The organism is Streptomyces sp. NPDC088254, assembly GCF_044740925.1.
Taxonomy (GTDB): domain Bacteria; phylum Actinomycetota; class Actinomycetes; order Streptomycetales; family Streptomycetaceae; genus Streptomyces.
Window position 1 is genome coordinate 397,944 of sequence record NZ_JBIURQ010000001.1, and the last position, 56,315, is coordinate 454,258.

50 protein-coding genes and 3 pseudogenes (2 of these 53 cut by a window edge) are annotated in these 56,315 nt (G+C 71.2%); 20 read left to right on the forward strand and 33 right to left on the reverse strand.

The genetic code is table 11. The features are described 5' to 3' along the window. From ACIOC0_RS01770 to ACIOC0_RS01795, 6 genes and pseudogenes are all read right to left on the reverse strand, one after another. Window positions 1-323 carry the 5' portion of a class I SAM-dependent methyltransferase gene (locus ACIOC0_RS01770; RefSeq protein WP_402151064.1) on the reverse strand. Its footprint begins 295 nt before the window's first position, so 323 of the gene's 618 nt are visible here — the first part of the coding sequence; it begins with the start codon at window positions 321-323; its stop codon lies off the left edge, out of view. A gap of 57 nt (window positions 324-380) precedes the next feature. Continuing rightward, window positions 381-1,042: pseudogene (locus ACIOC0_RS01775) on the reverse strand (response regulator). A gap of 108 nt (window positions 1,043-1,150) precedes the next feature. Further along, the gene (locus ACIOC0_RS01780) at window positions 1,151-2,305 is read right to left on the reverse strand and encodes a low temperature requirement protein A (RefSeq protein WP_402151067.1); all 1,155 of its coding nucleotides are present in this window, start codon (window positions 2,303-2,305) and stop codon (window positions 1,151-1,153) included. A 73-nt stretch (window positions 2,306-2,378) separates the two neighbouring features. After that, window positions 2,379-3,230 (reverse strand): alpha/beta fold hydrolase, encoded by an 852-nt coding sequence (locus ACIOC0_RS01785; protein ID WP_402151070.1) that lies wholly within the window; start codon window positions 3,228-3,230, stop codon window positions 2,379-2,381. A gap of 52 nt (window positions 3,231-3,282) precedes the next feature. Further along, window positions 3,283-4,098 (reverse strand): oxidoreductase, encoded by an 816-nt coding sequence (locus tag ACIOC0_RS01790; RefSeq protein WP_402151073.1) that lies wholly within the window; start codon window positions 4,096-4,098, stop codon window positions 3,283-3,285. A 445-nt stretch (window positions 4,099-4,543) separates the two neighbouring features. Then, window positions 4,544-4,885, reverse strand: a complete 342-nt coding sequence (locus tag ACIOC0_RS01795) for a hypothetical protein (protein ID WP_402151075.1) — start codon at window positions 4,883-4,885, stop codon at window positions 4,544-4,546. 484 nt (window positions 4,886-5,369) lie between these two features. On the opposite strand from ACIOC0_RS01795, the gene ACIOC0_RS01800 reads away from it, so the two are divergent. Next, the gene (locus ACIOC0_RS01800) at window positions 5,370-5,948 is read left to right on the forward strand and encodes a TetR/AcrR family transcriptional regulator (protein WP_402151078.1); all 579 of its coding nucleotides are present in this window, start codon (window positions 5,370-5,372) and stop codon (window positions 5,946-5,948) included. Between the two features lie 524 nt (window positions 5,949-6,472). Here ACIOC0_RS01800 and ACIOC0_RS01805 read toward each other — a convergent pair. The 4 genes from ACIOC0_RS01805 to xylB all read right to left on the reverse strand — a co-directional run bounded on the left by ACIOC0_RS01805 (window position 6,473) and on the right by xylB (window position 12,267). Continuing rightward, window positions 6,473-7,996 carry an aldehyde dehydrogenase family protein gene (locus ACIOC0_RS01805; RefSeq protein ID WP_402151081.1) on the reverse strand — a complete coding sequence of 508 codons (1,524 nt, stop codon included), beginning with the start codon at window positions 7,994-7,996 and terminating at the stop codon, window positions 6,473-6,475. Between the two features lie 128 nt (window positions 7,997-8,124). Further along, window positions 8,125-9,393: a GAF domain-containing protein gene (locus ACIOC0_RS01810; protein ID WP_402151084.1), complete on the reverse strand. Its 1,269-nt coding sequence runs from the start codon at window positions 9,391-9,393 to the stop codon at window positions 8,125-8,127. 157 nt (window positions 9,394-9,550) lie between these two features. Continuing rightward, window positions 9,551-10,756 (reverse strand): ROK family protein, encoded by a 1,206-nt coding sequence (locus ACIOC0_RS01815; protein WP_402151087.1) that lies wholly within the window; start codon window positions 10,754-10,756, stop codon window positions 9,551-9,553. A gap of 59 nt (window positions 10,757-10,815) precedes the next feature. After that, a complete protein-coding gene (gene xylB / locus ACIOC0_RS01820; RefSeq protein ID WP_402151090.1) occupies window positions 10,816-12,267 on the reverse strand; it encodes a xylulokinase in 1,452 nt (483 codons plus the stop codon). 149 nt (window positions 12,268-12,416) lie between these two features. Between xylB and xylA the strand changes: the two genes are divergently transcribed. Next, on the forward strand, window positions 12,417-13,583 hold the full coding sequence (gene xylA / locus ACIOC0_RS01825) for a xylose isomerase (protein WP_402151093.1): 1,167 nt from the start codon (window positions 12,417-12,419) through the stop codon (window positions 13,581-13,583). A 388-nt stretch (window positions 13,584-13,971) separates the two neighbouring features. Further along, entirely contained in the window at window positions 13,972-14,268 is a 297-nt protein-coding gene (locus ACIOC0_RS01830; RefSeq protein ID WP_402151096.1) for a hypothetical protein, read from the forward strand. Window positions 14,269-14,392: 124 nt separating this feature from the next. Here ACIOC0_RS01830 and ACIOC0_RS01835 read toward each other — a convergent pair whose 3' ends face one another. From ACIOC0_RS01835 to ACIOC0_RS01845, 3 genes are all read right to left on the reverse strand, one after another. Then, window positions 14,393-15,202, reverse strand: a complete 810-nt coding sequence (locus ACIOC0_RS01835; RefSeq protein WP_402153134.1) for a class I SAM-dependent methyltransferase — start codon at window positions 15,200-15,202, stop codon at window positions 14,393-14,395. A 267-nt stretch (window positions 15,203-15,469) separates the two neighbouring features. Beyond that, on the reverse strand, window positions 15,470-16,771 hold the full coding sequence (locus ACIOC0_RS01840) for an SWF or SNF family helicase (protein ID WP_402153136.1): 1,302 nt from the start codon (window positions 16,769-16,771) through the stop codon (window positions 15,470-15,472). A 56-nt stretch (window positions 16,772-16,827) separates the two neighbouring features. Beyond that, window positions 16,828-19,743, reverse strand: coding sequence for a DEAD/DEAH box helicase (locus ACIOC0_RS01845; protein WP_402151099.1), 2,916 nt, complete (start codon window positions 19,741-19,743; stop codon window positions 16,828-16,830). Window positions 19,744-19,985: 242 nt separating this feature from the next. Between ACIOC0_RS01845 and ACIOC0_RS01850 the strand changes: the two genes are divergently transcribed. Beyond that, window positions 19,986-20,168 (forward strand): hypothetical protein, encoded by a 183-nt coding sequence (locus ACIOC0_RS01850; protein ID WP_130440180.1) that lies wholly within the window; start codon window positions 19,986-19,988, stop codon window positions 20,166-20,168. Between the two features lie 46 nt (window positions 20,169-20,214). On the opposite strand, the gene ACIOC0_RS01855 is transcribed toward ACIOC0_RS01850, so the two are convergent. Further along, the gene (locus ACIOC0_RS01855) at window positions 20,215-21,081 is read right to left on the reverse strand and encodes a hypothetical protein (RefSeq protein ID WP_402151101.1); all 867 of its coding nucleotides are present in this window, start codon (window positions 21,079-21,081) and stop codon (window positions 20,215-20,217) included. 132 nt (window positions 21,082-21,213) lie between these two features. Next, a complete protein-coding gene (locus ACIOC0_RS01860; protein WP_402151103.1) occupies window positions 21,214-21,555 on the reverse strand; it encodes a hypothetical protein in 342 nt (113 codons plus the stop codon). A 110-nt stretch (window positions 21,556-21,665) separates the two neighbouring features. Here ACIOC0_RS01860 and ACIOC0_RS01865 point away from each other — a divergent pair, with 110 nt between their 5' ends. Beyond that, complete coding sequence (locus ACIOC0_RS01865) at window positions 21,666-22,574, forward strand: oxygenase MpaB family protein (RefSeq protein WP_402151106.1); 909 nt, start codon at window positions 21,666-21,668, stop codon at window positions 22,572-22,574. Here ACIOC0_RS01865 and ACIOC0_RS01870 read toward each other — a convergent pair. Further along, window positions 22,560-23,084 (reverse strand): PadR family transcriptional regulator, encoded by a 525-nt coding sequence (locus tag ACIOC0_RS01870; protein ID WP_402151112.1) that lies wholly within the window; start codon window positions 23,082-23,084, stop codon window positions 22,560-22,562. The two genes, ACIOC0_RS01865 and ACIOC0_RS01870, sit on opposite strands and share 15 nt — an antisense overlap. Before the next feature lie 121 nt (window positions 23,085-23,205). On the opposite strand from ACIOC0_RS01870, the gene ACIOC0_RS01875 reads away from it, so the two are divergent. After that, a complete protein-coding gene (locus ACIOC0_RS01875) occupies window positions 23,206-23,964 on the forward strand; it encodes an alpha/beta fold hydrolase (RefSeq protein ID WP_402151114.1) in 759 nt (252 codons plus the stop codon). A gap of 45 nt (window positions 23,965-24,009) precedes the next feature. Here the strand turns inward: ACIOC0_RS01875 and ACIOC0_RS01880 are convergent, their stop codons facing one another. Next, a complete protein-coding gene (locus ACIOC0_RS01880) occupies window positions 24,010-24,609 on the reverse strand; it encodes a class I SAM-dependent methyltransferase (RefSeq protein ID WP_402151117.1) in 600 nt (199 codons plus the stop codon). Between the two features lie 152 nt (window positions 24,610-24,761). Between ACIOC0_RS01880 and ACIOC0_RS01885 the strand changes: the two genes are divergently transcribed. The 5 genes from ACIOC0_RS01885 (at window position 24,762) to ACIOC0_RS01905 (ending at window position 30,133) form a co-directional block, all read left to right on the forward strand. Continuing rightward, on the forward strand, window positions 24,762-25,559 hold the full coding sequence (locus ACIOC0_RS01885; RefSeq protein WP_402151120.1) for an MHYT domain-containing protein: 798 nt from the start codon (window positions 24,762-24,764) through the stop codon (window positions 25,557-25,559). A 227-nt stretch (window positions 25,560-25,786) separates the two neighbouring features. Next, on the forward strand, window positions 25,787-28,600 hold the full coding sequence (locus ACIOC0_RS01890) for a nitrate- and nitrite sensing domain-containing protein (RefSeq protein ID WP_402151122.1): 2,814 nt from the start codon (window positions 25,787-25,789) through the stop codon (window positions 28,598-28,600). Further along, window positions 28,597-29,034: a roadblock/LC7 domain-containing protein gene (locus ACIOC0_RS01895; RefSeq protein ID WP_402151124.1), complete on the forward strand. Its 438-nt coding sequence runs from the start codon at window positions 28,597-28,599 to the stop codon at window positions 29,032-29,034. The genes ACIOC0_RS01890 and ACIOC0_RS01895 overlap by 4 nt, the downstream gene beginning before the upstream one ends. Window positions 29,035-29,056: 22 nt before the next feature. Beyond that, entirely contained in the window at window positions 29,057-29,467 is a 411-nt protein-coding gene (locus tag ACIOC0_RS01900; RefSeq protein ID WP_402151127.1) for a DUF742 domain-containing protein, read from the forward strand. A 60-nt stretch (window positions 29,468-29,527) separates the two neighbouring features. Next, window positions 29,528-30,133, forward strand: a complete 606-nt coding sequence (locus ACIOC0_RS01905; RefSeq protein WP_130440202.1) for an ATP/GTP-binding protein — start codon at window positions 29,528-29,530, stop codon at window positions 30,131-30,133. A 56-nt stretch (window positions 30,134-30,189) separates the two neighbouring features. Here ACIOC0_RS01905 and ACIOC0_RS01910 read toward each other — a convergent pair whose 3' ends face one another. Continuing rightward, window positions 30,190-30,618 (reverse strand): PPOX class F420-dependent oxidoreductase, encoded by a 429-nt coding sequence (locus ACIOC0_RS01910; RefSeq protein WP_402151129.1) that lies wholly within the window; start codon window positions 30,616-30,618, stop codon window positions 30,190-30,192. 130 nt (window positions 30,619-30,748) lie between these two features. On the opposite strand from ACIOC0_RS01910, the gene ACIOC0_RS01915 reads away from it, so the two are divergent. Together ACIOC0_RS01915 and ACIOC0_RS01920 are read left to right on the forward strand one after the other, a co-directional pair. Beyond that, window positions 30,749-31,162, forward strand: a complete 414-nt coding sequence (locus ACIOC0_RS01915; protein WP_402151132.1) for a roadblock/LC7 domain-containing protein — start codon at window positions 30,749-30,751, stop codon at window positions 31,160-31,162. A 137-nt stretch (window positions 31,163-31,299) separates the two neighbouring features. Next, window positions 31,300-32,298 (forward strand): DUF6397 family protein, encoded by a 999-nt coding sequence (locus ACIOC0_RS01920; protein ID WP_402151134.1) that lies wholly within the window; start codon window positions 31,300-31,302, stop codon window positions 32,296-32,298. 101 nt (window positions 32,299-32,399) lie between these two features. Here ACIOC0_RS01920 and ACIOC0_RS01925 read toward each other — a convergent pair whose 3' ends face one another. Both ACIOC0_RS01925 and ACIOC0_RS01930 read right to left on the reverse strand, forming a co-directional pair. Then, on the reverse strand, window positions 32,400-33,266 hold the full coding sequence (locus ACIOC0_RS01925; RefSeq protein WP_402151137.1) for an acyl-CoA thioesterase: 867 nt from the start codon (window positions 33,264-33,266) through the stop codon (window positions 32,400-32,402). A gap of 115 nt (window positions 33,267-33,381) precedes the next feature. Next, window positions 33,382-35,895: a DEAD/DEAH box helicase gene (locus tag ACIOC0_RS01930; protein ID WP_402151140.1), complete on the reverse strand. Its 2,514-nt coding sequence runs from the start codon at window positions 35,893-35,895 to the stop codon at window positions 33,382-33,384. A 145-nt stretch (window positions 35,896-36,040) separates the two neighbouring features. Between ACIOC0_RS01930 and ACIOC0_RS01935 the strand changes: the two genes are divergently transcribed. Continuing rightward, entirely contained in the window at window positions 36,041-36,835 is a 795-nt protein-coding gene (locus ACIOC0_RS01935) for a metal-dependent hydrolase (RefSeq protein WP_130440212.1), read from the forward strand. A 32-nt stretch (window positions 36,836-36,867) separates the two neighbouring features. On the opposite strand, the gene ACIOC0_RS01940 is transcribed toward ACIOC0_RS01935, so the two are convergent. The 4 genes from ACIOC0_RS01940 to ACIOC0_RS01955 form a co-directional block, all read right to left on the reverse strand. After that, the gene (locus ACIOC0_RS01940; RefSeq protein WP_352246969.1) at window positions 36,868-37,125 is read right to left on the reverse strand and encodes a type B 50S ribosomal protein L31; all 258 of its coding nucleotides are present in this window, start codon (window positions 37,123-37,125) and stop codon (window positions 36,868-36,870) included. A 120-nt stretch (window positions 37,126-37,245) separates the two neighbouring features. Beyond that, entirely contained in the window at window positions 37,246-37,716 is a 471-nt protein-coding gene (locus tag ACIOC0_RS01945) for a DUF5709 domain-containing protein (protein ID WP_402151144.1), read from the reverse strand. 251 nt (window positions 37,717-37,967) lie between these two features. Further along, window positions 37,968-39,812 (reverse strand): ABC transporter ATP-binding protein, encoded by a 1,845-nt coding sequence (locus ACIOC0_RS01950; protein WP_402151147.1) that lies wholly within the window; start codon window positions 39,810-39,812, stop codon window positions 37,968-37,970. Beyond that, window positions 39,809-41,611, reverse strand: coding sequence for an ABC transporter transmembrane domain-containing protein (locus ACIOC0_RS01955; protein ID WP_402151150.1), 1,803 nt, complete (start codon window positions 41,609-41,611; stop codon window positions 39,809-39,811). The genes ACIOC0_RS01950 and ACIOC0_RS01955 overlap by 4 nt, the downstream gene beginning before the upstream one ends. A gap of 376 nt (window positions 41,612-41,987) precedes the next feature. On the opposite strand from ACIOC0_RS01955, the gene ACIOC0_RS01960 reads away from it, so the two are divergent. Then, complete coding sequence (locus tag ACIOC0_RS01960) at window positions 41,988-43,346, forward strand: cation:dicarboxylate symporter family transporter (protein ID WP_402151153.1); 1,359 nt, start codon at window positions 41,988-41,990, stop codon at window positions 43,344-43,346. A gap of 44 nt (window positions 43,347-43,390) precedes the next feature. On the opposite strand, the gene ACIOC0_RS01965 is transcribed toward ACIOC0_RS01960, so the two are convergent. Continuing rightward, window positions 43,391-43,858 carry a MarR family winged helix-turn-helix transcriptional regulator gene (locus ACIOC0_RS01965; RefSeq protein WP_402151156.1) on the reverse strand — a complete coding sequence of 156 codons (468 nt, stop codon included), beginning with the start codon at window positions 43,856-43,858 and terminating at the stop codon, window positions 43,391-43,393. 92 nt (window positions 43,859-43,950) lie between these two features. Here ACIOC0_RS01965 and ACIOC0_RS01970 point away from each other — a divergent pair, with 92 nt between their 5' ends. Further along, the gene (locus ACIOC0_RS01970; protein ID WP_402151159.1) at window positions 43,951-45,819 is read left to right on the forward strand and encodes an ABC transporter ATP-binding protein; all 1,869 of its coding nucleotides are present in this window, start codon (window positions 43,951-43,953) and stop codon (window positions 45,817-45,819) included. Window positions 45,820-45,872: 53 nt separating this feature from the next. Continuing rightward, complete coding sequence (gene mltG / locus ACIOC0_RS01975; protein WP_402151161.1) at window positions 45,873-46,730, forward strand: endolytic transglycosylase MltG; 858 nt, start codon at window positions 45,873-45,875, stop codon at window positions 46,728-46,730. A 37-nt stretch (window positions 46,731-46,767) separates the two neighbouring features. Here the strand turns inward: mltG and ACIOC0_RS01980 are convergent, their stop codons facing one another. The 4 genes and pseudogenes from ACIOC0_RS01980 to ACIOC0_RS01995 form a co-directional block, all read right to left on the reverse strand. Then, window positions 46,768-47,904 (reverse strand): FAD-dependent oxidoreductase, encoded by a 1,137-nt coding sequence (locus ACIOC0_RS01980; protein ID WP_402151164.1) that lies wholly within the window; start codon window positions 47,902-47,904, stop codon window positions 46,768-46,770. 117 nt (window positions 47,905-48,021) lie between these two features. After that, window positions 48,022-48,360, reverse strand: a pseudogene (locus tag ACIOC0_RS01985) (ABC transporter substrate-binding protein); the annotation flags it as partial. Further along, window positions 48,360-48,831, reverse strand: a pseudogene (locus tag ACIOC0_RS01990) (ABC transporter permease); the annotation flags it as partial. The pseudogenes ACIOC0_RS01990 and ACIOC0_RS01985, both read right to left, overlap by 1 nt. A gap of 243 nt (window positions 48,832-49,074) precedes the next feature. Beyond that, window positions 49,075-49,260: a putative leader peptide gene (locus ACIOC0_RS01995; protein WP_402151166.1), complete on the reverse strand. Its 186-nt coding sequence runs from the start codon at window positions 49,258-49,260 to the stop codon at window positions 49,075-49,077. 18 nt (window positions 49,261-49,278) lie between these two features. On the opposite strand from ACIOC0_RS01995, the gene ACIOC0_RS02000 reads away from it, so the two are divergent. The 3 genes from ACIOC0_RS02000 (at window position 49,279) to ACIOC0_RS02010 (ending at window position 50,961) form a co-directional block, all read left to right on the forward strand. After that, window positions 49,279-49,701, forward strand: coding sequence for a secondary thiamine-phosphate synthase enzyme YjbQ (locus tag ACIOC0_RS02000; protein WP_351088808.1), 423 nt, complete (start codon window positions 49,279-49,281; stop codon window positions 49,699-49,701). A 77-nt stretch (window positions 49,702-49,778) separates the two neighbouring features. After that, window positions 49,779-49,931 carry a hypothetical protein gene (locus ACIOC0_RS02005; RefSeq protein WP_402151169.1) on the forward strand — a complete coding sequence of 51 codons (153 nt, stop codon included), beginning with the start codon at window positions 49,779-49,781 and terminating at the stop codon, window positions 49,929-49,931. A gap of 124 nt (window positions 49,932-50,055) precedes the next feature. Next, window positions 50,056-50,961, forward strand: coding sequence for a hypothetical protein (locus ACIOC0_RS02010; RefSeq protein WP_402151172.1), 906 nt, complete (start codon window positions 50,056-50,058; stop codon window positions 50,959-50,961). Between the two features lie 430 nt (window positions 50,962-51,391). Here ACIOC0_RS02010 and ACIOC0_RS02015 read toward each other — a convergent pair whose 3' ends face one another. The 4 genes from ACIOC0_RS02015 to ACIOC0_RS02030 form a co-directional block, all read right to left on the reverse strand. Next, complete coding sequence (locus ACIOC0_RS02015; protein ID WP_402151174.1) at window positions 51,392-53,704, reverse strand: beta-L-arabinofuranosidase domain-containing protein; 2,313 nt, start codon at window positions 53,702-53,704, stop codon at window positions 51,392-51,394. A 541-nt stretch (window positions 53,705-54,245) separates the two neighbouring features. Next, window positions 54,246-54,515: an acyl carrier protein gene (locus ACIOC0_RS02020; protein ID WP_402151177.1), complete on the reverse strand. Its 270-nt coding sequence runs from the start codon at window positions 54,513-54,515 to the stop codon at window positions 54,246-54,248. An 11-nt stretch (window positions 54,516-54,526) separates the two neighbouring features. After that, window positions 54,527-54,802: a hypothetical protein gene (locus ACIOC0_RS02025; protein ID WP_402151180.1), complete on the reverse strand. Its 276-nt coding sequence runs from the start codon at window positions 54,800-54,802 to the stop codon at window positions 54,527-54,529. Continuing rightward, on the reverse strand, window positions 54,799-56,315 hold the 3' portion of the coding sequence (locus ACIOC0_RS02030) for an acyl-CoA ligase (AMP-forming), exosortase A system-associated (RefSeq protein WP_402151183.1). It continues 79 nt past the right edge of the window; the window shows 1,517 of its 1,596 coding nt (coding positions 80-1,596); its start codon lies beyond the right edge, outside the window — the gene reads right to left on this strand; the stop codon is at window positions 54,799-54,801. Before ACIOC0_RS02030 ends, ACIOC0_RS02025 begins: the two co-directional genes overlap by 4 nt.

Sequence of the window (56,315 nt, forward strand, 5' to 3'; positions counted from 1 at the left end):
ACGACGGCGTCGACCGGATGGGGGACGAGCGCCGACAGGTCCTCGGCGGAACCGTGGACCACCTCGACGGTGCTGTCCCGGCACCGGTCCGCGAGTCGGCGGGCGGGAACGGGGTTGAGCTCGACCGTGACCAGCCGTGTCCCCGGTGCCGGCCGTCGCCGTATCGCCTCGGTGATCGCACCGGTGCCGGGCCCCCACTCCACCACGATGTCGGCGTGTTCCAGTTCCGGGCCGGCGGTCATGGTCTGCGCCAGTGTTGCTGAACTGAGGGCGACGGCGCAGGTGAGCCGGGGGCGGCGAAGGAACTCGCGCGTGATCGACATGTCCGAAACCTAGGGAGCGTCCGGGTCGTCGGAAACCATCCCGAGCGCCCGACGGGGTCACCCGCCAGGACGAACCAGTCCGCTTTCGTAGGCCAAGACGACGGCCTGAATCCGGTCGCGAAGGCGCAGCTTGGTGAGGATCCTGGCCATGTGGGTCTTGACCGTGGTCTCGCCGAGGAACAGCTTCCCGGCGATCTCCGCGTTGTTCAGCCCGCGGGCCACCAGGCTCAGCACCTCGCGCTCGCGGTCGGAGAGCACGTCGAGTGTTGCGTCGGTGAGCGGAGCTAGGGCACCTGTGATGTAGCGGTCGATCAGCCGTCGCGTCACGGAGGGGGCGATGACCTTGTCGCCGCGCAGGACGCTGCGGATGGCCGCGACCAGCTCGGCGGTCGGCGCGTCCTTGACGAGGAAGCCGCTCGCTCCCGTCGCAGCGAGGCGTAGACGTACTCGTCGCGGTCGCACATGGTGAGGGCCAGTACCTGCGTCCGGGGCAACGCGGCCCGAACCTGCTCGGTCGCCGAGATGCCGTCCAGGCAGGGCAGCCGTACCTCCATGAGGACGAGGTCCGGGCGCAGGGTGAGCGCCTGCGCCACTGCCGCCTCGCCGTCCCCGGCCTCGCCGACGACCGTGAGGTCCGGCTGGCTGTCCACGACCAAGCGCAGGCCGGCCCGCATCAACTCCTGATCGTCGCAGATCAGCACGCTGGCCTCCTGCGTCATGGCGCCCGGCCAAGGCCCCGGCCGGCCCCGGTGACGAGGACGGTGTTGGTGGGGAGGTCCATGAGAAGCTCCGGTGAGTCATTCGGTGAGTGAGCGCAACGGTGGAGGTCAGCGTGGTGGGATGGGCTTCGCACGCGCCCTCCCCGGCTGATGGCGGTCTTCGAACACGGCCAGCGCGACGACGATTGCGGCGGCGATGACGGCCGACAGGTAGGCCGGGGCCTCCGTCGTGACCGCACATCCGACGACCAGGGCGGACAGCGTGACCAGCCGTGCCGGGCTCAGTGCGTCGAACAGGGTCGCCCCGTGCCAGGTCTGCGCCCCGACGTAGAGGGCCGGCCCGCCGAAGAGGAGCAGGTTCGTGGTGATGCCGGCGTGCTCCACCGGATGTGCGATGACCCGTTCGTCGCCCGTGGCGGCGGCGATGATTCCGGCGACGGAGGCCATGAGGCTGATGACGCCGCTGCGCCCCGCCCTGATGGGGTCCTCGGTCCGCTCGTAGTGGCGAACCACGTGTTCTGAGCGGCTGAAGAACAGCCAGAACAACGCGATGGTGCCGGTGAGCGCGGCACCGCTGGTCAGCAGGGTCATCGGCGCGTACGGCGCCGTGGTGAGCGCGGTGCCAGTGGTCATGATTGTCTCGCCGAAGGCGATGATCATGAACAGTCGGCCGCGTTCCAGCAGATGGCCGCCGGCGAAGGCGACCTCTCGGGAGTCCAGTCTGCGGCCTGGCAGTGGATGCGCCGCCCAGGTACCCGCCAGCTCGATCAGGATGGCGGCGGCCCACCAGGTCAGCCGCGCGCCGCTGTCGACCGCCGCGCCGATCAGCCACAGAGGTGCGGCCGCGACGAACCAGACCAGGACGCGGATGAAGTGCTCCTGGTTGACCCGGTCGAGGCCGACGGTCAGCAGCCATACGGTCCGGCCGATGTGAATGAGCAGGAAGGCGGCGACGAAGACCCAGCCGGCGTCGTCGAAGGCTCGTGGGATCGCGGCGTTCATGAACAGTCCCGCGAGCATGACCCCCAGCAGCATCCGTCTGGTCCGCGGGTTCTCGGCCGGGACGAGTGTGACCGCCCAGGTGGTGTACGCCCACGCCGCGTAGACGGCGAGATAGAGCACGAGCGCCTGGGCGGCGCCGGTCCAGGTGGGATGTACGAGGAGCCGGTGCGACAGCTGGCCGATCGCGAAGACGTAGACCGGGTCGAAGAACAGCTCCAGCGGCGTGACCTCCCGGCGCGCCGGGTCGCTGGTCACCTGCACGATGACTCTCCTCGGTGCGGGAGGCGTCCCGACTTTGTCGTGCCTCCTGTGGAGCCGGTGTCCGTGTGAACGGTCAGTCGGCGAGGAAGGCGCTCACCTGGCGGGCGAAGTCCTTCGCGTGCTGGAAGAGGAAGGCGTGCCCGGCGTCGCTGTAGGCGACGAGGGTGGCGTGGTTGAGGTGCTGGACGGCGGTGTAGGACGCCAGGGCGGGGATCATCGCGTCCTGCATGCCGGTGGCGTACAGGACGGGTTGCTTGATGGACGCCAGGTCCGCCCGCACCTGCTCGAAGGGGATCTGCGCGTCCTTGCCGATCGCGGTGATCTGGCCCAAGGCCGCCGCCTCGGACACGTCGGGGCGGCCGGTGGCCAGCCGGGTGGCCACCCTGGCGAGGTGCTCGTACCCGGCGGCGCGGCCGGTGTCCGTCTCGGGGAAGAACAGGAACACCAGGTCGTCCCCGGTGACCTCGGGCTTGGTCATGGTGGCCCGCACCTTCGGGTCCGGGTCGGGAGCGCCGGGTACCGTCCCGCCGGGGTTGGCGGCCGCCACGACCAGCTTGCGGACCAGGTGGGGCCGGGTGCGGGCGATGTGCTGGGCGACGGTGCCGCCCAGGGTCCAGCCGAGCAGATCGACCTGCGTGAGGCCGAGGGACTCGATGAACTCGACGGCGCCGTCGGCGAGTCCCTCGACGGAGTCGCGTGCGGTGCCGGTGGTGTAGCCGGTGCCGACGTTGTCGAAGACGATCACGTCGTGGGCGGCGGCGAGGTGGTCCAGGAACTCCGGGTCCCACCAGTCGAGGGTTCCGCGGACCCGGTTCAGCAGGACCAGCGGGATGCCGCCCCGGGGGCCGATGCGCCGGTAGGTGAACGTCGCGGAGGGGCCTTCCACGGTGAGGTCCTTCGCCGCGTCTGCCAGATAAGTGGTCATGGCGGGCTTCGCTTTCCTGTCGCTGCGTTTCATGACGGTGTTGTGGGAGTGGTCAGGCGGGCAGGCGGTTGAGCTTGCGCAGCTGCTGATCGAACATGCGGGAAGGGACGATGCGGCGCATGGTGCGCACGCGCCCGGTCACGGCGCCGGCGGTGTAACGCAGCTTCGGCTTGGCGTCGGTCGCCGCCGCGACGATCTCCTTGGCGACGACGGCGGGGTCGTCGCCGTCCTTGACCGCGCCGGCCATGTATTCCTCGAAGACGTGGCGCTGCTTGGCGTAGACGTCCAGAGGCCGGTCGGGCCGCACGCTGGCCGTGTCGAACGCCGTGTTGGTCCAGGCGGGTTCGACGAGCAGGGACCGTACGCCGTACTCGCGGAGCTCGTGGTCGACGGACTCCGAGTAGCCCTCGACGGCGTGCTTGGAGGCGGCGTAGACCGCCATGTAGGGCTGCGGCATGAAGCCGACGATGGACGAGATGTTGACGATCCGTCCGCTGCGCTGGGCGCGCATGTGCGGCAGGACGGCGTTCGTCATGCGGATGACGCCGAAGACGTTGATGTCAAAGAGGCCCTGCGCCTGCGCGGCGGAGCTTTCCTCAGCGGCGCCCGCTGAGCCGATGCCGGCGTTGTTGACCAGGACGTCGATCCGCCCGAAGCGGTCGATCACCTCGCCGACCGCGGCGCTCACCGAAGCGTCGCTGGTCACGTCGAGGTCGAGGAAGGTCACGCCCTTGAGGGGGGTGACCTTCGCGGTGTCGCGGCTGGTGCCGACCACCTCGTGGCCCGCCGCCACCAGCGCGAGCGCGGCCGCCTTGCCGATGCCGGAGGACGCACCCGTCACGAGGGCTACCGGACGTGTTGTCGCCATTGTGGGCTCCTGACTCATGGACTGCTTCTTCTTGCGGGGGTGGGGGCGCGGTGTCGGACGCGGACGCCCGTCATGCCGGGGTCCGTCGCCGCCGCAATCCTCAATCGGTTTCACCAATGTATCAACTTCTCGCCCAAGAGCAACATGACAGCATCAATTAAAGAGACATTCGCAGCGTTCACGTATCTCTTACGGAGGAGTCACGACGTCAGCGGGTCCTTCCCCGGAGTGCCCGCACCGCACCCGAGGGGCACCCGCTCGAGCACTGTGGGAGGCCTCTGTGTCGATGCCCGCCCCGCTGCAGCCCTCCGGACGGAGGCCGGTCGGCGGCCCGTGGCACGGCGATGCCCCGCCGGGCTCGGCGGTTCCGGCGGGGCATCGGGCGTGAGGCCGGTCTGCGGTCACCGCTCCATCGGCGCCGGCGACCGTCTCAAGGGGGTTGTTGTCAGCGGTCGAGGAAGACGTTCACCTCGGTGCCGAACTTGACGGCGTACTGGTAGAGGAAGCCGTGGCCGGCGTCCGGGTAAAGGTGCAGATGCGCGTTGGGGAGGTACTCGGCGGCGTTGACTGCCGTGCGCTCCGTGAATGCTCTGCGGGCGCGCGGGAGTCGGGGCTGACCCTGACCCGGCGACTTCGTCGAACCGGGCTCGCCTCCGCGCGCGTGTGAAAGCCCCAACGGGTCCGGGGCCCCCCTTGGATGCAGACCGGAGGTCACGGGCTGCGCGAGGGTGGGGGAGCTGGGAGCGACGACGTGGGTGAGCTGGGGGCGGCGAAGAGGCTCCCGCATGATCGGCATGTGCTGAAGTCAGGGATCGGCAATGTCGTCGGGAGTCGTCCCGGGCGCTCGGCTGCGTCATCCGCCAGGGTGAATCAGTCCGCTCTCTTCGGTCATGACGACAGCCTCTGTCCGGCCGGGCTCGAAGCGTCGAGAGCATGACAATTGCTCCGTTTGTGGCCGGAGGTTTGCCCCAGAGCGGTGGATCTGTCGTGCGCCGACATCGTGGGTTGCGCGAGCCGGTGCCGCCCCGGCTTCCGGCCACTGTCGCGACGCACCTGTCGAGTGGGCGCGGCGTGGAGGGTGAAAGCTTTGCCTGACCGGCGACTTCGTGGAGTCGTCACCTGTCGGGCGGTGCGGCATGAACTTTCATGCGTGTCATATATGTATCGGATAGAAGTGTATATGCAGCAGGAGAGCATCAGTTATCGAGGTACCCGTAGCGTTCACGTATCCTCTACGTGGGAACGAAAGCGAACGAGACAGGGAGACCGCTATGGGCCGACCGCTGCGGGCAGATGCCGAGCGCAGTGTGCGTGCGATTTTGGAGGCGGCCGAGCGGGTCCTCGCTGACGACGCCGGTGCCTCCATGGAGCAGATCGCCGAGGCAGCGGGGCTGACCAGGATCACGGTGCACCGACGGTTCGCGAATCGGCAGGCGCTGCTGGAGGCGCTCGCCGTCTCCGCGAAGCAGCAGCTCCTCGATGCCATCGGGGAAGCACGGCCCGACTCCGCCCCCGCGCTCGTGGCCCTGTACCGGGTGACTGCGAACGTCCTGCGGGTCAAGAACACCTGGCGCTTCACCCTCAGTCACGCCACGCCCCATACCGGCGCCGCAGCCGCAGTCTGGGAAGAGATCGACGCCTACACCGTCGAACTCCTCGCACGAGCGCAGAACGAGGGACTCCTCGCTCCGGACGCGGACCTGGACTGGACGCGGCAGGTGTATTACGCCCTCCTGAGCGAAGCCCTCGACAGGCCGGGCGCCAACCAGGATCCAGCCGCGCAAGACCCGGACGCGCTGGCCGCACTCGTCATCGACACACTCCTGTACGGCGCGGGACCGCGCGGCTGAGCCGCAACTGCTCGACAGGACGCCGGATCCACCGACCGACCGCCGGCGCCGCCGAAGCGTGCCGGCGACCCTCACTCACGCCTGGCGGCACTGGTCGGCCCACGTAGCCACGCGGACGCGCGGTGTGACACCTCGGCCCCTTTTCCCTGTACCCATACTTGTCCGCACGGCGTAGGGCCACCCGCCGCAACGGCCGCTGGGGCTCCACCCTGAGTGGCGGAGGGACCTGTGTGCTTGAAAGGGAATCCGCTGCGGGCGGGTTCGAGAGCCCCTTTCGAGTTGGCGCGATCGCATGTCAGCCCCGTGCCGTCTTGCTGTGCTTCAGGGGTGAGGATCGCACGCGGCACTGACAACGGCCTTGTTCACGTCAGGAGCTCGGGGCGGGCTTCCTCACGGCGGCCTCCTTGCGCGACCCTTTCCGGGGTCAGACGGTAGCCTTGAGAACCCAATTGATTGCACTGGGTATCTTTCACGTCGGGTTGCCTGGAACCCCACGATGCCCCCAGGCAACCCGATTTCAGGCTCTAGAAGAACCCAAGTTTCTTCGGACTGTATGAAACAAGAACGTTCTTCGTCTGCTGATAGTGCTCCAGCATCATCTTGTGCGTCTCGCGCCCGATCCCCGACTGCTTGTAGCCACCGAAGGCCGCGTGGGCCGGGTAGGCGTGGTAGCAGTTCGTCCAGACACGGCCCGCCTGGATCGCCCGGCCCGCGCGGTACGCCGTGTTGATGTCCCGGGTCCAGACGCCGGCGCCGAGCCCGTACGACGTGTCGTTGGCGATCTCGATGGCGTCGTCGAAGTCGTCGAAGGAGGCGACGGAGACCACCGGGCCGAAGATCTCCTCCTGGAAGACGCGCATGCGGTTGTGGCCCTCGAAGACCGTCGGCTGGACGTAGTAACCGCCCTTCAACTCGCCGTCGTACTCAGCCCGTTCGCCGCCTGTGAGGACCTTCGCGCCCTCCTGCCTGCCGATGTCGATGTAGGACAGGATCTTCGCGAGCTGGTCGCCGGAGGCCTGGGCGCCGATCATCGTGTCGGTGTCGAGGGGGTGGCCGGGTTTGATCAGTTCCGTGCGGGCGACGGCCGCGCGCAGGAAGTCGCCGTAGTTGCCACGCTGGATCAGGCCGCGCGACGGACAGGTGCACACCTCGCCCTGATTCAGCGCGAACATCGTGAACCCCTCGAGGGCCTTGTCGCGCAGGTCGTCGTCCTTGTCCCACACGTCGTCGAAGAAGATGTTCGGCGACTTGCCGCCCAGTTCCAGGGTGACCGGCTTCAGGTTCTCCGCCGCGTACCGCATGATCAGCCGGCCCGTGGACGTCTCACCCGTGAAGGCCACCTTGGCCACCCGCGGGCTCGACGCCAACGGCTTGCCCGCCTCCTCTCCGAAGCCGTTGACGATGTTCACGACGCCCGGCGGGAGCAGGTCGGACACCAGGCTCATCCAGTAGTGGAGCGAGACGGGAGTCTGCTCGGCCGGCTTGATGACGACCGCGTTCCCCGCCGCCAGCGCCGGCGCGAGCTTCCAAGCAGCCATCAGGACCGGGAAGTTCCACGGGATGATCTGGGCGACGACACCGAGCGGCTCGTGGAAGTGGTACGCCACCGTGTCGTCGTCCACCTCGCTGAGGGCGCCCTCCTGGGCGCGGACCGCGCCGGCGAAGTAGCGGAAGTGGTCGATGGCCAGCGGGATGTCCGCGGCCAGCGTCTCGCGCACCGGCTTGCCGTTCTCCCAGCTCTCCGCGACGGCGAGCGACTCCAGATGCGCCTCCATGCGGTCGGCGATCTTCAGCAGGACGTCGGAGCGCTCGGTCGCCGAGGTGCGGCCCCAGGCCGGCGCGGCCGCGTGCGCCGCGTCAAGCGCCCGCTCCACGTCCTCCGCCGTACCGCGCGCCACCTCGGTGAAAGGCTGCCCGTTCACCGGACTCGGGTTCTCGAAGTACCGCCCTCGAGCCGGCGGTACGTACTCGCCGCCGATGAAGTGGTCGTAACGCGCTTGGTAGGAGACGATCGCGCCCTCGGTGCCGGGCGCCGCGAAACGGGTCATGGTGGCCTGCTTCCCTCAGCAGCGCTGCCCGCCGTCGGGCAGCTCTCCGCCGGAGGTTAGGGAAGCGGAGGTTGCAGGGACGTTGCGAGGGCGGCGGAGGTCGCCGTGCCCCCGTGGCAGCGGTCCGTCTATACGCGCGGCCAGTGCCCCGGCGCCCTGAGTTCCGACTCCAGCGCGCACAGGCGCGCCCGGATCGCAGCCGTGGGACGGGCCGCCGCCAGCGCCCGCCATACGGCGAGGTCGTCCTCGCCCCACGGCGTGTACACCCAGTCCGCCAGCAGATCCGGGTCGCTGCGGGCGATCAGCATCGCGCGCAGGGCTTCGGCGAGGCGGCGCCGGAGCCGTACGACCGCCGGCGCCCGCGACGCCGGCAACAGCGGCCCCGCGTATGCGGAAACGGCCGCCGTCACCGCTCCTGCCGCCAGGCGCCGTTCGACGGCCGTGACGTCCGACTCGACGGCCGCTGTCAGCCGGTACGGGCGGGAGGCCAACAGCCCTGGACCCAACACCCCGCGCAGTCGGGCGAGTTCGGCCCGCAGTGTCACCGGTGTCACCGACTCGTCCTCGTACAGCGCGCACAGCAGCTCGTCGCCGGTCAGACCTTCCGGATGGTGCGCGAGCAGCACCACGATCTCACTGTGCCGGGGACTCAGCCTCAATGTCCGTCCGGCAAGGACCAGTTGCGCCTCGTCCCGGCCCAGCGCGGCCAGCTCGATCATGGTGGACCGTGGACGCTCCGGCGTGAGCAAGGCGAGTTGGGACTCCGCGGCGCGCGCGACCGCCTGGACGAAACCCAGGCTGTGCGGGTGCGCCAGCCCGTCCCCTCCGGTGATGTCCACCGCGCCCAACACCCGCCCGGTGCGGGGGTCGTGCACCGGGGCCGCGGCGCACGTCCACGGCTGTACCCGGCGGATGAAGTGCTCGGCTGCGAACACCTGAACCGGACGGTCCACGGCGACGGCCGTGCCCGGGGCGTTCGTCCCGACCGCGTTCTCCGCCCATCGCGCCCCCGGCACGAAGTTCATGCGCCCCGCCTGGCGTCGCGTCGCCGGGTGGCCTTCGACCCACAGCAGCCGGCCGTGTGCGTCGCACACCGCGAGGAGATGCTCCCCGTCGGCGGCGAACGTGCCCATGAGTTCGCGGAACAGCGGCATCACCCGCGCCAGCGGATGCTCGGCCCGATGGGCGCCGAGGTCGCCGTCGGTCAACTCCACGTCCGCCGTGCCGTCGGGGCCTACCCCTGCCCGCGCCGAACGCCGCCACGAGTCGGCCACGACGGCCCGCACCGGCCGCGGCACCGTGCCCGCCGCGGTGAACGTCTCGTGGGCGCGCCGCAGTGTCCGTACCCGCTCGGCGGGGTCGGCCCCCGGTTCCAGGGCCACCCAGGGATCGGTCAAGTCGGCCTCCCGAAGGCGATGCTGGGGACATCGTCACTCCGAGTGCGCGCCGAGACAACCGTTTGGGGCGGGGGTGTGCGGCGCGGGTCGCAACTGCGTTGTTCCGTACGCTGTTCACGTCACGGCATGTGTCGTTGACGGGGGGTGGAGGTGCCCGTCACCGTCCCGATACCGCCGCCGGATCGTCCAGTACTGTCCGTACCACGGAGTGCGCCGCTCCGAGCAGTGGTCCCTCCGGGCCCAGCCGGGAGACCAGGACGGGGCACGGGGGGCCTGCCGTGCGCCGGGCCAGCTCCGATTCCAGTGACGGCAGCAGCCATGGCGCCAGCCCCGCCAGAGCGCCGCCCAGCACGACGCCTTCGGGGTCGAGCAGGTTGAGCGCCCCGGTCAGGGCGATGCCCAGCGCCGTGCCCGCCTCGCGCAGGGCGCGTCGTACGTCCTCGTCGCCGTCCGTCGCCCGGCCGGCGAGCAGGCCCACGCGGTCCCCGCCCGGCTCCAGTCCGGCCGCGCGCAGCACCGCTTCCTCGCCGGCGTACTGCTCCAGGCAGCCCCGCCCGCCGCACACGCACGCGGGGCCGTCGGGGCGGACCGGCACGTGGCCCAGTTCGCCCGCGAACCCGCGTGTGCCACGCAGCAGACTGCCGTCCACGACCAGCGCGGCACCGATGCCGATCTCGGCCGACACGTGCACGAAGTCCCGCGGGGTGTCCTCCACGAGCCAGAGCTCGGCCAGCCCGCCGAAGTTGGCCTCGTTGTCCACCGTCAGCGGGTACGCGTCGGGCAGCAGCGGCCCCAGGTCCACGTCGTTCCAGTCGAGGTTCGGCGCGCGGACGACCGTGCGGCCGTCCCGGGCGACGAGACCGGGGACGGCCACGGCGAGCCCCGCCGGCCACAGCCCCTCGCGTTCCGCCTCCGCGACGACCTGGCGCACCAGGCCGGTGAGCTCCCCGATCACCGGCTCGGGGGCCCGGCCCCGGTTCGTGCCGTGCCGCACGGCACGCGCACGGACCTCCCCGCGCAGATCGACGGCGCACACCGCCAGGTGGTCGACGCCGACCTCGGCGCCGATGCCCGCCGGGCCGTGCCCACTCACGGCGAGCGCCGAGCCCGGCCGGCCCACGCGTCCGGGCCGCTCCGGTCCCAGTTCCTCGATCAGGCCGGAGCGTATGAGCTCGTCGACGAGGGTCGACACCGCTGCCCGGGTCAGACCGATGCGTGAGGCGACCGCGGCCCGCGAGAGCGAGCCCTCGGCGCTGACGGCGTGCATCACCCGGGCCAGGTTGCGTCGGCGCATGCCCTGCTGGGTGTCCGGCAGCGCGCGGGCGCGGCCGGTCGGGAGGGCGTCGTGCGGCGGTGCGGTCATACCGTCATACCTTTATCGCTTTACCGGTGTGTCTGTCGCTTTACCGGTGAGTCTGATGTTCAGCGGACGGTGCTCCGCTCGGACCGCTCCAGCAGCGGGGATGCGTCGGAGAGTACCCCGGCGATCCTCGCGAGTGTCGCCTCGTCCCGCTCAACGGCGTCCAGGACCGGGCCCCGGGCGGTGTTCCAGCGCCGGGCGACCGCAGCCGGGTCCTCGCCGGTCAGCAGGCCGGCAGCCTGCGCCGCAGCGCCCAGCGCCACGAGCTCCTTGGCCTCGGGGATCTGCACAGGCCGTCCCGACAGCCGGCGCACCGTCTGCTGCCAGGCCGCTCCCCGGGCGCCGCCGCCGATCAGGAGCAGCGGCGCTGAGCGGTCCGCCTCCTCCTCCAGGACGAGGTCGAGCGCGCCGAGCAGGGAGTGGACGGCGCCGTCGTAGGCGGCCTGGAGGAGCTGGCCGGCGGTGGTGTCGTGGCGCAGGCCGTGCAGGAGGCCGGAGGCGTTCGGCAGGTTCGGGGTGCGTTCGCCGTCCAGGTAGGGGAGGAGGGTGAGTCCCGCGGCGGGCTCGACGGCCTCGCGGTCCAGACCGAGCAGGGCCGCGACGCGGTCGACGGCGAGCGTGCAGTTCAGGGTGCAGGCCAGGGGGAGCCAGTCACCGTGGGCGTCGGCGAAGCCGGCGACCGTGCCGGTGGGATCGGCGGGACGCCGCTTCGACACCGCGTACACCGTGCCCGAGGTGCCGAGGCTCAGCACCGGGGCGCCGGGACGCAGCCCGAGGCCGAGCGCGGCCGCCGCGTTGTCGCCGGTGCCCGGAGCCACCAGGGTGCCCTTGGAGAACGGCAGGTCGTGGCTGTCGCGTACGGTGCCCGCCACCTCGCCGGGCCGCACCACGCGCGGGAGCAGCGCGGGGTCGAGGCCCACATGGGCGAGGATCTCCTCGTCGTAGCCCTCCGTCCCGGACGCCCACCAGCCGGTGCCGGAGGCGTCGCCCCGGTCGGTCGTGCCCTCGCCCGTGAGCCGCTCGGTGAGGTAGTCGTGGGGGAGCCGTACGGCCTTCGTCGCGCGCAGGGAGTCCGGCTCGTGCTCGGCGAGCCACGCCCACTTCGTCACCGTGAACGAGGCCGCCGGGACGGAACCGGTGCGCTCCGCCCACGCCTTCGCCCCGCCCAGCTCCTCCACCAGCCGGCTCGCCTGAGGGGCGGAGCGCACGTCGTTCCACAGCAGCGCGGGACGCACCGGCTCACCGTGCTCGTCCAGCGTCACCAGCCCGTGCTGCTGCCCGCCGACGGACACCGCGGCCACCTCGTGCGCCGCGTCGCCGCACTGACGCAGCGCCTCCCGCAGCGCGTCCCACCACTGGCGGGGGTCGCTCTCCCGGCCGGCGCCGGAGGTCACCGTGTGCGGCGCCTGGCCGCTCGCGACGACCTGCCCGGTGGCCGCGTCGACGACCAGCACCTTGGTGGACTGGGTGGACGTGTCCACGCCGACGACGAGCGGACCCTCGGCTGCTGACATCGGGCTCTCCTCAAGTTTTTGCGCGGCTCTGCGGGATCTGTCTTCCCAGAGATGCGTCCGCATACTAATTTGTAAACGGCCATGACGAAATAGTCGGCGAACAGTCGTCGAGACAGTGGCGAGACAGTCTTCGAGCAAGGAGCCGTGGCATGAGCTACCAGCCCACCCCGCAGGACAGGTTCACGTTCGGTCTGTGGACCGTCGGCTGGCAGGGACGGGACCCGTTCGGCGACGCGACGCGGCGTGCCCTCGACCCGGTCGAGACGGTGCAGCGCCTGGCCGAGCTGGGCGCCTACGGCGTGACCTTCCACGACGACGACCTGATCCCGTTCGGGTCCTCCGACAGCGAGCGCGAGGAGCACGTCAAGCGCTTCCGCCAGGCCCTGGACACCACCGGCCTCACCGTGCCGATGGCCACCACCAACCTGTTCACCCACCCCGTCTTCAAGGACGGCGCGTTCACCGCGAACGACCGTGACGTGCGCCGTTACGCCCTGCGCAAGACGATCCGCAACATCGACCTGGCCGTCGAGCTCGGCGCGAAGATCTACGTCGCCTGGGGCGGCCGTGAGGGCGCGGAGTCCGGCGCCGCCAAGGACGTGCGGGCGGCCCTCGACCGCATGAAGGAGGCGTTCGACCTCCTCGGCGAGTACGTCACCTCCCAGGGCTACGACCTGCGCTTCGCCATCGAGCCCAAGCCGAACGAGCCCCGCGGCGACATCCTGCTGCCGACCGTCGGCCACGCACTCGCGTTCATCGAGCGTCTGGAGTGGCCCGAGCTGTACGGCGTCAACCCGGAAGTCGGCCACGAGCAGATGGCGGGCCTGAACTTCCCGCACGGTATCGCGCAGGCGCTGTGGGCGGGCAAGCTCTTCCACATCGACCTCAACGGCCAGTCCGGCATCAAGTACGACCAGGACCTCCGCTTCGGCGCCGGCGATCTGCGCTCCGCCTTCTGGCTCGTCGACCTGCTGGAGAGCGCCGGCTACACAGGCCCCCGCCACTTCGACTTCAAGCCGCCGCGCACCGAGGACCTGGACGGCGTGTGGGCGTCGGCCGAGGGCTGCATGCGCAACTACCTGATCCTCAAGGAGCGCGCCGCCGCCTTCCGCGACGACCCCGAGGTCCAGGAGGCCCTGCGCGCCTCCCGCCTCGATGAGCTGGCCCAGGCCACCGCCGCCGACGGTCTACAGGGTCTGCTCGCCGACCGCACGGCGTTCGAGGACTTCGACGCCGACGCGGCCGCCGCCCGCGGGATGGCCTTCGAGCGGCTCGACCAGCTGGCCATGGACCATCTGCTGGGCGCCAGGGGCTGATCACGCACGCGTGTGCGTGCGGGCCGGTCGGTCGAGGGGCCGTGCCGGCCGCCGTGAGCCGGCCGCGAGGCCGATGCCCGTCAAGGGAGGCCTCCGCACGGAATACGCCGGAATCATGCCTTCCATGGCATGAGCGCGTACCGACTTCCGTGCGGAGGCCGCGCGCCCGGCGGTGCGCGGCGACGCTGGACGCATGGCCACGCCACCCGTACCGCCCAAGCCGCCGGGCCCTCCCGGCCCCCCTGGCCCTCCCGGTCCGCCCTGGTCGTCGGGACCGCCCGGACCTTCCGGGCCCGACGACACGCCGCCCTGGGGCGGCTTCGGGCCGCCCTCCTCGCCGCCGGGCCCGCCTGGCGACCCCGGCAGGCGGAGGAACCCGCTCATCGCCGTGCTGGCGCTGCTGGCCCTCGCCGTGGCCGTCGTCGCCGTGGTGGTGATGGCCACCGGCGGCGACTCGCCGGACGACGGCCCTCCCTCGAGCGGCAGCTCCTCTCCCGCGCCCTCGGTCAGCCTCCCGGTGGAACTGCCGAGCGGCTTCCCGAGCGAACTGCCCTCAAGCCTCCCGACAGGGCTGCCGTCCGGCTTCCCCACCGAGCTGCCGACACAGCTGCCCACAGAGCTTCCGAGCGAGCTGCCGAGCGAACTCGAATCGCTTCTGCCCTCCCTGGGCGGATCACTGCCGTAGCCGAGTGCCGTCCGGTGCGCCACGCGCACGTGTGTGCCATGCGAGGCCCGCACGCACGCGTGGCGGGCGTGCGGCTGCCGTACACGTACGCGTGCCCCGGGCGTATGCGTGCTGCTGTACGACGTCAGCGGCGCGCGCGAGCCACAAGCGCGGCGTGCGGCAGCGTCAGGCCGCCCGTGTCGTCGGCGAACTCCGAAGCGAACAGCTCGAAGTGGCGCCTGATGTCGGCGCGGACCTCAGGGGTCTGGCTCTGCACCATCTGGCCGCCGAACGCCACGCCGCTCGCGGGACCGCTCCACCACTCGTCGACACTCGTGCGGTGGTCCCAGCGCAAGGTCTCGCAGTCCGCCTCGCGCAACCCCGCCGCTGTCAGCAGTCCGGCCAGGCCGCTCTCGTCACGGCGGAAGTCGTCCTCGGCGGCGAGCCCCGTGGGCAGGTGGGGCGGACGTTCCGCACCCGCGGCCTGGAGCGCGCGGCCGAGCAGAGCCTGCCCCGGGGCCGGCGGCGCCGCCCAGACGGTCAGCGCGATCCTGCCCCCGGGCTTCAGGACGCGGCGCAACTCTCCCAGGGCGTCCCGGGGTCGGCCGACGTGGTTCAACACGAAGTTGGCCACCACGGCGTCGAACTCGTCGTCGGCGAAGGGCAGCTCGGGCAGGGCGGCCACGCGTACGTGTGCGGTCGGCGCTGCCCGCTCGGCCAGCTCGATCATGCTGGGCTCCGCGTCGACGGCCGTCACCGTCGCACCCCGTGAACAGGCGGCGGCAGCCACCGTCCCCGGCCCGGTCCCCACGTCCAGGATCCGCACGCCGGGGCCCGCCTCCACGGCGTCCAGCAGCAGCGGCACCGGATGGGCGCACAACTTGGCGTAACTGGCGACGTAGGCGGCGCCACGGCCCGCCCACATCAGCCGTTCGCACTTGTCGAAGCTGGTCAGCGTCATCCGTTCCCCGTTCTCGTGATGAATCGTCTCGTTCCGCGGTCAGCGGGAGCACGACCACGGTGATCAACGTGAACGATACGTAGAACGGCACCTCAGCCAGGGCGGCGGACCACCGGCGCTCGTGATCCCCGGCCGACGTCGGTCGCGCGTACAGGCGGCGACTGCCGGTCTTTCTCGGCCCTGTCCACGGCTCCCTGCCCGACGGGCAGCGCGTGGGATCCCGTGCCCGTCATCATCCGAGGCCCGGCCGCGCCCTCCGCCTCACCCACCGTCCTCGCCTACGGTGTCGATCGAGGCCAGTGCCGTGGCCGGGTCGAGTGCAGGGGCGCCCGCCGGCGTCCAGCGTCCGTGCTCCTTGCGGTACGGCCACCAGCGGCCGTCGCGGCCCAGCCTCAACTGCGAGGACGTCCCGGTGACGGTCCACCGGTTGGCCCTCGCCGTCAGCGGTGGCCGCTGGTCGTCGTCCCAGGCGGACCGGAGAGCGGCACGCACGCGTGTGAGCGTCTCGCCCTTGACGCTCCACTCTTCTTCCAGCACCGACAGGGCGGCCACGCCCCCGAGCCGCCAGGCCCGGACCGCCGAGGCCAGCTGTTCGGGACTGCGCCCCGAGCCGACGGCCAGGCGCTGGGTCACGGCGTCCGGCGGACCCGCGTCGACGGCACGATCCGCCGCCAGCCGCACGGCGTCCTGAGCAGTCGTCAACCCCGCTGCCCACGCGTGCCGTTCGGGCGCCTCGCTCAACGCCCCCGCCAGCAGACGCCAGGCCTCCGCCGCCGTGCTCACCGCCAAGGCTCGCAGCGCCGCCGGATCCACGTCCGCAGGGGGCGGAACGTCCGTGTCCCACGAGGGCGGCAGGCCCGCCTGCGCCGGCAGCTCGGGCACGGCGGGCAGCGGAGGCAGGGCACGCCCGGCGCGGTACGCCTCCGCCGCGTCCACCCCCTCCGGCGGTGCGGGGGCAGCCCCGGTCGGAGCGGCGGCGCCGCGGGCCTGGAGAGTGCCCAGCAGAGCGTGTTCGGGGCGACCCCGGAGCAGGAGCAGGACGAACGGATCCTGGTCGAGCAGCCGCGCCACCTGGTAGCACAGCGCCGCCGTGTGACCGCAGTGGTCCCAGGCGCCGCAGTCGCACCGCGCCTCCAGATCGCCCAGGCCGGGCAGCAGATCGACGCCGGCCGTCTCCGCGTCCTCGACGAGATGCGACGGCATCTCGCGATCGAGCAGGGCGGCGACATGACCGGCGCGTTGCACGGTGAGGTCGAGGAACCGGTCCCACTGCGCGTCCGACAGGACGTCGAGCAGTACGTCGGCCCGGTGTGACGCGCCGTCACGGCCCTGGACGACGGCGGTGACGCGACCCGGCCGCACCGACACCGCGCCCACGCCTCCCGCGCGCGCGAACCTGCGCCCCGTCCGCACCTGCTCGGCGTCCAGCGCCCCGCCCTCCAGGGACGCCAGCCAGGCACGCCCCCACCAGGTCTGCGCGAACCCCCTCCCAGGTGCGGGAGGCAGCGCCGCGAACGTGCGCTCCCCGTCGCCGTCGTGGGCGCTGTGGTGACGGCGATCCAGGTCGCCGCTCTGGGTGTCCTCGTAGTCCCCGTAGTTCCCGTAGTCCTCGTACCGGTTCACGACGTTCCCCCTCGCAGTTCCACCAGTGCCGCCAGCTCGGCGTCCGTCAGCTCCGTGAGCGCCGCCTCGCCGGACGCGCCGAGCACGGCGTCCGCGAGATCCTGTTTGCGGCGCAGCATGGCGGCGATGCGGTCCTCGACCGTCCCCTCCGCGATCAGCCGGTGCACCTGCACGGGCCGGGTCTGGCCGATGCGGTACGCCCGGTCGGTGGCCTGCGCCTCGGCGGCGGGGTTCCACCAGCGGTCGTAGTGCACGACGTGCTCCGCGCGCGTGAGGTTGAGGCCGGTGCCCGCCGCCCTCAGGGACAGCAGGAACACCGGCACCTCGCCCGCCTGGAAGCGGGCGACCATCGCCTCACGTTCGGCCACGGGCGTCCCGCCGTGCAGGAACTGCGTGGGCACGCCGCGTGCCGCCAGGTGCCGTTCGAGAATGCGTGCCATGCCGACGTACTGCGTGAAGAGGAGGACGCTCGCCTCCTCGGCGAGGAGGGTGTCCAGCAGCTCGTCCAGGAGCTCCAGCTTTCCCGAACGCCCAGAGGTCGTCGGTCGTTCCTCCTTGAGGTACTGCGCCGGATGGTTGCAGATCTGCTTGAGCGAGGTCAGGAGTTTCACGATCAGACCGCGCCGTGCCATGTCGTCGGCCTCGGCGATCGCCGCCAGCGTCTCCCGCACCACGGCCTCGTACAGACCCGTCTGCTCCGGTGTCAGGGACACCGGCCGGTCGGTCTCGGTCTTCGGGGGGAGTTCGGGGGCGATGCCCGGATCGGACTTGCGGCGGCGCAACAGGAACGGGCCCACGAGTCGCGCCAGGCGCTCGGCCGCGGCCGGGTCCCCGCCGGCCTCGACGGCACGCGCGTAGCGCGCGCGGAAAGTCCCCAGCCGCCCCAGCAGGCCTGGCGTCGTCCAGTCCAGGATCGCCCACAGCTCCGACAGGTTGTTCTCCACCGGAGTGCCGGTGAGCGCCACGCGTGCGCGTGCTCCGATGGTGCGAAGCGCCCGCGCGGTCTCCGAGTACGGGTTCTTCACGTGCTGTGCCTCGTCCGCGACGACCAGGCCCCATGGCACTGAGGCGAGGCGAGGCGCGTCCTGCCGCAGGGTGCCGTAGGTCGTCAGCACGAACTCGCCTTCGGCCACAGCCTCCAGGCCGCGTCGCGGCCCGTGGAAGCGGCGCACCGGGATGCCGGGCGCGAACCGCTCGATCTCCCGCTGCCAGTTGCCCATCAGCGACGTCGGGCACACCACCAGGGTCGGTCCGGCGGCCGAGGGGTCCGTCTGGCGGTGCAGGTGCAGGGCGATCAGCGTGACGGTCTTGCCGAGGCCCATGTCGTCCGCAAGACAGCAGCCGAGCCCCAGCGACGTCGTCCGGGCCAGCCAGTCGAGTCCGTGCCGCTGGTAGTCGCGCAGCGTCGCGTCGAGCGCGGCGGGCTGTGCCACCGGCTCCTGCCCGTCGGTGTGGGCCAGCCGCTCCCGCAGGGTCGCCGGCCAGCCGGTGGGAACAACCTCGACCTGGCGGCCGTCCACCTCGGCGGAGCCCGTCAGAGCGGCTGCCAGCGCGTCGATCGGGGTGATCTCGAGGTCCTGTCGTGCCCGGGCCCGACTCAGCTCCCCGGGGTCGATCAGGACCCATCGGTCGTGCAACCGCACCAACGGGCGATGGGCTTCCGCGAGACGGTCCAGCGCCTCGCGCGTGATGTCCCTGTCGTCCAGCGCGAACCGCCAGGAGAAGGAGAGCAGGGCGTCAGCGGACAGGAACGACGGCGATGCGGAGCCGGACCTGTCCGGGCTCTCGCCGTCCTCCGGAGGCCCCACCACGGCGTGAGCCGTCAGTGTGCGGGCCAGCTCCTTCGGCCAGTGCACTTCGACGCCCGCGCCCGCCAGCGCACGCGTGCCCTCCCCGAGGAGTTCAGCGACCTCCTCGTCATGGAGCTCCACGGCGTCCGGGACGGCCGCCGACAGCAGGGGCGTGAGCGCGGGCCACGCGCGTGCGGCGCGGCGCAGTGCGAGCAACGTGTCCACGCGCGCGTGCGGACCGAACGCCCGGTGCACGGGACCGCTTTCCTGCCACACCTCGGCGGCGTCCGCGACGAGGGTGGGATCGCCGACGCCGTGCACCTGCGGCACGGCCCGGAACGCGGGCGCCGCCTCGTGCGGTGGCGAGGCGGACAGCCCGGACACCTCGATGCGCAACGAGACGCGCACCCCGGCGTCGTGTCCGGCGGCGACGTCGGCGGCCCACGCGCGCAACTGCGGTGCGTGCACGGGCAGCAGTCCGGAGTAGGCCGGTCCGCCCGTCAGCAGGGCGGCGGCGGGGGAGCGGGGGAGGGTGTCCGCGACCGCGTCCAGGAAGGCGCGCAGCAACCGCTCCGGGTCGGGCAGCCGCAAGGGCGGGCCGTCGTCCAGGGGCACGGCGTGCGCCTCGGGTGGCATCGCCGCGGCCAGACGGCGCACCCGGTCGACGTCGTCAGGGCACAGGGGGCCCGCACGCCAGGCGTCGTGATCGTCCTCGGACAGGCCCGGCAACAGCAGGCCGCGGGCGACGAACTCCAGGGCGGTCAAGGTCGCCGCACCCCAGAAGGCGACGGCCCGGTGTGCGCCCGACGCGGCCCACGCGCGCGTGAGGAAGGGCAGTGCCTCGTCCAGGGGGACATGGACCGCGGACACGCGTACGTGCTCCACGCCGCCGTCGTCCGCGAGGCTGACGACGGACAGCGCGCCGCACGACGCCGACTTGAGAGCGGGCGGCCCCGACGCGCCGGCGGGCGGCCATGGTGTTCCGTCGGGCGGGGCGGCGCTCCCGTCCGGCTCCCAGAAGGCGAACTCGCCTGTGCGTGCGGGGACGCCGGGCAGGAAGACGGCAGGACGGCGAACCAGTTCGAAGGTCTCGGGCGGTGCTTCCGCGGGAACCCGGCGCACAGTGATGAACCCACTCCTCAAATTTGACTACTGAAGGTCGATTGCCGAGAGTACAGCACTCCGCGGGGGAACGAGCACCGGATTTCCCCTGGACGACCTTTCCCTCGTGAGTACCTAGGGGACGCGGATCAGGGAAGACTCAGGGACGAGCCCGGAACCGCGCGTCGCGGGGAGCCGTTTCACAGACAAGAAGCGGTTTTCGCAGACGGAGAGCGGCAACGGCCGCGAAGGAGGCGACGCACATGTCGAAGAACGCGAAGATCGCCGCGGGAGGTGTGGCGGTCGGGCTGCTTCTGCTGATCTGGCTGCCCTGGTGGGCGTCTCTTCTGATCGTGCTCGGGGTTCCCGCGGCGGCGTACCTCACGCTGGACCCCTCGCAGCGGCGCAGACTGCGCCGTGTCACCCGCAAGGAACTCGGGCGCTGACGGACGGGGCCGCGGCGCGGCCCCGTCGTCCGCTCCCCTTAGGGGCTCAGATGGGGCGCACAGCCATCTTGTCGAGCGCTTCGAGCAGGCCCGGCAGTTCGGGGCCCCGGCCGACCGGCAGCACCTCGCCGGGCTCGTCGTCGAGCAGGACGAACGCGATGTCGTCGGTGCGGGCCACCAGCGACCAGCCGGGGCCGTCGGCACGCAGGGTGCGCGCGTCACCCGGGGCGAACGAGGACCTCACGCGGCCCAGCGGGGGCGGGGTGTCCACATACGTGCGGGCCTCTGCGAGGACGCGCCGGACGCCACTGTGCCCCCGCGCCGCGGGCTTTCCGGCCCCTCCCGCGGCCTCGGCGTCCTTGGTCACCTCCGCGGCCTCGGCGGGCTCGGATCCGTCCCGCGGGGCCGGGAACTTGGAGTCGTCGATCTGCTCGCGCCACTGGGCCCACTGGAGCGCGATCTCGTCGGCTCCCAACCTCCGCTGCGCCGGGCCCCAGACCGTCGTGTCCGGCGGCGAGAGCGCGGGCCGGCCCGCGACCTCGGGGTCAGGGTCGTGCGGCGCGGGCACCCCGGGGGCGGCTACGGCGACCGCCAGCGGCCAGCCGGGCAGCGCCGCGACCACCGTCCGGTCGTCGGGGGACAGGTCGTACTCCATGCCGCAGTCCCACGACGCGATGGCGACCGCCACCAGCGACACGTCGTCGATGACGACCGTCCACCGGGCGCCCTCGCCGTCCTGGCCCAGCACCAGGCCGTACCCGTCGGCGAGCGGCGCCAGACCGAGCGCCGCACAGGCCTCCGGGTAGTCGTCGCCCAGCACACTCGGGAACTTCGCCGGCGTCAGCAGTACCGCCGTCAGCACGTAGAGCGCCTCGTCCGCGGCGGCGACGGCGTCCTCGTCCGTCCCGGCCATCCCAGCCTCCCCAGGGTTCGTCCAATCGCGCGCACCCTAGTGCGGCGGGAAGGCGCTTGTCACGGCCCCGGGAGACACCCGGAGCTGCAGTTTTCCTCCGACGGGGCGAATCGCCTCGCTTGTCGGCGAATGTCAGGCGGGCGGCAGCCCCAGCAGCTCCCTGGCCACCGTCCGAGGGGACTCGCCGCGCTCCCGCGCGAGCGCGATGACCGCCCGGCACGCCAGTTCGTTCACCCCGAAGGACAACGCCTCCGGAGAGACCCAGCCGGCCGCTTCGTCGATCCGGTCCTGATCGTTTTCCGCGCAGCCCGAGACGTACACGGCGGCCGCTTCGAAGAGGTTGTGCGCGCGCTTCCGGCCGGGGCGCCGCTCACCCTCCTCGCGCCCGCCGTTGGCCCGCCCTCCGTCCCGACGTGCCTGCGCACGCGTTCCGGCGAGGACTCTTCCCCAGGTCTTGCGTATGCCCTCCGACATGCTCCACCGCCCTTCCCCTGCGTGATTCCCCCATCCGGAGGCGTTCATCTCCCGCTCGACGACGTAAAGTTGAGGAAGTCGGGGTTGCCGGGGCGGAGGGGGCCAGAGTGGTGAAGCGCTACGAGCGACTCGCACAGATCCGGCGTATGGACCCCTACGAGAACGCCTCCGAGATCTACCGGCTCTCCGTGGCGTACGAGTTCCCCTGGGACTTCGCACGCGCTTTGGAACTGGCCCTGTACCGCACCTACGCCGTCCCCAGCATCGGAAGCCTGCTCGCGCGTACCGCGGAGCTCACGGACCGTACGCAGAAACGCTACGACGACACCTCGCTGCTCCTCGACGCCGTCGTCGAGCACGGCTTCGGCAGCGCCGAGGGCCGCACGGCCGTCCGCCGCATCAACCAGATGCACCGCAGCTACGACATCGCCGACGACGACATGCGCTACGTGCTCTGCACGTTCGTCGTGATGCCCAAGCGCTGGATCGACGCCTACGGATGGCGCCGGCTGTCGCGCCACGAGATCGTCGCCTCCACCGTCCACTACCGCGCCCTGGGGCAGCGCATGGGGATCAAGGACATCCCCGAGACCTGCGAGGACTTCGAGGCCTGTCTCGACGCCTACGAGGAGGCCCGCTTCGGATGGGACGAGGGGGCCAGGCGGGTCTCGGACGCGACGCTCGCGCTGATGGCCTCCTGGTACCCGCGGCCGCTCGCCCCCGTGCTGCGCGCCACGACCCTCGCCCTGCTCGACGAGCCTTTGCTGAAGGCCTTCCGCTACACCCCGCCCGGTCCGTTCACGCGCGCGCTGGTGCGTCGGGCGGTACGCGCGCGTGGGCGCGCCGTCCGCCTGCTGCCGCCGCGCCGAGCGCCCCACTTCGCGCGCCAGAACCGGGAGATCAAGGGGTACCCGCAGGGCTACCGGCTCGCGGACCTGGGCACCCGGCCGGTGCCCGGCGTGCGAGGGTGCCCGGTGCGCCATGTCGACCTCGGTGAGACCGGGTCAGCCGCCCAGTGAGCGCAGCGTGTCACGCAGCCAGGTGAGTTCGGCACGAGAGGTCGCGCGCGCGATCGTCAGCATCCCTTGCCGGAAGGGGTCGTCCAGCTCCTCCGCGCGCAGCGGCCGGTCGCCGTCGTAGAAGAAGCTCGCCGGCTCCTCCAGGAAGGCGAGCCGACGGCGGAGCACGACCGCCTGGGCCTCGGCGTCGTCAAGATGCCGTAGGAACGCGAGCAGGGTGAACCAGCGGTTCTCGTCGGTGACGTCCCGCTCGCCGGGCTCGGCGAGCCGCCGGCGCAGCTCGCGCCGGCCCTCCTCGGTGAGACTCAGGACGTGCCGGGGCGCGGCCGCGGCGCCAGGTTGCGTCGTGCGTACCAAGAGGCCGGCGTTCTCCAGGCGTTTGATCGCCGGGTACAGCGTGCTCTCGGCCACGGGACGTACGTGCCCGGTCAGCGCCGTGATGCGTTTGCGCAGCTCATAGCCGTGCAGAGGGGCGTCGTACAGGAAACCGAGAATGGAGAGCTCCAGCATGCCCGTATTCTGCCGCACGTTCGCGGTATCTCGGAGCTCAGGTACTACGTTGACGCGATACATCGTAGTCGATGTATGGTCTTCACGGAGTCGGCCGAGCAGATGTTCCGAGGAGGCAGTCATGCGGCAGGCAGAGTTCGGCGGCGGGGGAAGCCGCATCCGGTGGACGGAGACACCGGGCGCCGAGCCCGCGCGCGTGTACGTCCACGGACTGGGCGCGACCTCGGCCGTCTACCACGCGCACGTGGCGTCCCGGCCCGAACTCGCGGGCCGGCGCAGCCTGTTCGTGGACCTGCCCGGACACGGCATCAGCGACCGGCCCGCGGACTTCGGCTACACGCTCGATGAGCACGCCGACGCGCTGGCCGCCGCGCTGGACTCGGCGGGCGTCGCCGACGCCGAACTCGTCGCCCACAGCATGGGCGGCTCGGTGGCCATCGTGCTCGCCCACCGCCGTCCCGACCTGGTCTCCCGGCTCGTCCTGACGGAGGCCAACCTCGACGCCTTCCCACCGCCGACCGCGGGCAGCAGCGGCATCGCGAACCACTCCGAGGACGACTTCGTCGACGGGGGCCACGCGCGTGTGCTGGAGAGCGTCGGCCCCCTGTGGGCGGCGACCATGCGGCTCGCGGATCCGCGCGCCCTGCACCGCAGCGCCGTCGGGCTCAGGCGCGGATCCGAGCCGGTCATGCGGGAGATGCTGACGGGGTTGACCGCCGTGGACCGCGTCTACCTGCAGGGTGAACTCAGCGGGGCGCTCGAAGGGACGGACGCCCTGGCGCGCGCGGGAGTGCGCGTGGTGACGGTCCCGGACGCCGGGCACAACGTCATGTTCGACAACCCCGACGCTTTCGTCGAGGCGGTCGCCGGAAAAGCGTGAGCCCCCGGGGTCCCGCGCGCGACGGCGCGCAAGTGTGCGGCGGCCTCAGGCCTCCCGCACGGCCAAGGCCAGATAACGGGTGTCCTCGTCGACATATGACGTCATGCGCCACCCGGAACCGGCCAGCAGGGGACGCAGGTTCGCCTCCGCGCGCAGGTCGTCCGCGGTGATCTGTCGGCCGTGCCGCGCCGCGAGCGCTGCCCTGCCGATCGGGTGGAACAGCGCCAACGTGCCGCCGACGCGCACCACCCGGGCCAACTCCCGCAGATTCGCCTCCGGTTGACGCAGGTGCGATATGAGGCCCGCCCCGAACACGGCGTCGAGCGACCCCGAGCGCAGAGGGAGCGCGGCGACGTCGGCGAGCAGCAGTCGCGCGTCGCGGTGGCGTCCTGCGCGTACGGCGGCCTCCAGCATGGCCGACGTCAGATCGACCCCGACGACCGCTCCCGAGGCCCCCACGGCCGCGCGGAGGGGCGGCAGGGCCCGTCCCGTACCGCAGCCCGCGTCCAGTACGCGGTCGCCCTCGCGCAGACCGAGCTCGGTGACGGCGGCCGCGTAGGCGGGGCCGTCGTCGGGGAACCTCCGGTCCCAGTCCGCGGCGCGGGTGGTGAAGAACTCCTGCACGCGTGTGTGGTCGTCGCTCATGCACCGCATGATTCCTCACCCTCGAGGAGGAGATGACGGCGCGCATGTTCGAGCGTGGGGCGATCGAGCCGGTGCACATCCATGTCAGATTGCGGCACCTTTCGAAATGCGCCCCCATTGCGCTCCTGTGCCCCCACTAGCGTCCCGGGTCCATGGGACACCTGGACCACGCCGCCTTCGGCTGGCTGACCCCCGTGCTGTCGTACGCGATGGCCTGCGTCGGCGCCGCCCTCGGGCTGCGCTGCACGGTCCGCGCGCTGGGCACCGCAGGTCGCTCGCGCCGCAACTGGCTGGTGACGGCCGCCTCTTCGATCGGCACCGGCATCTGGACCATGCACTTCGTGGCCATGCTCGGCTTCGCCGTCAGCGGCACCGACATCCGCTACGACGTCCCCCTGACCGTGCTCAGCCTCCTCGTCGCCATGATCGTCGTCTGCGCCGGTGTCTTCGCCGTCGGCTACGGCCGAGGCCGCACGCGCGCGTTGCTGATCGGCGGACTCACCACAGGCCTGGGCGTGGCGAGCATGCACTACCTGGGCATGGCCGCCGTACGGCTGCACGGCGACGTGACGTACGACCCGATGCGCGTCGGGCTCTCCGTCCTGATCGCCGTGGTGGCGGCGACCGCGGCACTCTGGGCGGCACTGAACATCAAGTCCCCGGTCGCCGTCACCCTGGCGTCCCTCGTCATGGGCGCGGCGGTGAGCAGCATGCACTACACGGCGATGTTCGCCGTGCACGTGCGGGTCACGCCGTCCGGCGAGGCGCTGCATGGGGCCACGGCGATGCAGTTCATCTTCCCCCTCGCCGTCGGTCTCGGGTCCTACCTCTTCCTCACCTCGGCCTTCGTCGCCCTGTCGCCCACCACGGGGGAACGCGAGGCGTCCGCCTCGGCCCAGCAGCTTCCCGACCGTGTCACCGGCGGCGGTCGGCGGACCCGGGCCGGGTGACCGCGGACGGCCGTGCCCTCGGCTGCCCCTCATCACCGGCACGTTCGTGACTCCCGTACGACCCGCGCGGCCCATCGCCGGACCACGCGTCCTCCAACCAACCGCACGCCCGACAACGGACCGCACCTCCCGTAGGGGCCCTCGGTCCGCGCACACGACCGCACGTACCGCACGGGGCCGGGGTCCGCACAGGACCGCACGCCCCGACGACTCCGAGCGAGGAGGCCATGCGCACACCCCGGAGCACCTCCATGGGCGATGCCGAGCCGCCACCCCCCGTGCGCGGCCGCCGCGCCCACGCCGGACCGCCCGCCGACGAAGGCCCGGACGGGCAGGCGGGAACACCGGCGACCGCGGCTCTCACGCGCGCGGGACGCCGGCGGCTCCGCCCGCGCACCGTCCGCGCCAAGATCGTCTGCCTGCTGATGGTGCCGGTCGTCTCCCTGCTGGCCCTGTGGGCGTACGCCACCGTCAGCACCGCCCAGGACATCTCCCGACTGCGCCAGGTGCAGCGCGTGGACGCACAGCTCCGCACGCCCGTCACGGACGCGGTCGTGGCGCTGCAGACCGAGCGGGCCGCCGCCGTACGCCATGCGATCCGCCCCGCCGCCGCACAGGAGACCGAGCTGAAGGAGCTCGGGGAGCGGACGGACCGCGCGGTGGCCAGGCTCAGGCTCGGCGACGACAGCACCGTGGCCGACGGTCAGGAGCTGCCCGCCGATGTCGCCCGACGCCTGGAGGCGTTCGTCTCCGGGGCGGAGGCACTGCCCGCCCTGCGGACCACCGTGATCGACGGCGACGCGGACTGGGCCGAGGTCTACGGGACCTACACCCGGACGATCTCGGCCGCCTTCTCCGTAGGCGGCTCCCTCTCCGGCATTCAGGACGCCGAACTCGGCTCCGACGCGCGCGTGCTGCTCGAATTCGGTCGAGCCGGAGAAGCGCTGGCCCAGGAGGACGCCGTCCTCGGCAGCGCACGTCTGGCCGGCAGCCTCGACGGCGCACGCCTGCGCCTGTTCACCGGCGCCGTCGACACGCGCCGCGCCCTCACCGAGTCGGCCACGGCCGACCTGGGCGGCCCTGAGCGCGCGGCCTGGCGAAACCTGTCCACCAGCGGCGCGTACACCGTCGTGAACGCCGCCGAGGACAGGGTGCTCGCGGCGGAGCCCGGCGACCCGGCCGTCGCCGCCGCACCCGAGACAGCCTGGCGCCAGGCACACGCGCGCGTACAGGACGGCATGCGGGCCGTCGAGGCGGACGCCGCGCGCCGGGTCGCCGAGCGCGCCGACCCGTTCACCCGCGGCCTGCTCACCCCGGCCGGCGCGGCCGTGCTGCTCGGTCTCGCCGCCGTCGCCGCCTCGCTCGTCATCTCGGTGCGCATCGGCCGCGCCCTCGTCGTCGAACTGGTCGGCCTGCGCAACAGCGCCCTGGAGATCGCCCGGCGCAAACTACCCGAGGCCATGCGCAGACTCCGCGCCGGCGAGGAGATCGACGTGCGTGCCGAGGCGCCGCCCGGGGCGCCCGCCGAAGACGAGACCGGCCAGGTCGCCGAGGCGCTGGCCACCGTCCACCGCGCCGCCCTCAAGGCCGCCGTGGAACGTGCCGAGCTGGCCAGCGGCATCTCCGGGGTGTTCGTCAACCTCGCCCGGCGCAGCCAGATCCTCGTCCACCGCCAGCTCAGCCTCCTGGACAGCATGGAGCGCCGCTCGGACGACCCGGACGAGCTCAGCGACCTCTTCCGGCTCGACCACCTCACCACGCGCATGCGGCGTCACGCCGAGAGCCTGATCATCCTCTCCGGGGCGGCCCCCGGCCGGGCCTGGCGCATGCCGGTGTCACTGACCAACGTCGTCCGTGCCGCCGTCTCCGAGGTCGAGGACTACGCGCGCGTGGAGGTGGGCCGGCTCCCGGAGGCGTCCGTCGACGGCGCCGCCGTCGCCGACCTCACCCACCTTCTGGCCGAACTCGTCGAGAACGCCGCCCAGTTCTCGCCCCCGCACACACGCGTACGCGTCACCGGCGAGCCCGTCGGCAACGGCTACGCCCTGGAGGTGGAGGACCGGGGACTGGGCATGGGCAAGGAGACCCTCGCGCAGGCCAACCGGCGCATCGCCCAGTCCCAGGCCCTCGACCTCTTCGACAGCGACCGGCTCGGACTGTTCGTGGTCAGCAGGCTCGCCGCCCGCCACGACGTCAGGGTGCACCTGCGGACCTCGCCCTACGGCGGCACCACGGCGGTCGTCCTGCTGCCGACCGCCCTTCTGCACGGCGGCCACCCGAAACGCCCCGCCCACGAGGCGGCCGACGCGGGACAACCGGAGGAACGCGCCTACGCGCGCGTGCCCGGTGCCGACCGACACCGGGAGGCCGTGCCGGCGACCGCCGACCGACCGGCTCTGACAGCCTCCGCCCACTCCGCCCATACGGTTTCCCCGCCGGTCGCCCCCGCGGAGGGTCCCGCCGTCCGGGCCGCCGACGAGCCGGCGGAAGCCGACACCCCACCTTCCGGTGTCACCGCCTTGCGCCTGCACCGCCCACCGGACGACCCGGGCGCCTCGGACGGACCGGGCGGACCGGCCGCCGGACACTCCGGAGGGCGCCTGGCCGGGTCGCCCACGAGAGCCTTTGGGGGACGTCAGCCCGAACCGCCCGCCGGACCGTTCAGGGGATCTCACGCCGGGCCACCCGCGAGGCCGTCGGACGGACCTCATGCCGGGGCACCTGCGCGCCCGGCCCCGGGGCGACAGTCCGAACCACCCGCCGCCGGACCGTCCAGAGGACAAGCCACCGGATCGGACGACCTCCCGCGCCGGGTACGACAGGCGAGTCTGGCCCCGCAACTGCGCAGGTCACCGACCGAGGACCCCGCCGGGACGGCACCGGGCCGACACGGCGGCGAGCGGCGCACCCCCGAACTCGTGCGCGATCGGATGGCCGCCTACCAGGACGGCTGGGCGCGCGGCGGCGGCAGGCGACCCGGCAGCGATGCCACCCCGGACCCCGAACCGGGCAGCGAAAGCAGCGAAGGAGATTCCGCATGATCCAGGACCCGAGCACGAGACCTGCCGGCCGCTCCGGTGAACTCGATTGGCTGCTGGACGACTTGGTGATGCGCGTCAGTGAGGTACGGCACGCGGTCGTGTTGTCCAACGACGGCCTCGCCGTGGGCTCCTCCAGCGCCCTCAGCCGCGAGGACGCCGAACACCTCTCCGCCGTGGCCTCCGGATTCCACAGCCTCGCCAAGGGCGCCGGCCGGCACTTCGGCGTCGGGGGCGTCCGACAGACCATGGTCGAGATGGACGACGGCTTCCTGTTCGTGGCCGCTGCGGGCGACGGCTCCTGCCTCGCCGTCCTCACCGCCGTGACCGCCGACATCGGCCTGGTCGGCTACGAGATGGCACGGCTGGTCAAACGCGTCGGCGAGCACCTCTACACGCCGCCGCGATTCTCCTCGCGGCCGCACACCGCTGGCTGAGGCGAGAGAGCGACCCGTGCGGATGACCGAGGACCCAGCCGCCGCGCTGAACGAACAGGGCAGCCGGTGGTACGACAGCGAGGCCGGGCCGATCGTCCGCCCCTACGCGATGACCGGCGGACGGACGAGATCCGGCCCCGCCGGAGTCGACTTCGACCTGATCGCCCTGATCACCCCGAGTCCCGGCGCAACCGACGAGGGTGACACCGGGCTGGGCCCGGAGCACCGGACCCTCGTCGACCTGTGCCGCGCGGAGACGCAGTCCGTCGCGGAACTCGCCGCCGGCGCCGACCTGCCCGTGGGCGTCGTACGGGTCCTCCTCGGCGACCTGCTGGAACGCGGCCGCGTCACGGTCAGCCGCCCGGTGCCGCCCGCGCAACTTCCCGACGAGCGGATCCTGCGCGAGGTCATCGCGGGGCTGCGGGCCCTGTAGACGAACGCGGCGCTCCATCCCGAAACCCACCGACCGACACCGTCCTGAGAGAAGTGATCCATGGTCCCCGAGCACTCCGAGGCCACGGGCGGCGACACGGCCGCGCTGGCGTTGAAGATCCTGGTCGCCGGCGGGTTCGGCGTGGGCAAGACCACGCTGGTGGGTGCGGTCAGCGAGATCAAGCCGCTGCGCACCGAGGAACTCCTCAGCGAAGCGGGCCAGTCGGTGGACGACACCGACGGCGTGGACCAGAAGGTCACGACGACCGTCGCCATGGACTTCGGCCGGATCACCATCCGCTCCGGGCTCTCCCTGTACCTGTTCGGCACCCCGGGCCAGGACCGCTTCTGGTTCCTGTGGGACGAACTGTCACAGGGGGCGCTGGGCGCGGTGGTCCTCGCCGACACGCGGCGCCTGGCGGACTGCTTCCCGGCCGTCGACTACTTCGAGCACCGGCACATCCCGTTCGTGGTGGCCGTCAACTGCTTCACGGGAGCGCGCGCATACGCAGCCCCCGAGGTCTCCCGCGCCCTCGACCTCGACGAGGGCACCCCCGTCGTGATGTGCGACGCGCGTGACCGGGCCTCGGGGAAGGAAGTGCTGATCCAACTAGTCGAGTACGCCGGGCGGATGCACGCCGCCCGGCTGCTCGACTCCGTGAGTTGACGACCCACGCCGCGTACGACCGCGTGTCCGGCCGTCTCAGTCGGCCATCGCTGCTCTCAGTCGGCCACGGCCGACTGCGCCAGGACCTTGTCGATCGTGACCCGGACGAGGAGTTCGCCGGGGACGCCGTTGCGGGCGCCGAACTCCTCGGCGCGCTCCTCACCCATGTAGCGCGCCGCGATACGGGTCGCCCAGTGGCGCACCTCGCCGACATCTTCGGAGATGCCGGCGGTGCCCTGCAGCACCACGAAGCCGAACGGCGGCCGGTCGTCGTCCACGCACAGCGCGACGCGGCCGTCCCGCGCCAGATTGCGCCCCTTCACCGAGCCCTTGCCGGTGTTGAAGACCACCTCGTCCCCGTCGAGCAGGAACCAGATGGGCGCCACGTGCGGGCTGCCGTCCGCACGGACGGTCGACAGTTTTCCGGTGCGGGTGCCGTGTGAGACGAACGCCCGCCATTCCTCATCGGTCATCTTGTGTGCCATGACCCCATACTCCTTGCCCGCCGGCCGATGGTGGGGAAGGCTGGCGGACAGGCTCTCGGGGCCGAGGGCGTGCCCGCGCCCCCGGCAGGGCGGACACGACACGGGGAACGTGACACGGGGAGACGCTGACATGGCGCAGAAGCAGGGGCTGGGGTGGCTGCTGGACGATCTGACCGAACGGGTCGGTCACGTCCGTCACGCGCTGGTCCTGTCCAACGACGGGCTGGTGGCGGGCGCGAGTACGGGGCTGCGCCGGGAGGACGCCGAGCACCTCGCGGCGGTCTCGTCCGGCTTGCACAGTCTGGCCAAGGGATCCGGGAGGCACTTCGGGGCGGGCCAGGTGCGTCAGACGATGATCGAGTTCGACGACGCGTTGCTGTTCGTCACCGCGGCCGGCACCGGAAGCTGCCTGTGCGTGCTCAGCGGCGCGGAGGCCGACATGGGACAGATCGCCTACGAGATGGCTCTGCTCGTCAATCGGGTCGGAGAACACCTGGTCGTCGACGCACGCCGACCCGGGTCGGCACCGTACACGGACCTCTGACCTGCGCTTTCCGCGACTTTCGGGACGTTTTCCTTAGTTATCCACAGGCTTGCCGCGATCTGCGTGAATCCGGATACGGTTTTTCCCAGGCCACCGCGGACGGCGCGGAGGCACCGTACTCCACGGGGGAGACGACCATGTCCGGTCACACCGTCATGCCGGCGCACGCTCCGGCCCGCAGCCTCAGCCGTGCGGCACGAGAACTGGGTCTGAAGCGCAGCGAGTTCGATCTCGCCGTGAACCTCGGGCGTATCAGGACCGTGCCCGACGAGGGCGGCGGGGGCCGCCGGGTGGCGTGCGCCGAGATCGACCGGCTGCTGCGCTCGCCCGGCTTTCCCGAGACGTTGGCCGACAGCGTCAAGGCCGTCGGCACCACCGAGGGCGCTCAGATCGTGGGGGTGCCGCCCGCTCGTTTCAGCCGCCTGGCAAAGGTGGGGCTGGTGGTGCCGGTGAACTTCTACCTCAACCGCTATCGAGCTGTCGTCTGGCTGTATCTGGCCGAGGAACTACGCCAGTTCGCGCACGACGGGAACAACGCGTTCCTGCTCTCGGGGCGCACGCCCGACTGGATCCGGGGGCAGTTGGCGGCCGGGCAGGACCTGCGGCCCCGCAACTGGCGAGGACGCCATCTGGGCTTCCTCCTGCGGCAGGCCGAAGGTCCCTGGCAGCAAGCGGGAGCACTGGCCGCGTTCCTCGGCCCGGCGCAGATCGCGGAGATCGTCAGCGATGCCTACGAACGAAGCCACCTGAACCGCTTCCGACCCGCGCCGCCGGCACACGGGGTGCCGGGATCACCGGCCGCGCATCTCGTCGAGAAGATCACGACAGCGGACGATCCCGACGAGATCGGCTGGCTGAGGTCCGACCTGGCCCGGGCACTGGACGAGGCCCGAACCCACCAGCCGGCGCCCCGCCCGGCGAACATCGCCACACTCACGCCCTTCCCGGCGCAGGCCACCCCATCGGAAGCCGACCCGGCGGTCGTCACCGCATCGGCGCCCGCGCCGCAGACCGGCGCCGCACCGGCGCCGGTCGTCACTCCGGCACCCACATCCGTGGAGCGAGCGACGACGCCGGACGAGCGGCGGAACTCGCGCGGCGGTCTGCTCGGGTGGCTTCGCCGCAGAGGTGCATGAACAACGCTGTCCCGCCCCGGTCGATCCGAGATCAGCCCTTCCGAGATCAGCCCTTCCGAGAGGGGCCGTTCAGCGACCCACCACGCTGAGATCCCGTCGGCCTACAGAGTGCGGAAGAGGCCCTCCTGCACGACGGACACCAGCAGGCGCCCCTGAACGTCGTAGATCCGCCCGCGGGCCAGACCGCGCCCGCCCGTCGCGATCGGCGACTCCTGGTCGTACAGGAACCACTCGTCCGCGCGGAACGGCCGATGGAACCACATCGCGTGGTCCAGAGACGCCATGTCGAAGTTCCGCGGCCCCCACAGGGGTTCGACGGGGAGCCGGACGGCGTCCAGGAGCGTCATGTCGCTGGCGTACGTCAACGCGCAGGTGTGCACGAGAGGGTCGTCTCCCAGCGGACCGACAGCACGCATCCACACCGCGCTGCGTGGCTCGGCGTCCTTGATCTCCTCGGGCTTCCAGCGCAGCCCGTCGGCGTACCGGATGTCGAAGGGCTGGCGGCGCGCCATCCGCTCCAACTGCTCGGGCAGCGCGCCCAGATGCTCCCGGACCTCCTCGGTGACCGTCGGCAGGGACTCCGGGTCCGGGACTTCCCGGGCCGGCGGCAGCTGGTGCTCGAAAGGACCTTCCTCAGGCTTGTGAAAGGAGGCGGTGAGATTGAAGATCGTGCGGCCCTGCTGCACGGCGGTGACCCGGCGCGTCGTGAACGACCGCCCGTCCCGCACCCGCTCGACCTGGTACACGATCGGCACGCCCGGCCGGCCCGGACGCAGGAAGTACGCGTGCAGCGAGTGCACGGGCCGGCCCCCGTCCGTGGTGCGGCCGGCCGCGACCAGCGCCTGGCCGGCCACCTGGCCGCCGAAGACCCGCTGGAGGGACTCGTGCGGGCTGCGGCCGCGGAAGATGTTGACCTCGATCTGCTCCAGGTCGAGCAGGTCGACGAGCCTCTCGGCGGGATTCGTCATCGGTGTGCTTCTCCTGTGCCTGCCCCGGCGCCTTGTTCCGCGCCTGCTTGCGACCTTGTTCCTGACCGTGTTCCGGCGCGTGCCCCGACATCCCGGCGGGCAGCCGTTCCGGTGCTCACAGCTGGCCCACGTCGGTGACGCGGATCACCGCGCGGCCCTCGGCGTCCGAGGCCGTGAGGTCGACCTCCGCGCTGATGCCCCAGTCGTGGTCGTCGTTCGGGTCGTCGAAGATCTGACGGACCCGCCACAGCGCGTTCTGCGGCTCCTCCTGGATGACCAGCAGCTTGGGGCCACGGGCGTCCGGGCCGGTGCCGAGGTCGTCGTACTCGTCCCAGTACTTGTCCATCGCCTCGCCCCACGCGTCGGCGTCCCAGCCGGACTCGGCGTCCATCTCGCCCAGTTCGTTCACGTGATCCAGGGCGGCGAGCTCGACGCGGCGGAACATCGCGTTGCGGACGAGGACACGGAAGGCGCGCGCGTTCGTGGTGACCGGCTTGACCTCGTCGGCCTTCTCCTGAGCCTCCTCGGCGGTCATCTCCTCCGGGTTGGCCAGCTGCTCCCATTCGTCCAGCAGGCTGGAGTCGACCTGGCGCACCATCTCGCCCAGCCACTCGATCAGATCCTGGAGGTCCTCGGACTTCAGGTCGTCCGGAATGGTGTGGTCGAGGGTCTTGTAGGCGCTGGCCAGGTAGCGCAGCACGATGCCTTCGGTGCGGGCCAGCTCGTAGTGGGACACCAGCTCGGTGAACGACATCGCCCGCTCGTACATGTCGCGGATCACCGACTTCGGCGACAGCGGATGGTCGCCGACCCACGGGTGGCTCTTGCGGTAGGTGTCGTACGCGTGGAAGAGCAACTCCTCCAGCGGCTTCGGGTAGGTGATGTCCTGGAGGCGCTCCATGCGCTCCTCGTACTCGACGCCGTCCGCCTTCATCGCGGCGACGGCCTCTCCGCGCGCCTTGTTCTGCTGCGCGGCGAGGATCTGGCGCGGGTCGTCCAGGGTGGACTCCACGACCGAGACCATGTCGAGGGCGTAGGACGGCGATTCCGGGTCGAGCAGCTCGAAGGAGGCGAGTGCGAAGGTGGACAGCGGCTGGTTGAGCGCGAAGTCCTGCTGCAGGTCCACGGTGAGACGTACGACGCGGCCCGTGGCGTCCGGCTCGTCGAGCTTCTCCACGATGCCGCCGTCGAGCAGCGAGCGGTAGATGGCGATGGCGCGCCGGATGTGCCGCAACTGCTGCTTGCGCGGCTCGTGGTTGTCCTCCAGCAGATGCCGCATGGCCTGGAAGGCGTTGCCGGGGCGGGCGATCACCGACAGCAGCATCGTGTGCGTCACCCGGAACCGGGACGTCAGCGGCTCCGGCTCGGAGTCGATCAGCTTCTCGAAGGTGTTCTCCGTCCAGGCGACGAAGCCCTCCGGAGCCTTCTTGCGCACCACCTTGCGGCGCTTCTTCGGGTCGTCGCCGGCCTTTGCGAGCGCCTTCTCGTTCTCGATGACGTGCTCCGGCGCCTGCGCGACCACGAAGCCCGCCGTGTCGAACCCGGCCCGGCCGGCGCGGCCCGCGATCTGGTGGAACTCGCGCGCCCGGAGCGTGCGCACGCGGTTGCCGTCGTACTTCGTGAGCGCCGTGAACAGCACGGTGCGGATGGGCACGTTGACGCCCACGCCCAGCGTGTCCGTTCCGCAGATCACCTTCAGCAGGCCGGCCTGGGCGAGCTTCTCCACCAGTCGCCGGTACTTGGGCAGCATGCCTGCGTGGTGCACACCGATGCCGTGCCGCACGTACCGCGAGAGATTGCGGCCGAACTTGGTGGTGAAGCGGAAGTTGCCGATCAGCTCGGCGATCTGTTCCTTCTCCTCACGCGAGCACATGTTGATGCTCATCAACGCCTGCGCCCGCTCCACCGCCTGGGCCTGCGTGAAGTGCACGATGTACACGGGGGCCTGCTTGGTCTCCAGCAGGTCCGTGAGCGTCTCGGTCAGCGGCGTGTACCGGTACTCGTAGGACAGCGGCACGGGCCGGGTCGCCGAGCGGACCACCGCGGTGGGCCGGCCGGTGCGGCGGGTGAGGTCCTTCTCGAAGAAGGAGACGTCGCCGAGCGTCGCCGACATGAGGACGAACTGCGCCTGCGGCAGCTCCAGAATGGGGATCTGCCAGGCCCAGCCGCGGTCGCCCTCCGCGTAGAAGTGGAACTCGTCCATGACGACCTGGCCGACGTCGGCGTCCTTGCCGTCGCGCAGCGCGATCGATGCGAGCACCTCCGCGGTGCAGCAGATGACGGGGGCGTCGGCGTTGACGGACGCGTCGCCGGTCAGCATGCCGACGTTCTCCGTGCCGAAGATCTTGCACAGTTCGAAGAACTTCTCCGACACCAGCGCCTTGATCGGGGCGGTGTAGAAGGTGACCTCGTCCCGGGCCAGGGCGGCGAAGTGCGCGGCCGCCGCGATCATGCTCTTTCCGGAGCCGGTGGGCGTCGAAACGATCACGTTCGCCCCGGAGACCACCTCGATCAGCGCCTCCTCCTGATGGGGGTAGAGCGTGAGACCCCGCTCCTCGGCCCAGGACTCGAAGGCTTCGTACAGGGCGTCGGGATCTGCGGTCGGCGGCAGCTGATCGATGAGGGTCACGTCCCCATCTTGCCTGCCCAGGTGCCCGAGGCGGGAATCGGCTGCCGGACCGAAGATCACGGCCGATACGCTGTGTCGCCGACGGAGCGTCATCGCACCCGGTCAACTGGACAGCGGCACACGAGGAACAGGGCGGGCAACGGCCATGATGGGACCAGCACACTCACTGTCGGGCGCCGCCGCCTGGCTCGGGGTCGGAGCGGCAGCGGCCGCCTCCGGCCACACGATGCCCTGGCCGGTCCTGCTGTCGGGCGCGCTGATCTGTGCCGGGGCCGCGCTCGCCCCGGACCTCGACCACAAGGCCGCGACGATCTCCCGTGCCTTCGGGCCGGTCTCGCGCTGGGTGTGCGAGATCGTCGACAAGCTCTCCTACGCCGTCTACAAGGCCACCAGGAAGCAGGGAGACCCGCGCCGCTCCGGCGGTCACCGCACCTTGACGCACACCTGGCTGTGGGCGGTCCTGATCGGCGCGGGCGCCTCGGCGTTGGCGATCACCGGCGGCCGCTGGGCGGTGCTGGCGATCCTCTTCGTGCACTTGGTGCTGGCCATCGAAGGTCTGCTGTGGCGGGCGACGCGCGGATCCAGCAGCGACGTGCTGGTGTGGCTGCTGGCGGCCACCAGCGCGTGGATAGTCGCCGGGATCCTGGACAAGCCCGGCAACGGCTCCGACTGGCTCTTCACCGACCCCGGCCAGGAGTACCTGTGGCTGGGCCTGCCCATCCTGTTGGGCGCGCTGGTGCACGACATCGGGGACGCGCTGACCGTCTCGGGCTGCCCGGTGCTGTGGCCCATCCCGATCGGGCGCAAGCGCTGGTACCCGATCGGCCCGCCCAAGGCGCTGCGGTTCCGGGCCGGCAGCTGGGTCGAACTGAAGGTGCTGATGCCGGTGTTCATACTGCTCGGCGGGGTGGGCGGCGCGGCGGCGCTCAACTTCATCTGATCCAACTGAGGCGCGCCGCGGCAGTCGCCGGCTCAGGCCGTCGTCGAACCTTCGCCGTAGCGCCGCTCGAACCGTGCGATGCGGCCCTCCGAGTCCACTGTGCGAGCCTTGCCCGTGTAGAAGGGGTGGCTCTCCGAGGAGATCTCCACATCCACCACCGGGTAGGTCTCGCCGTCGTCCCAGTCGATGGTCTGGTCGCTGGTCGCGGTGGACCGGCTCAGGAAGGCGTATCCGGCGGCGCGGTCCCGGAAGACGACCGGGTGGTAGTCGGGGTGCTTGTCCTGCTGCATGCGTACTCCTCCTCGTACGGCGGGGGACGCTCCCGGCGCGGGAGCGGAACCGGGTCGTGGGACCGGGGCGGAGCGGTCCTGCCGCCGCTTCCGGCCGTCGTCACGCGGGCGGTGGCCGGGTCAGCCGTTCAGGGTGTCCTCGTCGACGATGTGCACCGCGGCTTCCTCGGCGGAGGCGGCCGCGCCGTCGATGCCGACGTCCGTGGCGATCAGGGCGCTCTCCTCGTCCTCGTGGGCTCCCTCGTCCGGTGCCAGGAGCCGGCCGGAGCGGGCGGAGCCGACCTCGTTGTCCAGGAGTTCCCCGTCGGTGCCGTCGCAGTCGCCGATGCCGTCGCCGTCCTGCGGCGCGAGGTCCGGCAACTCCTCCGCGAGCCGCTGGTCGAGGGTCTCGCCCTGCCTGCGCTCCGCGGCCGTCACACCGAGGTGCTCGACGGCCCACGGCCTCTCCGGAGGCGACCAGCCCCGGTCGAGCGGGTCGGCGACCCCGTCGTCCAGCAGGGTGTCCTCCGCGTCGAGCAGTCCCGCGTCGTCCTGGATGTCGGAGGCATCGGGCTGGTAGACGTCGTCCCCCCATCCGTCGGCGCTGTTCACGGGTACCTCCAAGGGGTGACGGACCCGTCCTCACCGGGGTGGGCTGCGGGAGACAGCCGCACGGAGCCCCGGCCGGGCGCGGCGCCTTCCGGACGGACCGGTCCGGCTGCCCTGCGCGTGGGTGCCGCTTTCCAGCGTTCCACCCCGGTTCGGTGGCGCGCAACGGCAGAGGCGACGGGGCCGGGGAGCAGGCGTCGGGGCCGCCTGCTCCCCGTACGCCGCCCGCGCGCCGGGTGCGCGGCGGCCTCCCGTCACCCGTGCCAGGACCGCCAGAGCGCTGCGTACGCCCCGCCGGCCGCGACCAGCTCCGGGTGGCTGCCCAGCTCCGTGATCCGGCCGTTCTCGACGACGGCGATGACGTCGGCGTCGTGAGCGGTGTGGAGGCGGTGCGCGATGGCGACGACGGTACGGCCGTCCAGGACGCGCGCAAGGGACCGTTCCAGATGGCGGGCGGCCCTCGGGTCCAGGAGGGAGGTCGCCTCGTCGAGGACCAGCGTGTGCGGATCGGCCAGCACCAGGCGGGCGAGCGCGATCTGCTGGGCCTGAGCCGGGGTGAGCGCGAGCCCGCCGGAGCCGACCTCGGTGTCCAGGCCGTCGTCCAGCGCCCGGGCCCAGCCGTCCGCGTCGACCGCGGCCAGCGCGGCCCACAGCTCGGCGTCGGCGGCGTCCGCAGTGCCCCCGGTGTCCGTGCCGTTCACCGGACTGCCCTCCTCAGCGCTGAGCCGGGAGTGGGGCAGGGCGAGCCGGAGGTTGTCGCGCAGCGAGCCGACGAAGACATGGTGTTCCTGGTTGACCAGTGCCACGTGCGAGCGGACTCGTTCGGCGGTCATCCGGGACAGTTCCGCGCCGCCGAGGGCGACCCGCCCCTCGCGCGGGGAGTAGATCCCGGCGAGGAGCCGGCCGAGTGTCGACTTGCCCGCCCCCGAGGGGCCGACCAGCGCGAGCCGGGTCCCCGGAGCGACCTCGAGGGACACCTTGCGCAGCACGTCGACGCCCTCGCGGTAGCCGAAGCGGACGCGGTCGGCGAGCACGTCCCGCCCGGCCGGCTCCAGGCCGGGCTCCCCGGTGTCGGAGGCGATGTCGCGGACACCGACGAGCCGGGCCAGCGAGACCTGCGCCACCTGGAGCTCGTCGTACCAGCGCAGGATCAGGTTCACCGGGTCGACGAGCATCTGCGCGAGGAGCGCGCCCGTGGTGAGCTGGCCCACGCCGATCCAGCCCTTCAGCACGAACACCCCGCCCAGCATGAGCACCGAGGCGAGGACCGTGACGTGCACGATGTTGATGACCGGGAAGAGCACCGACCTCAGCCACAGTGTGTAGCGCTCCCAGGCCGTCCACTGCTTGATCCGCAGCTCCGACAGCGCGACGCGGCGGTCGCCGAGGCGGTGGGCCTCGACGGTGCGTCCGGCGTCCACGGTCTCGGCGAGGGCGGCGGCCACGGCGGCGTACCCTGCGGCCTCCGAGCGGTAGCCGGCCGGCGCCCGTTTGAAGTACCAGCGGCAGCCCGCCACCAGCAACGGCACCGCCACCAGCACCGCAGCGGCGAGGGGCGGCGCGGTGGCGACCAGTCCGCCGAGCAGCAGCGCCGCCCACATCACGCCGATCGTCAGCTGGGGAACGGCCTCACGCATGGCGTTGCCCAGCCGGTCGATGTCCGTGGTGATGCGGGACAACAGGTCGCCTGTCCCGGCCCGTTCCAGCACGCCCGGCGGCAGCCGGACCGACCGCACGAGGAAGTCCTCGCGCAGGTCGGCCAGCATCCGCTCGCCGAGCATCGCGCCGCGCAGCCGCACCTGTCGTACGAACGTGGCGTGCAGGAGCAGGCCGAGCACGAAGAGGGCGGCGCTGAGCTCCAGCCGGAGGTCGCGCGTCCCCTGGGAGAGCCGTTCGACGAGGTCGCCCAGGATCCACGGCCCCACCATGGAGGCGAGCGTGGCGACCGTGTTGACGGCCACGAGGAGCAGGAATGCGCGCCGGTGCCGGCGCAGCAGTTCGGCCACGTAGGCGCGTACGGTCGCGGGGGCGCCGACGGGCAGGGTGCTCGCCGTCCTGGGGGCCGCCGGGTCGTAGGCGGGTGGCGCCACGCCGATCATGCCGTCTCCTCGATCTCTTGCAGTCCGTCGTTGGTGAGACCCTTGAGGGCGCCGCTCGGCGCGGTGTCCTCGTCGGTCTCCCGGGTCACCACAGCGCGGTATCGCGCGTCGGTGTCCAGCAGTTCGCGGTGGGTGCCGACCGCCTCGACCCGGCCCTCGTGCACCAGGACGACGCGGTCCGCTCGGTCCAGGAGCAGCGGCGAAGAGGTGAACACGACGGTCGTCCGGCCGGACCGCAGGACGCGCAGCCCTTCGGCGATACGGGCCTCGGTGTGCGAGTCGACGGCGGAGGTCGGCTCGTCCAGGACGAGGACCTCCGGGTCGGTGAACAGCGACCGTGCGAGTGCGAGCCGCTGTCGCTGCCCGCCCGAGAGGGAGCGCCCGCGTTCGGTGATGCGTGCGTCCATGGGATCGTCGGCCTCCAACGAGCCCTGCACGAGCGCGTCGAGCACGTCGCCGCACTGGGCGGCCGCCAGCGCGTCGGCCGCGTCGACGGCGCCCGAGGCGGGCACGTCCAGCAGGTCGCGGAGGGCCCCCGACAGCAGCACCGGGTCCTTGTCCTGGACGAGGACGGCGGTGCGCGCGCAGTGCAGCGGCAGCTCGTCCAGCGGGACCCCGCCGAGCAGTGCGGACGGGCCGTCCTGCCAGGAGTGCCCGCCCAGGCGTTCCGCGAGCAGTCCGGCCGCGTCCGGGTCGCCGCACACCACGGCGGTGAGCCGTGAGGCCGGGGCGAGCAGCCCGGTCTCCGGGTCGAACAGGTCGCCGGTGGGGAGGTCGGCGTCGCGTGAGCCGTCGGTGTCCGTCGTCCGTTGCAGCGACAGGACGCGGGCGGCGCGCTGCGCCGCCGGTCGGGAGAACGAGTAGGCCATGGCGATCTCCTCGAAATGCCTGAGGGGATAGGTGAGCACCATGACGGAGCTGTAGACGGCGACGAGTTCACCGATGGTGATGCTGCCGGTGCGGGCCAGGTGAACGCCGTAGACCACCACGACGACGATCAGCAGGCCCGGCAGCAGTACCTGGATGGCGCTGATCAGGGACCACATGCGGGCGCTGCGGACGGCCGCGTGCCGGACCTCCTGGGAGGCGCGCCGGTAGCGGTCGAGGAAGAGTTCCTCGCCGCCGATCCCGCGCAGCACACGCAGGCCGGCCACGGTGTCCGAGGCCAGTTCGGTGGCACGTCCGGCCTTCGCGCGCTGGTCGTCGGCCCGGCGTGTGGCGCGGGGCAGCAGCGGCAGCACGGCGAGCGCCAGCACGGGCAGGCCGACGGCGACCACGATCCCGAGGGCCGGCTGGTAGACGACCAGGCCGACGCAGACGAGCACGACGGTGAGGGCAGCGGCGGTGAAGCGTGACACCGCCTCCACGAACCAGCCGATCCTCTCGACGTCGCCGGTGGAGACGGCGACGACCTCGCCGGCGGCGACCCGGCGGCTCAGCGCGGAACCCAGATGTGCGGCCTTGCGGGCGAGGAGCTGCTGGACGCGGGCGGCGGCGGTGATCCAGTTGGTGACAGCGGCCCGGTGCAGGAAGGTGTCGCCGACGGCGATGGCGGCGCCGAGCAGGAGCATCAGCCCGCCGGCGAGGGCGAGTCGGGAGCCCGAGCGGTCGACGGCGGCCTCGACGGCGTATCCGACGCAGAAGGGCTGCGCCGAGACGGACACGAAGTGGAGCAGCCCCCAGGCCAAAGCCTTGAACTGGCCGCCCAGTTGGTTGCGGCCGAGCCACCAGAGGAAGCGGGGACCCGAGCGTGCGTCCGGCACGCCCGGGTCGGGATACGGAAGGTCTTGGATCTGCATGACGTCCCAGTGGCTCGTGTCAGGTGGGGGAGGGGGAGGGGCGGACGCACGGGTCCGCGGGCTTCGCAGCAAACCGTGAAAGGTTCGCGTTGACGGGCGCTCGGAATCAACCTGTTTTTTCCAGCGGCAGCACGTGAGTTCGAATGCCTTCGAACGACGCTGTCGCGGTGGTGAAGATGTGCGGCGTCAGGGGCGGCGGCACCCGACGGCATCACCCGTGACTGGTTTTACGCGGTCGCAACACGGTGGTTTCAGGGGCGATCAACGACGCCTCCAGAGTGACGGTACGGAAGCCGCTTTCCGTATCGCAGAAGTCATCCCCCCTCATCGTCTCGTCGTGCCTCCGCGCGTCTCCGCCCCCCTCCGAGGAGTGCCCGTGTCGCCGTCCGTCCCGTCCCCGCCGCGGCGCGTCCTACGCCTGCTGCGTACCTCGCTCTTCGTCCAGGTCGCCTGCGCACTCGTCCTGGGGATCGTCTTCGGCAAGCTGTGGCCCGGCGTGGCCGCGGACCTTCAGCCGCTCGGCGACGGCTTCCTCCGGCTCATCAAGACGATCATCTCCCCGCTGGTGTTCTGCGTGGTCGTCGTCGGCATCGCCAAGGCCGGTGACCTGAAGGCGTTCGGCCGGATCGGACTCAAGGCGCTGATCTGGTTCGAGGTCGCGAGCACGCTCGCCCTGCTGATCGGCCTCCTCGCGGCCAACGTCGTCCAGCCCGGCTCCGGCATGCGCGTGAATCCCTCCACGCTCGACGCCTCGGCCGTGGACGCCAAGACGGGCGGCGGTGCGCTGCCCTCGGCCACGGAGTTCGCACTGGACGCGCTGCCCACCAGTTTCGTCGGCGCCTTCGCGGAGAACTCGCTGCTCCAAGTGCTCGTCCTGGCCTGCCTGGTGGGGGCGGCGCTGCTGCACCTCGGGCACACCAAGGTGCCCCAGGTCCTGCCCGCCGTCGAGCAGGCCCAGGCGGTCGTCTTCGCGATCGTCGGCTTCGTGATGCGGCTCGCCCCGCTCGCGGTGTTCGGCTCGATGGCCGTCCTGATCGGCCAGTACGGCCTCGGTGTGATCAGGACCTACGGCGAACTGATCATCCTGTGCTACGCGGCCGCCGCGTTCTTCGTCGCGCTGCTCGCCCTGGTGCTGAAGGCGCTCACCGGGATCAGCCTCTGGAAGTTCCTGCGCTACATCCGGGAGGAGGTGCTCCTCGCCCTCGGCACGGCCTCCACCGAGTCGGTGATGCCCCGCGTGATGGAGAAGCTGCGCAGGGCCGGCGCCCGTGACGACGCCGTGGGCCTGGTGCTGCCGACGGGCTATTCCTTCAACCTCGACGGCGCCTCGCTCTATCTGTCGATCGGCACGCTGTTCATCGCCCAGGCCGTCGGCGTGGACCTCGGCCTGGGCCAGCAGATCACGGTGGTGCTGGTGCTCATGCTCACCAGCAAGGGCATGGCGGGCGTTCCCGGTTCGGCCTTCCTCGCCCTGTCCGCGACCGCCTCGTCGCTCGGGGTCGTCCCGGCAGGCGCCGTGGCCCTGCTGCTCGGCGTCGACCGCGTCATGGACGCGATGCGCGTGGTGACGAACCTCCTCGGCAACTGCGTGGCGGTCTTCGCCGTGTCCCGGTGGGAGGGCGCGCTGGACATCGAGCAGGCGAAGAGGACTCTCACCGGCGAGGCGGAAGCGACGGCCGGAGGGGGCATCCCGGCGCAGCCGGCGGCCAAGGAGCCTGCTGCCGAGGTCTTCTGACGGAAGTGCGACTGCTGCTGGTCCGGGCCCGTCGGGGCCCGGATTCAGCCGTTTTCCGGGATCCCGCAGTGGGCGGAGGGGGTTCCGTCGACCAGCGTGTCCAGCAGCTCCCCGAGCACCGCCCGCTCCAGGCCGGTGAGCGGAGCCAGGATCTCCCGCGCGGCCGACTGCCGCGCCCGGTGCAGTTCGCGGAGCGTCTCGCGCCCCTCGTCCGTGAGCTCGATGCGGATCACCCGGCGGTTCGTCGGATCAGGGACCCGGCGCACCTTGCCGTTCGCCTCCAAGCCGTCGACCAGCGTGGTCACCGCGCGGGGCACCACCTCCAGCCGCTCCGCGAGATCGGCCATGCGCGGTGGCGCGCCGAAGTGGTTGAGCGTGCGCAGAAGGCGTGACTGGGCCGGGGTGACGCCCAGGTCGGAGAGCTCCAGATGGCGCTTCTGGATGCGGTGCACCCGGCGGGTGAACCGCAACAGCTGCTCGGCGAGCGCGCCTTCGGGATCGGGGGTGGTCATGCGGGAACAATATCAGGACGCCGTTCATTGTGAGTATAGGTAACAATGAGCTACGCTCTCAAAATCCGTCCGTCTCACCTTCGAAGGAGCCCATGCGCCCCGACACGCCAGAGCTCTGGTCCCCGCCCGCCGAGGCAGACGCACCGCAGCCCCGGCAAGTGCGCCGCATCCTGCGGCTGTTCCGCCCCTATCGAGCCCGCCTCGCGGTCGTCGGCCTGCTGGTCGCCGCCTCGTCGCTGGTCTCCGTGGCCACGCCGTTCCTCCTCAAGGAGATCCTCGACGTCGCCATCCCCGAGGGCCGCACCGGCCTGCTGAGCCTGCTCGCCCTCGGCATGATCCTCAGCGCCGTCCTGTCCGGCGTGTTCGGCGTCCTGCAGACCTTGATCTCCACGACGGTCGGCCAGCGCGTCATGCACGACCTGCGCACCGCCGTCTTCGGCCGTCTCCAGCGGATGTCGCTCGCGTTCTTCACCCGCACGCGTACCGGCGAGGTGCAGTCCCGCATCGCCAACGACATCGGCGGCATGCAGGCCACCGTCACCTCGACCGCGACCTCCCTGGTCTCGAACTTCACCAGCGTCGTCGCCACGGTCGTCGCCATGATCGCCCTCGACTGGCGCCTGACCGTCGTCTCGCTGCTGCTGCTGCCGGTCTTCGTGTGGATCAGCCGCCGCGTGGGCGACGAGCGCCGCAGAATCACCACCCGGCGCCAGAAGCAGATGGCGGCAATGGCGGCCACGGTCACCGAGTCGTTGTCGGTCAGCGGCATTCTCCTCGGCCGCACCATGGGCCGCGCCGACTCCCTCACCCGGTCCTTCGCCGACGAGTCCGAGCGCCTGGTCGACCTCGAGGTCCGATCCAACATGGCCGGCCGCTGGCGCATGGCCGTGATCGGGATCGTCATGTCGGCCATGCCGGCCTTCATCTACTGGTCCGCGGGCATGGCCCTCCAGCTCGGCGGCCCCGACGTCTCCCTCGGCACCATCGTCGCATTCGTCTCGCTCCAGCAGGGCCTGTTCCGCCCGGCGGTCAGTCTCCTGTCGACCGGTGTGCAGATCCAGACCTCCCTCGCGCTCTTCCAGCGGATCTTCGAGTACCTCGACCTCCCCGTCGACATCACCGAACGTGAGGACCCGGTCCACCTGGATCAGGTGAAGGGAGAGATCCGCTTCGAGAACGTGTCCTTCCGGTACGACGACGGCGCGCGAGGCCGTGAAGACGCCCGTGGCACGACCGACGGCGACGGCCGGGACGAGGGCGGGGCGGCGGGTCCCGTCCTGGACGGCATCGACGTCACCGTCCCCGCCGGCGGCAGCCTCGCCGTCGTCGGACCGACCGGTGCGGGCAAGTCCACGCTCGGCTATCTGGTGCCCCGTCTGTACGACGTGACCGGCGGCCGGGTGACCCTCGACGGCGTCGACGTCCGCGACCTGGACTTCGACACCCTCGCACGCGCGGTCGGCGTCGTCTCCCAGGAGACGTACCTCTTCCACGCCACCGTCGCCGAGAACCTGCGCTTCGCCAAGCCGGACGCCACCGACGAGGAACTGCACGCGGCGGCGCGGGCGGCCCAGATCCACGACCACATCGCCGCACTGCCCGATGGCTACGACACCGTCGTGGGCGAGCGCGGCCACCGCTTCTCCGGGGGCGAGAAACAGCGCCTGGCCATCGCCCGCACCATCCTGCGCGACCCGCCGGTGCTCATCCTCGACGAGGCGACCAGCGCCCTGGACACCCGCACCGAGCACGCCGTCCAGGAGGCGATCGACGCGCTCTCCGCCAACCGCACCACCCTGACCATCGCCCACCGGCTGTCGACCGTCCGCAGCGCCGACCAGATCGTGGTGCTCGACGCGGGCCGGGTGGCCGAACGCGGCACGCACGAGGAGTTGCTGGCGAGCGGAGGGCGGTACGCGGCTCTGGTGCGGCGGGATGCGCGACTGGAGCCGACAAGATGAAAATATGGCCGGTGATGTCAGGTTTGTGACGGTGTGCGGGTTACCGTGCCCGCATGCAGATGAACACTCCGTCACGGAGAACGATGCGACTGACCCGCCGGGGCCGTCTCACCCTCATCGCGACCGGAGCCGTCGTGGCCGGCGCCGCCGTGGCGGTGCCCCTGCTGACCCCGGACGACCACGAGGAAGCCAAGCGCCCCACCTCGCTGGTCATCCCCGAGGGCTGGCGCGCTAACCAGGTCTACGAGGCCGTCGACAAGGCCCTCTCCCTGCCCGCCGGCACCACCAGGAAGACCCTGCCCGCCGCCGACCTGCGACTGCCGAACGACGCCGAGGGCAACCCGGAGGGCTACCTCTTCCCGGCGACGTACCCGCTGGAGGAGAAGACCACCCCGCAAGCCCTCCTGGCGTCGATGGTCGACACGGCGAACAAGAAGTTCAACGGCGCGCCGATCGCCGCGGGAGCGCAGCGCAACGCCATGAACGTCTATCAGGCGGTCACCATCGCCAGCATCGTCCAGGCCGAGGCGGCCACCAAGGACGACATGGGCAAGGTGGCCCGCGTCGTCATCAACCGTCTGGAGCGCGGTATGCCGCTGCAGATGGACTCCACCCTCAACTACGCCCTGAACCGCTTCACGGTGAGAACCACGGAGAAGGACACCCGCATCGCGAGTCCCTACAACTCCTACCAGCGCATGGGGCTGCCTCCGACGCCGATCGACAATCCCGGCGAGGAGGCGATGCAGGCGGCGATCAACCCGACGCCGGGCGACTGGCTGTACTTCGTCACGGTCAAGCCGGGCGACACACGCTTCACCGCGAGCTACGAGGAACACCAGCGCAACGTCGCGGAGTTCAACCGGAACCAGAGCGCACAGGCTGCGCCGAGTCCGTCGAAGGTCCGGTGACCCGAACGCCGCGTTGTCTTGTTCTCGCGAGAGAACATCACGCGGCAGCGGCCGCTTCCCGCTCCTCCTCGCCCTGTGCGAGCAGCCGGGCGATCTCCCGCACCGCCGAGCGTCCGGCCCGGTTGGCGCCGATGGTGCTCGCGGACGGGCCGTAGCCGACGAGGTGGACGCGGGGATCGGTGACGGCACGGGTGCCGTCGACGCGGATGCCGCCCCCCGGCTCCCGCAGCCTCAGCGGCGTGAGATGGTCAACGGCGGGCCGGAAACCGGTCGCCCAGAGGACGACGTCGGCGCTCACGTGTCGCCCGTCGTTCCACTCGACCCCGTCCGGGGTGAGCCGGTCGAACATGGGCAGCCGGTCCAGCACGCCGTCCGCCAGCCCCCGGCGGATCGCGTCGTTGAGCGGCAGACCGGTCACGGAGACGACGCTCTTCGGCGGCAGCCCCTGCCGTACGCGTTCCTCCACGAGCGCGACCGCCGCGCGACCCGCGTTCTCGTCGAAGGGGCCTTCGCGGAACACGGGCGGGCGCCGTGTCACCCAGGTGGTGTCGGCCGCGTACGGGGCGAGCTCCAGCAGATGCTGTGTGCCGGACGCGCCCCCGCCCACCACGACCACGCGCAGGCCGGCGAAAGCCTTGGGCCCGGGGTATTGCGCCGTGTGCAACTGCTGTCCCTGGAACGTCTCCTGGCCGGGGTAGCGCGGCCAGAACGGCCGGGCCCAGGTGCCGGTGGCGTTGATCAGAGCCTTGGCGGACCACGTACCGCCGGAAGTCTCCACGAGCAGCCGCCCCCGGGACGCGGACCCGTCCAGCGTGCCGACAGCGCCGGCGTCGACGCTCGTCGAGCGCACGGCCCGCACGTCCACCGGCCGCCGCACCCGCAGGTCGAACGTGCGCTCGTAGCGGTCGAAGTACTCGCTGATGACCTCGGACGAGGGCAGCGCAGCGTCCGCGTCCGTCAGCTCCATGCCGGGCAGGGCATGCATCCCGTGCACCTTGCCGTACGTCAGTGAGGGCCACCGGAACTGCCAGGCGCCGCCGGGGCCGGGGGAGTGGTCCAGCACCACGAAGTCGCGCTCCGGGACCAAGCCGGTGCGCCGCAGGTGATAGGCGCTGGACAGGCCGGCCTGCCCGGCGCCTATCACGACCACCTCGACCTCGCGTATGTCGTTCACGCCTCTGCCAACAGTGCCGAGGGCGTGGATCTTCCCCGGGGCGGGCCGGCTCGCCTTCGCCAGGTGTGAAGCGCCTGCTCGGCCGACGGGGAAACACCCCCGTCGAGCGGCCGGGGGTCAGGACGACGGGTGCGGGGCGCTCGTCGAGGCGGGCAGGTTCCCGTCGTACCGACGGTCCACGAACTCACCGAAGTCGACCTTCCGCGGAATCAGCCTCAAGTCGGTGAAAGCGTCGGCGATCTTCTGTTCCGAGGCGATGAGCGGCTGATCGACGGCGACCGCGACCCGCGTGGCGTTCGTCCGCCGCACCGACGCGAGCGCCACCTCGTAGGGCAGCCGGGTGTCCTTCGCCCACACCTTCGCCCACTCCTCCTGATGGTCGTAGACCCAGGCGGCGGCCCGCCGCAGCCGGTCCAGGTAGTCCTTGATGGCGGCGGCCTTCTTCGCGTCCTTCAGATGATGAACAGCGGAATGAGACCGACGAAGGGAACCGTCCGCAGCATCTGGACCGGCGCGTCGACGAGATCCTCGCCGATCCGGAACAGCCCGGAGAGCAGGGCGAGTCCGGTGCCGACCACGACGCCGAGCGCGAGCCCGGCTGCCACGCGCTGAAGCGAGGTGCCTATGGCGGAGGGAAGCGAGCCGTCGGAGACCAGCTCGTCGGCGGCCTGCGCGATCCGGCCAGGCGACGCGAGCACGTCGGGCGTCAACTCCCCTGTGCTGCTGAGGAGTTGCCGCAACGCCAGATGGACGAGCGGTCCGGCGTGGCCAGCGGGTGCTGCGGGCGGAGCGGGGGAGGAGTGGTTGAAGCTCGGGGGAGTCTTCGCGCCCGGAAGGGGCCTCGCTCGACTTGACGGCAGACGACGAGGCCGACAAAGGCGGAATATCCCCTTCGGGAGACTCGGCTGGGGCGTGACTGATGCTCATGGGGGGCTCCACAGGAGGAGGGCGTACCAGTGGGGGCATGCCTCCGCGCCGTCAGATCACGTCAGAGCGCTGACCCGATCGGATCGACGGCTTCAACCGCGACCGGACGGGCGACGGTAAGCAGGGCCGAAGGGGTGACTCCCGCACACCCGGCACAGGGGCATGGCCGGCCGACTCACGCGAGGGCGCAGTTGAAGAAGAGGGTGGAGGCGAAGAGACCGCGAAGGCGGAGAGGGGAAGGCGTCAGCAGCCGCGACGACACGCGGCGGAGGCCACCCGCAGCAGGTCGATATGACCGCGCGTGGTGAGGAAGGCTGAACGCAACATGCCACTGACGTAGCCAGACGGCCCGACCATGGTCAACGCCGTCTCGCGGAGCGGACTGCCGTTCCACTCGCCGAACCGCCGGACGGGTGTGGAATCCGGCATCCGGGTCAGGATGGGAGCATGCCAGATGCGTTCACCACACGAGTCCTGCACATCGCCTCCGGCTCACAGGAGAGTGTCGTCGACCTCACCCGTGACTGCGAGGGCTTCCTGCGGGAGGAGGCGGCCGGCCGCGACGGCCTGCTCAACGTCTTCGTCCCACACGCCACCGCCGGCATCGCGGTGATCGAGACGGGCGCGGGCAGCGACGACGACCTCCTCGCCGCCCTGCACACCCTGCTCCCCGCCGACGACCGCTGGCAACACCGTCACGGCAGCCCCGGCCATGGCCGCGACCACGTCCTACCGGCCTTCGTCCCACCCCATGCGACCCTGCCGGTCGTCAACGGAAGACTGCAACTGGGCACGTGGCAGTCGGTCTGCCTGGTGGACACCAACAAGGACAACGTCAACCGTCAGGTCCGACTGAGCTTCCTGGGCTGAGCTGGGCCGGGCCGTCGGTCCTCCGTACTCGGCCCGGGCCCGAACGTGATCGAACGGGCTTACGGCGGGTCTGGGAAGTGGGGACAGTTCCCGGCCAGCCCCTCAGCGCCGCCGGCTACAGCCAGCCGATGCGACGCCACGGCTTCCACACCATTCCCGCCCGCAGCAGCACGCGCGTCGTCCTGTGGTCCCGCAACGGTCAGGACAACCAGAAGTGGAGCCAGACGTGACCGACCGTTCCCCGCGTCCCTGCTTTTTCCGGGGACGAGGGGAACCGCGTGAACGGGCCGACCTCAATGTCTGTTGGTGCCACAGAGATCACAACGTCGTACGCACACCTGCGATGCTGGGCAGATGAGCAAGGTGTGGCAAGGACACGTCATCGATGGCACGCGCTTCGTGGTCCCGGCGTCCGGTGTGACGCCGAGGCACGTGCTGTGCGCGGTCGGCGTGGGCCTGGATCCCGATGTCATCAGCCGGGTGGTCGAGGAGGCGGGTGCTGGGGACTTCACGCTCGACGAGTTCCAGCGGGAGCCCGACCCCCGGATGCGTGAGGCGTTCGACGTCGCGGTGGCTTCCCGCCGGGCCGCCGGCGTCGACGAGTTCGGCGACGACGACTGGGCCGCGGTGGACGCACACGACTCGGTCGCCTACGTCCTGTCACCGCCGGTCTCCCAGGCCACCGGCCTCGACGTGTCCCGCCGGGCGCTGGCCGTCACCGCGGCCCTGCTGGCCGGCGGAGCCACCGCGGTGAAGAACGAGTCCAGCGGGGTGGCCTGCGGTCGGGAGCGGTGGCTGGCCCTGGCGAGCGAGGCGGCGGCCGCCGAGACCGCGGACGACCTGGTCGGCGCCCTCGTCCGGGCGTGGGTCGTGCCGGTGATCCACGACGGGGAGGTCTACTACAGCTGCGGCATGCACCTCCTGGGCGAGGCCGACGTGGAGCTGGCCCCGGGAAGCACCGCGGTACCCGAGCCGGAGCTGCTGTCGGAGTGGGTGACCACGATGGAGATCGCGTCGTACTACCTGCTTACCGAGCAGCCGGACCACGGCGTCCAGAACGGCGAGGGTTTCCGTATCGCGCCGGACGCCACGCGCTGGATCATGAACCGTGTGGAGTGCGAACGGTTCGAGGATGACGACTTCTTCCACAACCCGTACGGATACTGGCGCCTGACCCCGGCTGCCCGCGACCCGCGGAGGGGGGCGAGGCTCAAGAGGCGCAACCCCCGCACGACCTTTGGAGCGCGACGGAGGGGGTGAGAGCGGGTAAGGCGTGGAGATCTCCGGACCACGGGCCCAACGCCGCGCCCTTCCCCGGCGTCCCAGTACCGATGACGGTCCCGCCCACCCGGGCGACCGCACATGGGGCGAAGCACCGGAGGGACGCGTGGCCGACCGAACACCCGCCAGGGCCCGGCGCGATCGGGGCCGTGGCGGTCACAGTCCTGGCTCTCGGCGGACTGCAGGGCTCGACGGCCGGCGCGCAGACCGTGGAAGCCGTGTCGAGCCCTTCGGCAACCTGCCACGGCACCCAGCCGAAGGGCGGCGGCACCGGTAACTCCGGCGACGGCGGCCCGGATGATCGTTGCACGGGCGCACTGCGACCCGACCTTGTTCGTGTTGCCGAACAATGGTCGGGGCGCCGAGCAGGCGAGACCGATGAAAAGCGATCGGGGTCGTGCGGGTGACCTCAGTTCCTCACGATGCGCCACCGGTTGTCGGCCGTGCCGTTGTCCGAGTCCTGGACCGCGAACGCGCCGACGGCGGTGGAGTTGTCAGCGATGGCGAGCAGCCTGCCGCTGTTCGCGTTGCGGATCTTGTAGGTCCCGTCTCCCTGGTCGAGCAGCGTCCATATGTGGTCCGTCGTGCCGTTGTCCGACCACTGCAGGATCGTCGCACCGTCCGTCGTGGACATGTTCTGGACGCCGAGCACCTTGCCGCTGTTGGCGTTGCGGAAGCGGAATCCGTTTCCGTCGGGGATCATCTGCCAGTTGTGGTCTGCGGTACCCGAGTCGTTCCACTGCAGTGCGCGGCCGCCGTCGGCCGTGGACATGTCCTGGATGCCCAGAACGAGACCGCTGCCCGCGTTGGCGAGACGCACAGTGCTGGTGTCGCTGATGTTCCAGTAGACGGTGTAGTTGTGGCCGTGTGCGTCGTGGAACGGTCCCAGGTCGACGGTGGAGCCGTTGGCGGTGGCGGTGAAGGCGAGCGAACTGCCGCTGGTCCGTGAGATCGAGGAGGTGTTGAGCGACGGGGGTGAACTGAGCGCAGTGTCACCGTAGTTGCCGGACAGGACCACCGGGCCGTAGGTGATCGCGGCGACGTTCGCGTTGTCGTTGGCCGCTCGCATGACCACTCGCATGGGCAGGCGGACGGTCACCGTGTCGCCGGAACTCCAGGAACGGGTCAGGGTGGCGTAGCTGCCGGGCGTGGTGGTGATGTTCTGCGCGGTGCCGTTCACGCTGATGGTGGCCCCGACGGTCCAACTCGGGATGCGGACGCGCATCGCCCAGGTTCCACTGACGTTGCCGGTCACCTGCAAGGTCGTGGTGTCGCTGACGGGGTACGACGTTGTCTGCGTGACGGTGATTCCGCGCTCCGACCAGTTGAGCACCGAGGGCACGAAGAGGTTCACGATCAGCGTGTTGTCGCTGCGGTAGTAGATGGAGTCCATCAGCCTGGTGTGCATCTCCAGGCCCGTGCCCTGGCAGCACCAGAAGGTGCCGTAGTCGGTGCTCCAGGTGCCGCCGCCCCACGCCGGGCCCACACCGCGTCGGCCTCCCGGGTTGAGCGGGGTGAAGTAGGTGACGTGGCCGTGTTCGTCGGCCGGGTTCTGCTGGCCGATCATCTGGTTGAGCCATGCCCGCTCGTAGTAGTCGAACAGCGCGGCTCGGTTCGGGTCCAGGGCGAACAGTTCCCGAGTGAGGGTGAGCATGTTGAAGGTGTTGCAGCTCTCGCAGGTGTCCTTGCTCAGGTAGCCGGCGACGGCGTTCGGGGCGCGGAAGTGCTCCGCCTGGCTGTTGCCGCCGATGGCGTAGGTGTGTGCGTCGACGGTGATGTTCCAGGCGTTGAACGCGATGTCCCGGTAGCGGCTCGTGCCGGTGGCCTTGTACTCCCGTGCGGCCCCGATCCACTTGGGCACCTGGGTGTTGGCGTGCAGTCCGTTGAGCTGGTCCTGGCCGGACGCCAGGGGGTCGAACACCGCGGCGTGGTCGAACCGCTGGGCGACAGCGAGCCACCGCGCGTCGCCTGTCTGCTGATGGAGGTCGGTCAGCACGGCGTTCATGCCGCCGAACTCGGTTCCCAGCATGGCCTGCATCTGCTGCCTGCTCAGTCGGCCGGTGCGCAGGTCGACCCACCCCGCCAGGGCGATCAGCACGTCACGGGCTCGCGTGCTGCCGATGTGGCGCCATGCGTCCAGTAGACCGGCGAGGGTCTTGTGGATGGTGTAGTACGGCACGTTGCCGTTGTTCAGGGTCCGTTGTTCGAGGGCGGTGAAGTCGGACTCCGGATAGCCGGAGAGGTAACCGGCGTTGTAACCGGCGGCGCTGTTGTTGGCCTGGCATCCGGCCAACTCCGCCACCATGGTGGTCGCCTTGTCCCGGCAGGTGGTGTCCCCGGTCACTGCGTACAGCTGTGCCCATGCCGTGAGGAAGTGCCCTTGCACGTGGGTGCGGAAAGGGAACGTCGGCGCGTCCCAACCTCCGTTGGCGGCTGCGCCTTTGGTGGACAGCCGATGGTTGGCTCGGAAGTTGTACAGCAGCCGGTCGACGTCGACGGACCGCAGGTAGTTCCGCGTGCGGTTCTGGTTGTCGAGCCACCGGCTCGCGGTGAGCTGGACCTGACCGAGTGTGAACGGGTGCGCGGAGACCCCGATGTCGGCCCTTGCGGGAGGGACGGCCGCGCGGGCGGGAGATGCGCTGACCAGGGATCCGGCGGCAGAGGCGGCGGCGGTGGCCCCGGCTGCTTGCAGCAGGCGTCGCCTGCTTAAGGAGGAGGACATCTCTGCCCTTTCGGTGAGGGAAGGGTGACTGTCTGGTCGTCGATGCGTTCGCTGTCCCATGGCGGGGCGCCATACGCCACGGGGTGTCTGCTGCCGATGTGGCGCCTCAGGTGACAGGCCGGCGGCGACATCACCGGCGGAGCCGCCGGCGGCGGACGCTGCGCAGCCCTGCATCGCAACGCGGCTGGGGCGCGTCGGGGTCTCGACCGCATCAGCCGTGTCAACGGATACATGGGATGGATTAACGGATACGAACGATGCCACTGTCCAGTCGTGCGACACAGAATATTGGCATCTCCGGGATGTGTTTCCCGTCGGCACGCTGAGCCTTAGCCAAACAGCGGATGTGCAGAGCCGGCAGCACCCACCCGAAGCGCTGACAGGCCTCCTCGCCACCACGGCCGCGGCCCCGGAAACGCCCACGGCGCGCAAGAACCAGGCGGTGCGCGGCAACCGCCGTCGCCGCCACCACACCAGGCCGACCCAAGCGGCGAGCCAATTCCGCCCGTACCCCGTCCAGTTCGACTCCGAGGAGCGGCTCTCAGCGCACCTTGGACTCCACGAAGGCCGCGAGCCGCCCGAGGGTCTCGAAGGTCTCACCGGCGATCTCGATCCCGATCTCGATCCCGAACCGTTTCTGCAATGCGACGATGAGCTTGACGACGGTGAGCGAGTCGAGTTCAGGAAGATTGCCGTACAGTTCCGTCTCCGGCCCGAGGTCATCGGCCCGGTCCTCGATGTCCAGCGTGACCACTACGAGGGCCTTGACGTCCTCGAAAATCGCCTGCGAGATCTCTTGCGAGCGAGTCATATGGCTTCTCCTCATCGGTCGTGCACACCTGGCGGCCCGGGATCTGCACCATCACGTGTGTCGACGACACTGAGAGTCTCAGCAGCCGGGACGCCCATTTGGTTCGCGATGGCGACCAGGTGGTTCTTGCGGATGACCCGCCCGAAGTCACCGAAGGCAGCGAGCTGTTGGTGGGGGCCGCTACCCACGACGAGAAAGGTGCGGCTCTGCGTCTCAGCGTCGACGCCGAACTGCTGTGAGCCGCCGCCGAGGCTGATCGCGGGGTACGCGCGGGCGCCTGCGGTCATGCCGGCTCCTGCGGGCGGGAGGCGGCGAGCTCGTGGCGAAGGAATGCCCGGTCGAACTTGCCGTTCGGCGACCGGGGCAGGACATCAAGGACCGTCACCTCGGCGGGCACCATGTAGCCGGGCAGTTCCTGCCGCAGGCGTGCGGTCACCGCGGCCGGGTCGAATCCGGCCGGATCGCGGGGTGTCACGACGAGGACGATCCGGTGGCCAAGTGCCTCGTCCTCGAGGCCGAGCGCGACGGCATCCTGAACCAGGCCGGTCTCGTAGGCCACTTCCTCGATCTCTTGTGGGCTGACCCGATATCCCGATGTCTTGATCATGTCGTCACGCCGTCCGACGAAGTACAGGAAGCCCTCCTCGTCGCGGACGACGACATCGCCGGACCAGACCGCCAGCTCGGGCGTACACAGCGCGGCCGGACGGTTCGGCGGTGGCCGGAACCGCTCGGCCGTGCGCTCCGGGTCGTTCCAATAACCCAACGTGACAAGCGGACCTCGGTGCACCAGTTCACCCGGCTCTCCCGGACTGCACAGGCCGCCGTCCTCCCGGACCACGAGGATCTCGGCGTTCGGGATTGCCTTGCCGATCGAATCGGGCCGCCGGTCGACCTCCCGGGGATCGAGGTAGGTGGAGCGGAACGCCTCTGTGAGGCCGTACATCAGGTACGGCGTTGCGTTCGGGAAGATCGCTCGCAGTCGTCGCAGGGTGACGCGCGGGAGTCGCCCCCCAGTGTTCGCGAAGTAGCGCACCCCGGCCACGGCCTCGGACGGCCACGTCTGGGCTGCGAGCTGGGTCCACAGCGGCGGGACGCCCACCAGCCCGGTGATGCGGTGCTTCGCGCACAGCCGGACGACATCCCCCGGCAGCAGGTAGTCGGAGAGCACCACGTGGGCCCCGACGCAGAAGCCGGTCGTCAATTGGCTCAGCCCGGCGTCGAAGCTCAGCGGGAGAACGGCCAGGATTCGGTCCTCTGCCGTGTTGTTCAGGTAAGTGCTGACGCTCTCCGCGCCGACGACGAGGTTTCGGTGCGACAGCACGACGCCCTTCGGGGCCCCGCTGCTCCCCGACGTGTAGAGGATCGCGGCCACATCCGTGTCGACGCCGCCCGTCGGAGGACACACGGCCTGGCTCGCGGGTTCGGCGACCTTCGACCAGGGGAGCACGCGGTAAGGGGCTTCCTCGTCCTCCGCAAGCGAGTCTCCCAGCACGAGGACGTGGGAGAGTGACTTGCAGGCGGCGAGCTCGGCGCGCAGGTTCCGCAGCCGGTCCGTGGAGGTCACCAGTACCCGCACGGCGCAGTCGTCGAGGATGTGCCTCACTTGCCTGGCCCGGAGCACGGGATTCACCGGGACGAACACGCCACCGGCCCGCGAGCAGGCGAGCAGCGCCACGACAGTCTCGATCCTCTTGTCGAGGAAGACCGCGACGCGCTCGCCACCATCGAGGCCGAGGTCGCGCAGGCCGGCGGCCGCGAGCTCCGTCCGCTCGTGCAGATCGGCATAGGAGATCGTGA

Coding starts and splice junctions, on each gene's coding strand:
- ACIOC0_RS01855 (WP_402151101.1), bottom strand. CDS start 21,081: ATGGCCGGGACGGACGAGGACGCCGTCGCCGCCGCGGACGAGGCGCTC.
- ACIOC0_RS01800 (WP_402151078.1), top strand. CDS start 5,370: ATGGGCCGACCGCTGCGGGCAGATGCCGAGCGCAGTGTGCGTGCGATT.
- ACIOC0_RS02000 (WP_351088808.1), top strand. CDS start 49,279: ATGCCAGATGCGTTCACCACACGAGTCCTGCACATCGCCTCCGGCTCA.
- ACIOC0_RS01925 (WP_402151137.1), bottom strand. CDS start 33,266: ATGACGAATCCCGCCGAGAGGCTCGTCGACCTGCTCGACCTGGAGCAG.
- ACIOC0_RS01915 (WP_402151132.1), top strand. CDS start 30,749: ATGGCGCAGAAGCAGGGGCTGGGGTGGCTGCTGGACGATCTGACCGAA.
- ACIOC0_RS01890 (WP_402151122.1), top strand. CDS start 25,787: ATGCGCACACCCCGGAGCACCTCCATGGGCGATGCCGAGCCGCCACCC.
- ACIOC0_RS01805 (WP_402151081.1), bottom strand. CDS start 7,996: ATGACCCGTTTCGCGGCGCCCGGCACCGAGGGCGCGATCGTCTCCTAC.
- ACIOC0_RS02020 (WP_402151177.1), bottom strand. CDS start 54,515: ATGACTCGCTCGCAAGAGATCTCGCAGGCGATTTTCGAGGACGTCAAG.
- ACIOC0_RS01875 (WP_402151114.1), top strand. CDS start 23,206: ATGCGGCAGGCAGAGTTCGGCGGCGGGGGAAGCCGCATCCGGTGGACG.
- ACIOC0_RS01895 (WP_402151124.1), top strand. CDS start 28,597: ATGATCCAGGACCCGAGCACGAGACCTGCCGGCCGCTCCGGTGAACTC.
- mltG (WP_402151161.1), top strand. CDS start 45,873: ATGCAGATGAACACTCCGTCACGGAGAACGATGCGACTGACCCGCCGG.
- ACIOC0_RS01880 (WP_402151117.1), bottom strand. CDS start 24,609: ATGAGCGACGACCACACACGCGTGCAGGAGTTCTTCACCACCCGCGCC.
- xylA (WP_402151093.1), top strand. CDS start 12,417: ATGAGCTACCAGCCCACCCCGCAGGACAGGTTCACGTTCGGTCTGTGG.
- ACIOC0_RS02025 (WP_402151180.1), bottom strand. CDS start 54,802: ATGACCGCAGGCGCCCGCGCGTACCCCGCGATCAGCCTCGGCGGCGGC.
- ACIOC0_RS01970 (WP_402151159.1), top strand. CDS start 43,951: ATGCGCCCCGACACGCCAGAGCTCTGGTCCCCGCCCGCCGAGGCAGAC.
- xylB (WP_402151090.1), bottom strand. CDS start 12,267: ATGTCAGCAGCCGAGGGTCCGCTCGTCGTCGGCGTGGACACGTCCACC.
- ACIOC0_RS01850 (WP_130440180.1), top strand. CDS start 19,986: ATGTCGAAGAACGCGAAGATCGCCGCGGGAGGTGTGGCGGTCGGGCTG.
- ACIOC0_RS01815 (WP_402151087.1), bottom strand. CDS start 10,756: ATGACCGCACCGCCGCACGACGCCCTCCCGACCGGCCGCGCCCGCGCG.
- ACIOC0_RS01885 (WP_402151120.1), top strand. CDS start 24,762: ATGGGACACCTGGACCACGCCGCCTTCGGCTGGCTGACCCCCGTGCTG.
- ACIOC0_RS01905 (WP_130440202.1), top strand. CDS start 29,528: ATGGTCCCCGAGCACTCCGAGGCCACGGGCGGCGACACGGCCGCGCTG.
- ACIOC0_RS01995 (WP_402151166.1), bottom strand. CDS start 49,260: ATGCCGGATTCCACACCCGTCCGGCGGTTCGGCGAGTGGAACGGCAGT.
- ACIOC0_RS01920 (WP_402151134.1), top strand. CDS start 31,300: ATGTCCGGTCACACCGTCATGCCGGCGCACGCTCCGGCCCGCAGCCTC.
- ACIOC0_RS01955 (WP_402151150.1), bottom strand. CDS start 41,611: ATGCAGATCCAAGACCTTCCGTATCCCGACCCGGGCGTGCCGGACGCA.
- ACIOC0_RS01870 (WP_402151112.1), bottom strand. CDS start 23,084: ATGCTGGAGCTCTCCATTCTCGGTTTCCTGTACGACGCCCCTCTGCAC.
- ACIOC0_RS02015 (WP_402151174.1), bottom strand. CDS start 53,704: ATGTCCTCCTCCTTAAGCAGGCGACGCCTGCTGCAAGCAGCCGGGGCC.
- ACIOC0_RS01965 (WP_402151156.1), bottom strand. CDS start 43,858: ATGACCACCCCCGATCCCGAAGGCGCGCTCGCCGAGCAGCTGTTGCGG.
- ACIOC0_RS01910 (WP_402151129.1), bottom strand. CDS start 30,618: ATGGCACACAAGATGACCGATGAGGAATGGCGGGCGTTCGTCTCACAC.
- ACIOC0_RS01940 (WP_352246969.1), bottom strand. CDS start 37,125: ATGCAGCAGGACAAGCACCCCGACTACCACCCGGTCGTCTTCCGGGAC.
- ACIOC0_RS01935 (WP_130440212.1), top strand. CDS start 36,041: ATGATGGGACCAGCACACTCACTGTCGGGCGCCGCCGCCTGGCTCGGG.
- ACIOC0_RS01790 (WP_402151073.1), bottom strand. CDS start 4,098: ATGGCGACAACACGTCCGGTAGCCCTCGTGACGGGTGCGTCCTCCGGC.
- ACIOC0_RS01785 (WP_402151070.1), bottom strand. CDS start 3,230: ATGACCACTTATCTGGCAGACGCGGCGAAGGACCTCACCGTGGAAGGC.
- ACIOC0_RS01950 (WP_402151147.1), bottom strand. CDS start 39,812: ATGATCGGCGTGGCGCCACCCGCCTACGACCCGGCGGCCCCCAGGACG.
- ACIOC0_RS01860 (WP_402151103.1), bottom strand. CDS start 21,555: ATGTCGGAGGGCATACGCAAGACCTGGGGAAGAGTCCTCGCCGGAACG.
- ACIOC0_RS01900 (WP_402151127.1), top strand. CDS start 29,057: ATGACCGAGGACCCAGCCGCCGCGCTGAACGAACAGGGCAGCCGGTGG.
- ACIOC0_RS02010 (WP_402151172.1), top strand. CDS start 50,056: ATGAGCAAGGTGTGGCAAGGACACGTCATCGATGGCACGCGCTTCGTG.
- ACIOC0_RS01795 (WP_402151075.1), bottom strand. CDS start 4,885: ATGCGGGAGCCTCTTCGCCGCCCCCAGCTCACCCACGTCGTCGCTCCC.